The following is a 57,671-nucleotide window of genomic DNA, read 5'->3' as shown; positions in this document are numbered from 1 at the left end:
CCTCGCCGACGAAGAGGGGTGGTCACAGGTGACCAGCGTGCTGACCGGGGTGTCCGACGAGCTCGACCCGCGGCTGCTCGAGCACCGCCGCGAGCTGACCGGGTACTGCTACCGGATGCTCGGGTCGTCGTTCGACGCCGACGACGCGGTGCAGGAGACGCTGGTCCGGGCGTGGAAGAGCCTGGCCGACTTCGAGGGCCGCTCGTCGCTGCGCTCGTGGCTGTACCGGATCGCCACCAACGTCTGCCTCGACCAGCTCTCCGGACGGCAGCGCCGCGCCCTGCCGATGGACCTCTCGGGCTCGTCGTGGTCGCCGGTGGAGGCGTCGCTGGCGGCCAAGCGGCCGGCCGAGGCGTGGGTGGAGCCGGTGCTCGACCGCCAGGTCCTCCCCGAGGACGGCGACCCGGCCGAGCGCGCGGTGGCCCGGGAGTCGGTGCGGCTGGCCTTCGTCGCGGCGCTGCAGCACCTGCCGCCGCGGCAGCGGGCGGTGCTCCTGCTGCGTGACGTGCTGCGGTGGCGGGCCGACGAGGTCGCCGGCCTGCTGGAGACCACCGTCGCGTCGGTCAACAGCGCGCTGCAGCGGGCGCGGGCGACACTGGCGGCGATGGGCGGCACGCCCGAACCCCGTCCGCTGGACGCCGACTCGCGCGAGCTGCTCGCCCGGTACCTCGACGCCTTCGAGCGCTACGACGTCGACGCCTTCGTCGCCCTGCTGCACGAGGACGCCACCCAGCACATGCCGCCGTTCGAGATGTGGCTGGGCGGCGCGGCCGACATCGGCACCTGGATGCTCGGCCCGGGCAGCGCCTGCCGGGGCTCGCGGCTGCTGCAGACCGAGGCCAACGGCTGCCCGGCCTTCGCCCAGTACCGGCTGCGCGGCGACGGCGTGCACGTGCCGTGGGCGCTGCACGTCCTGGAGATCGACGGGGACCGCGTCCGGCACATCACGAGCTTCCTGGACCTCGACACCGGGCTGTTCGTGCGGCTGGGCATGCCCGCCGTCCTCGAGCCCCGGCCGGAGGCCGCCACCTCCTGACGCCGGCCGGCCGGTCCCCACCGGACGGGACCCCCGGCCGGGGACGGAACGCGTCGGTTCGGCGACTGCGCTCAAGTCGTCCGGGCCGCGGACCGAAAGCCCTGCGTGAGTTCGACGTCCGCCGTGCCGGTCACCGCCTCCGTCCCCTCCCGCTGGTGGGCCACCGTGCCGCGCGGGGTGCGGCTCGACGAGCAGACCTTCGGCACCCGGCACCGGGTCATCGCCGCGGTGCTCGCGGTGCACCTCCCCGTGCTGGCGGGCATCGGCCTGGCGCGCGGGGTGTCCGGGTGGCTGCTCTGGGGGCAGCTGGCGGTCATCGTCGTCCTGCTGGTGCTCGGCCGCGCCCTCTCCGCCCAGGTCGCGCGGGCGAGTGCCGTCAGCCTGGGCCTCATGGTGGCCGCCGACGTCCTCCTGCACGTGGGCGGGGGGCTGCAGGACCTGCACATCTGGTTCTACGCGGTCCTCGCGGTCGTGGCGCTCTACCAGATGTGGACGCCGTTCCTGCTGGCCGTCGCCTTCGTCGCCGTCCACCACGCCGCCATGAGCCTGCTCTCGCCCGACTCCGTCTTCTCCGACCACCACGCGCAGCAGAGCCCGGTCCTGTTCGCCCTGCTGCACGCCGTCTTCCTCCTGGCCGAGGCGACGTTCCTGGCCTACGGCTGGAAGTTCACCGAGGTGGCCGACCGCGCCCGGCAGGTGGAGCAGCAGCGTGCCGAGGAGCAGCAGGCCGCGCAGGTGCGGGCCCAGGAGGAGCTCGCCGCCGAGCGGGTCCGGGCCGCGGAGGGGGCCGCCGCCGCGCTCGCCCAGCGGGAGGAACGGACCACGGAGCTCGGGCACCGGCTGAGCGGTCTGGTCGCGGCCGGACAGCGGCTGGACGAGAACGTCGGCGTCGCGTCCGCCGTGATGGCCGGCCTGCGCGCGGCCATCGGCGAGATCGCCTCCGCCGCCAGCCAGGCCACGACCACCGCCAACGAGGCCAGTGCCAGCTCCCGCGACAGCGCGCAGACCGTGGAGCGCCTGGCCGCCACCATGGCCGAGATCGACCAGATCGCCGGCAGCATCTCCACCATCGCCGACCAGACCAACCTGCTCGCGCTCAACGCGACCATCGAGTCGGCCCGCGCCGGCGAGGCGGGCAAGGGGTTCGCCGTGGTCGCCGGGGAGGTCAAGGACCTCGCCTCGGAGACGGCGCGGGCCACCGAGCGGATCCGCCGCGTCGTCGAGGCCGTCCGCGGGGACGTCGTCGCCGCCGGCGCGGCCCTCGGCAGGGTCCAGGAGGTGATGGCGGACGTGGTGGCGGCGCAGACCACCATCGCGACCGCCGTCGAGGAGCAGACCGCCTCCACCGCGCAGGCGCAGGAGGCCATCGTCGGGGCCTCGCGGGAGGCGACGGGCATGGCCAGCGACCTCCAGCGCATCGTCACCGGCATGTGAGCGCGCCGCCAGGCGTCATGTCCTGATACCCCCTGGGGGTACCTTCGCTTCGTCGACGGAGGAGGACGACACGGACACGCAGCACGCGCACGGCGGATCCGTCCCGACCGGGCGGGACCGCGCCGCGCACGACGACGCGGGGCGCACCGCGCCCGACCACGACACGGCCCACGGCCGCGGGCCGGTCAGCTGGGCGATGGCCGTGCAGGCCATGCTGCACTGCCTCACCGGCTGCGCCATCGGTGAGGTCCTCGGGATGGTGATCGGGACGTCGGTGGGCCTGTCCACCGGGGCCACGGTGGCGCTGGCCGTCGCGCTGGCCTCCGTCTTCGGCTACGCGCTGACCATGCGCGGCGTGCTGCGGGCGGACCTGACGTTCCGGCGGGCGCTGCAGGTGGCCCTGGCGGCCGACACCGTCTCGATCACGGTGATGGAGATCGTGGACAACGCCGTCATCGTGTCCGTGCCGGGCGCGATGGAGGCCGGGGTGTCCTCGGCGGTGTTCTGGCTGTCACTGGCCGGCGCGCTCGCCGTGGCCTTCGTGGTCACCCTCCCGATCAACCGCTGGCTGATGGGACGCGGCAAGGGCCACGCGGTCGTGCACGCGTACCACCACTGAGGAGCCGGGCCGGGGAGCGGTGGCTCCCCGGCCCGGTCGGCGACCCCGCTCGAGGGTCCTTCCTCAGTCCTGGACGCGGCGCAGCCAGACCGTCGTGTCCGGCGGCAGGACCCCACCGGGGAGCCGTCCGCTGGCGAGCAGGACCTCGCCGGCCGGCAGGTCGACGTCGGTGTCGGAGAAGTTCGTGACGCTCTCCCACCCGGTCGACCGGCGCAGGTGCAGGACGTGGGTCCGGGCCACCGGCCCGGAGCCGAGCCACTGGAGCGACCCGTCGGCCCGCAGCTCGCGCCGCAGCCGCAGCGCCGTTCGGTACAGCTCCAGCGTCGAGCCCTCGACGCCGTCCTGCGCCTCGGCGGAGTGCTCGCCGAACCACGCTGGCTGCGGCAGCCAGGACCCGGCCTCGCCGAAGCCGAAGGACGACCCCCCACGGGTCCAGGGCAGCGGCACGCGGCAGCCGTCCCGCCCCTTCTGCGCGTGGCCGGTGCGCTCCCAGATCGGGTCCTGCAGCGCCTCGGCCGGCAGGTCGGCGACCTCGGGCAGGCCGAGCTCCTCGCCCTGGTACAGGTAGGCCGAGCCGGGCAGCGCGAGCATGAGCAGCGTCGCCGCCCGGGCGCGGCGCAGGCCGCGCTCGTCGTCCGGCGCCGGGTGCGTGCCGCCGGAGAGCAGCCAGCCGTCGAGGTCGGTGCCGTTCGGCAGCGCGTAGCGCGACCGGTGCCGGACGACGTCGTGGTTGGACAGCACCCACGTCGCCGACGCCCCGGCCGCCGCGGCGGCCGACAGCGCCCCGTCGATCTCCACCCGGAACTGCTCCGCCGACCACGGCGACACGAGGAACTCGAAGTCGAAGGCCTGCCCCAGCTCGTCGGGCCGGGCGTAGAGCACCCGGCGGCTGGTCGTCACCCACGCCTCGGCCACGGCCGACCGCGGCGGGTCGTAGGTGTCGAGCACCTTGCGCCACTCACGGAAGATCTCGTGCACCTCCTCGCGGTCGAACAGCGGGTGGCTGCCGTCCAGGGGCAGCTCGGTCCGCGAGTCGGGGTGGACGCCGCCGTAGTCGCGCAGTGGCTCGCTCAGGTCCTTGGCCAGCGCGTGCGCGACGTCGACCCGGAAGCCGTCGACGCCACGGTCGGACCAGAAGCGCAGCGTCTGGAGGAAGTCCTCCCGCACCTCGCGGTTGTCCCAGTTGAAGTCCGGCTGCTCCCGGGCGAACAGGTGCAGGTACCACTGGCCGTCGGGGACGCGGGTCCAGGCCGGGCCACCGAAGTGCGACATCCAGTCCGACGGCGGCTGGCTGCCGTCGGGACCCCTCCCGTCGCGGAACACGTAGCGGTCGCGGGCGGGGGAGCCGGGCGGTGAGGCCAGGGCCTCGGTGAACCAGGCGTGCCGGTTCGACGAGTGGTTGGGGACGACGTCGACGACGACCTTGATGCCCAGGCCGTGGGCCCGGGCGACCATCTCGTCGAACTGCTCGAGCGTGCCCAGCCGGGGGTCGACGTCGCGGTAGTCGTCGACGTCGTACCCGCCGTCGGCGAGGGCGGAGGGGTAGAAGGGGCTCAGCCAGACGGCGTCCACGCCGAGCTGCTGCAGGTACCGCAACCGCTCCGTCACCCCGCGGAGGTCACCGAGGCCGTCGCCGTCGAGGTCGCGGAAGCTCCGGGGGTAGACCTGGTAGACGACGGCCTGGCGCCACCAGTCGGCGGTCGTCGTGGGGTCGGCGGTGGGTGGGTTCACGGGCACGGGTCTCCTGGGTGAGAGGCACGGGGAGGTGCGGCAGGGCGTACTCACGGGGACGGTGCCTGGCGATGGCACCTGCGGCGACGGGTCTCCGGTCGGCGACGGTGCCGGACCGGGACGGCCTGTGCCCATCGTAGGAGCCCGCCGGGGCGGCACCCGACGGCGGACCGCGGCGCGGGGTCGACGCCCCCGGTGAGCGGGTGGCGCGGTGCGCCGGGTTGGGCCTCGCGCGCCCGCACCTGCGACCATGGCGCTCCTGGGGTGTGGTGGGGCAGCCCTCCGCGTGTCCGGCCGTGTCCGGCCACGTTCGACCGCTGGTCGGGCCGACGGCCGGCACCTTCGAGGGGACGGGCGACGACGATGGCCGGAGCGCGGGTGGTGGACATCCTCGCCACCCTGTCCGCCGCCGGGCCGGCCGCGTCCTGGCCGGACCACCTGGTCGAGGAGTGCCGGCAGGCCACGGGGATGACCGGGGTGGGCCTCGCGGTGGTGAGCGCCGAGGGCGTCAGCGGGGTCGTGGCGGCGACCGGCGGTCCCGCGCAGCGGATGGAGGACCTCCAGTTCACCCTGGGCGAGGGACCCTGCGCGGACGCCTCGACGTCGCGACGGCCGGTCCTGTGCTCCGACCTCGGCGTGGAGGGGGTCGTGCGGTGGCCGGCGTTCGCGTTCGGGGCCGCGCAGGCGGGGATCGTGGCGGCGTTCACCTTCCCGCTCCAGGTCGGTGCCGTCGCGATCGGCGTGCTCGACCTCTACCGCGACCGTCGCGGGCCGCTGTCCGGTGCGCACCTCACGGAGGCCGTCGCCTTCGCCGACGCGGCCGTGGCGGTGCTGCTCCACCTGCAGGAACGCAGGGGGGACGACCCGGTCACCGGTGTCGACGTCGACCCCGGGTGGGCCGACCTCGTCGACCGGCGGGCCGTGGTGCACCAGGCCGCCGGGATGATCTCGGTGCAGCTGGACGTCGGCGTGGTCGAGGCGCTGCTCCGGCTGCGCGCCACGGCCTTCGCCCGCGACCTCCGGATGGCCGACCTCGCCGGCGACGTGGTGGCACGACGCGTGCGCTTCGACGACAGTGAGATCGGGCTCTCGCCGGGCCCGGGGGGACCGGACGTGGACGGCAGTCCAGAGGAGGAGTCGACGTGACGAGCCGGGAGCAAGCGGTTGCGGAGACCTTCGTAGAGCTGGCGGACACGCTGGTCGCCGAGTTCGACCTCGTGGACTTCCTGCACACCCTGATCGAGCGCACGGTCACGCTGCTCGACGGCGACGCCGGGGGCATCATGCTCGCCGACCAGCGGGGCGGCCTCCAGGCGATGGCGGCGACCTCCCACGAGGTGCGGCTGGTCGAGCTCTTCGAGCTGCAGAGCGACGAGGGGCCGTGCCTGGAGGCCTTCCGCACGGGGCAGTCGGTGACCAAGGCCGACCTCGGTGAGATGCGCCGCGACTGGCCGGACTTCACCGCCCGGCTGGAGCAGGCGGGCTTCTCCTCGGCGCAGGCGGTGCCCATGCGGTTGCGCGACGAGGTCATCGGGGCGGTGAACGTGTTCCGCGTGGCGACCGGTGCGCTGAGCGAGGCGGACATGCGACTGGCCCGCGCCCTGGCCGACGTCGCGACCGTCGGCCTCCTCCAGGAGCGGACGATCCGGTCACGGGACCTGCTGGCCGAGCAGCTGCAGGCCGCGCTCAACAGCAGGGTCCTCATCGAGCAGGCCAAGGGCGTGCTGGCCGAGCGCACCGGCATCGAGGTGGGCGAGGCGTTCACCGTGCTGCGCGCGCACGCCCGGCGGACCGGGGTCCCGCTGCACGCGCTCGCCGCGCAGGTCGTCTCCGGCACGCTGTACCTCTAGCGGTCACGGGAGCGCCTCGGGGAGTGGGTGCACCGGGGAGTGGGTGCACCGGGGACGTCGGTGGCCGGCCGCGTGATCCACGCGGCCGGGTTACCGTGGCGGTACTGCCCCGGACCCGGCGGTACACCCGTCCGTCCTCCCGGAGGCGCAGTCCATGGCATCCCCCCAGCTCGACCCGGCGCCCCCTGCCGCCGATCGGCTCGCCGCCCGCCGTCCGCGGACGGCACGGCAGACCAGCACCTACGGCGAGCTGTCCCGCCAGGTCCGGGAGGCGGGACTGCTGCAGCGGCGGCACGCCTGGTACTGGACGCAGATGCTCCTCATGACCGGCGCGTTCGCCGGGGTCTGGGTCACCTTCGCGCTGCTCGGGGACTCCTGGCTCCAGCTCGGGGTCGCCGCCGTCCTGGCCGTCGTGGTCACCCAGTTCGGTTTCCTCGCCCACGACGCGGCGCACCGGCAGGTCTTCGGCTCGGCGCGCTGGAACGACTGGGCGGCGCGGGTGATGGCCGGGGCGTTCGCCGGCCTGAGCGCCGGCTGGTGGTCCCACAAGCACAGCCGGCACCACAGCGCCCCGAACCAGGAGGGGAGGGATCCCGACATCGGGCTCGGTGTCCTCGCCTTCACCCCGGCCGCCGCCGCCCCGCGGACCGGCCTCGCCGCCTGGCTGACCGCCCGTCAGGGCTGGGCCTTCTTCCCGCTGCTCCTCCTGGAGGGCCTCAACCTCCACGTGGCGAGCCTCCAGGTGCTGGTCGGCCGGCGTGACCTCCCGCACCGCCGGGTGGAGCTGGTGCTCGTCGTCGGCCGGCTGGCCGGCTACCTCGCGGCCGTGCTGCTGGTCCTGTCCCCGGGCAAGGCCGCCGCCTTCCTGGCCGTCCAGCTCGGCGTCTTCGGCCTCCTGCTCGGCGGCGCGTTCGCGCCCAACCACAAGGGCATGCCGATCGTGCCGGAGGGCGCCCGCGTGGACTTCCTGCGCCGGCAGGTGCTGATGTCGCGCAACATCGACGGCGGGCCCCTCACCGACGCGGCGATGGGCGGCCTGAACTACCAGATCGAGCACCACCTGTTCCCGAGCATGCCGCGCCCCAACCTGCGGCGGGCCCAGCCGATCGTGCGGGCGTACTGCCGGGCGAACGGCGTGACCTACACCCAGACCAGCCTGGTCGGCTCGTACGGCATCGTCGTCCGGTACCTGAACGCGGTCGGGCTGGGCGCCCGGGACCCGTTCAGCTGTCCCCTGGTGCAGACGCTGCGCAACTGAGCGCGGCGGCGGTCCGGCGCCGACCGTGCACGAGTGCGTCGATCCACCGGAGCGGGCAGCGGACGGACCTGGCGGGGGTCACGGCCGGCTACACGGCGGCGGAACCGCCGGCGACCGCGGCACCGGCGGCCGTGGCCGACTCCTCCTCCACGGTCGTGCGCCAGATCTGGACGAGCGCGACCACCTCCGGCAGCCGGAGGGTGCGCGGATCGTGGTGGACGAGGTGGTCGTGCTGTCGCAACGACCACACGGACGAACGGGGAGTCGCGGTCAGGACGAGCTCGCCGCGCTCGTCGCTGACGCGGAAGTCGCGCCGCCAGGCGCTGCCCTGGACCACCAGGCGACCTCCCCGCTGCAGGTGGACCTCCGCGGAGGTCCTCGCGATGCCCCGCATCCGCACCGTGAGCAGGGGGCTGCCGTCCGGTCCGGTCGCGTCCCACCGCGTGGGCAGCCGCCACCAGCTCGTCCGTGCCGCGCAGAGGGGAGCGCCCCGGGCGTCGGTGACGGTGAACCGGTTGCCGGTCCAGCTGACCGCGATGCGCGCGACGACACCCTTCACGTCGGTCACGTCGTAGGCGCCGTGCCTCCTGCGGCCGGAGAACCGGAGGCCGGCGGACGGCTCAGTCACGGACGAGTCCTCCCGGGGGGTCGGGCAGGTGGCCGGACCGGGCGGAGCCGGCGCGCATGAGGTCCCGCAGCAGGCCGAGGGCGGCCCGGTCGGGGCTGCGGGTGCTGTTGCTCAGCGCGACCACCCCGAGCGCGGCTCCCGGCGCGAAGGCGGTGAACGCGCGGAAGCCCCCGGTGGCGCCGCCGTGGAAGAGCAGTGGGCCGCTCGGACCGGCCCACCGCATCCAGGCGAGGGCCAGGCCGCCGGCCAAGCGGCTGCGGTGCCGCTCGCGCTGGGTCAGTGCGAGCGCCTCGGCGAGTGGCGTGTGGTCCGGACGGAGGTGGGCGCGCAGGTACGCCAGCAGGTCGTCAGCGGTGGAGCGCAGGGCGCCCGCGCCGGCGACCCCGAGGAGGTGCCACGGTTCGATCGGCCGGGTGCGGCGCCCGTGCCCGACGGCGAGGCGCTCCACCTGGCAGGCAGCGGGGACGACCACGGTGTCGCGCAGGCCGAGCGGCTCGCACACCCGTGCCCGCACGAGCGAGGCGTAGTCGGGGTGGCCCAGGCGGTCCGCGAGCGCCTGACCGAGGACCGCCATGGCGAAATTGGAGTACCGGGGGCGCCCCGTACCGGGTGTGCGGCGCAGCCGCGCGCGTCCCAGCGCGTCGTAGAGCCCGGGGACGGTGATGCCGGCGTACGGGTCGTCCTTCGTCAGCAGACCGGACCGCAGGACCGGGACCCACCCCAGCGGGGAGTGCGGCAGACCGGACCGGTGCGTCGCCAGGTCCTCCAGCGTGATGTCCACGCCGTCCCGCGACGGCACCCGCACGCCGGCGGGGACGACGGCCCGCAACGGCGTGTCGAGGCGGACCTCGCCCCGTACGACGGCGTCGGCCAGCAGCAGCGCGGTGAACGTCTTGGTGACCGAGCCGACCTCGAACAGCGTGGTCCCGTCGACGGGCCGGCCGTCCGGACGCCCGGTGGTCCCCCGGCCGGCCACCGTCGTCACGCCGCTGCGAGCGTCGACCACGCCGAGCACGAACCCGACGTGCCGGCGGGCGGCGGAGTCGGCGGCACGGGTCAGGACCTCGGCGACCCTCGTCCCCACGTCACCGCTCCTCGGCGGAGCGCCACCGGTCACCGCGCGCGGTGACGTAGTGCGCGGCGACGTGGCGCCAGGGGACGACGGCGAGGACCACCACGACGAAGAGGCACGAGAACGTCACGTCCCACGTGGCCTGGTCCATCCGGTCGGCGCTCCACAGCGGCAGGGCGACGACGGCCAGCCAGATCAGCTTCCAGGCGACCTCGAACAGCAGCAGGGGCAGCATTCGCAGCGGATGGCGGATCCCGACGAGGGCGAGGATCGACACCGCGGCGAGCATGCAGGTGACGACGCCCTCCATGAGGGGCCACGGCCGACCGTCCTGGACGAAGGCCGGCCACGTGGTGACGGCGAGCCCGACGACGATGAGGAGGTAGCCGGCCCGCAGCGCGTAGAGGCGCGCCAGCGAGACCGGGGCCGCCGCGGCGGTGCCGCGTCGATCGTCTCGTACCGGCACGGTGTCCGTCGGGAGTTCTCGGAGGAGGCTCACGGGGCGAGCCTGCTGCGGGCGCAGGGGTCGGGCATCGGGCTCCGGTCGGCGCACGCTCGACCGAGGTCGGCACCCGGCGCCGACTTTGGTCGGTCGTCCCCACCCGCCGTCCCGCCCTACGCTCCGGCCATGGGCCTCCCGGCCGATCCCGCTCGACTGCCGCGGACGGCGGAGCGCGGGACCGTGCGCGCCGCGCTGCTCGCCGTCGCCGTCGGCGGGGTCTGGCTGGTCCTCGCCCGGGCCCAGTTCGGAACGGCGGGTGCGCTGCTCTGGATCGACGCCGCGCTCGGCGTCACCTCCGTCGGAGCCGTGCCGTTCCGTCGGCGCCGGCCGGTCGCCGTCACCGTCCTGACCGCGACGGCGACGGCGTTCTCGGCCGGCGCGACCGGCGCCTGGGTGGTCAGCCAGGCGTCACTCGCGACCCGCCGGAGGTGGCGGGAGATCCTGCCCACCGCCGCGTACGGCGTCCTGACCGGCCAGCTCTGGTACCTCGCGCAGGCCGAGCGACCACTGGACTGGGCGTTCAACCTCGCCTTCACCGCCCTGCTCACCGGCGTGATCGTCGCCGTGGGCATGTACGTGGGCGCCCGGCGCGAGCTCGTGGCCTCCCTGCGCGAGCGGGCCGAACGCGCAGAGCACGAGCAGGCGCTGCAGGTCGCCACCGCGCAGGCGGCCGAGCGAGCGCGCATCGCCCGCGAGATGCACGACGTCCTCGCCCACCGCATGTCGCTGGTCGCCCTGCACGCCGGCGCGCTCGCCTACCGCACCGACCTCAGCCCCGGCCAGACCCGCGAGACCGCCGGCGTCATCCAGGCCAACTCCCAGCGCGCCCTGACCGACCTCCGGGAGATCCTCGGCCTGCTCCGTGACCCCGAACGCGGCATCGACGCGACCGACCACCGGCCGCAGCCCACACTCCGGGACCTGGACACGCTGCTGGCCGACGAGCGCGCCGCCGGCGCGCACATCACCCTGCACTCCTCCCTCGAGGACCTCGCCGAGCTGCCGGTGTCGACCGGTCGCAGCGCCTACCGGATCCTGCAGGAGGGACTGACGAACGCGCGCAAGCATGCCCCGTACGCCGCGGTCACCGTCGAGCTGACCGGTCGTCCCGGGCTCGGTCTGGACCTCTGCATCCGCAACCCGGCACCCGTCGGTGGCCAGGACGGCACCCGGACTCCCGGCTTCGGCCTCGTCGGCCTGGCCGAGCGGGCCGCCGCCAGCCACGGCCACCTCGAGCACGGCCGCACCCCCGACGGGGAGTTCGTCCTCCGGGCCCGGCTGCCGTGGGACCGATGAGCGCCCTCGCCGTCCGGGTGGTCCTCGTCGACGACGACCCCCTCGTGCGCACCGGGCTCCGGCTCGTGCTCGGCGGTGCACCCCAGGTGGAGATCGTCGGGGAGGCCGGTGACGGCGCCGAGGGGCTCGACGTGGTCGCCCGGACGCGTCCCGACGTCGTCCTGATGGACATCCGGATGCCGCGGATGGACGGGCTCGCCGCCACACAGCAGCTGCTCGCGAGGTCCGATCCCCCCAGGGTCGTCGTCCTCACCACATTCGACGCCGACGAGTACGTCGTCCGGGCCCTCGCGAGCGGCGCGAGCGGGTTCCTCCTCAAGGACACGACCCCCTCGACGATGGTCGAGGCCATCCAGCGGGTCGCCGCGGGCGAGCCGATGCTCTCGCCGAGCGTGACCGCGCAGCTGATCCGCAGGGTCGTCCACGCGTCCCTCCCCGGCGCGGAGGCCGCACGGGCACGCGCCGCGGCGGCTCGCCTGGCGACTCTCAGCGAGCGGGAGCGGGAGGTCGCCGTCGCGGTCGGGCAGGGCAAGTCCAACGCGGAGATCGCCCGCGACCTCTTCATGAGCCTCGCGACGGTCAAGGCCCACGTCTCGCACATCTTCGTCAAGATGGGGGTGTCCAACCGCGTCCAGATCGCGATCTGCGTCCACGAGGCCGGCCTCGCATGACACCGGCGCCGTCGGCGTCCGAGGGAAGCCCGAGCCACGTCGATCCCGAGCCACGCCGATCCCGCGCCGAGCCGAGGTCGACCGGCGGTCGGGACCGCGAGTCGGGCAGGACACGCCGGGGAGACGGTCCCTACCGGGGACTCCGCTGGGACCTGGTGCGACGGGCTGGCAGCATGCCGGGTGTGAGGCACGCCACAGTCACGCTCGCCGTCCTCGGTCTGCTCCTCGCCGGCGCGGGTCCTGCCCAGGCCGCTCCGGCGGACGGCCCGGTGCCTCCCGGGCCCGTGGCGCTGGACGACCCGGAGTTCACCGCCAACGTGATGGCACCGCTGAAGGTGACCGACTGGGCGGCGTTCGAGGCCGACCTCGAGACCGTGGCCGCCTACGGCGTGGACGCCGTCAGCGTCGACGTGTGGTGGGGCGACGTCGAGGGTGCGGCGGACAACCGGTTCGACTGGAGCTACTACGACCGGGTCTTCGACGTGATCACGTCCAAGGGCCTGGACCTCGCGCCGATCCTGTCCTTCCACCAGGCCGGCGGCAACGTCGGTGACGACTACACCAGCCTGCTGCCGCCGTGGCTGTGGTCCAAGTACGCCGGCGTCGAGTACCACGGCATCGAGCTCGGCCCGACGGGGCTGCAGCACCGGAGCGAGCAGGGCAACCACAGCGCCGAGAGCGTGCAGGGCTGGGCCGACCAGGTCGTGATGGACGAGTACCGGGACTTCACCCGGGCGTTCGAGCAGCAGTACGGGGACGTGTACGCCGACGAGGTGGTGGAGGTCAACGTCTCGCTCGGGCCGTCCGGCGAGCTGCGCTACCCGTCCTACAACCAGCACGACGAGGGCACCGGCTACCCGACGCGGGGCGCCCTGCAGTCGTACTCCCCGCTGGCCGTCCGCGACTTCCAGGACGAGGTGCTGCACCGGTACGGCTCCCTGGAGGCGGTCAACCACGCCTGGGGCACCGACCTCGCGTCGGTGCAGGAGATCGGCCCGCCGGAGGACGCCGACGCCTTCTTCGCCGCCCTGGACTACCTGGACACGCAGTACGGCCGCGACTTCGTGGACTGGTACAACGGCTCGCTCGTCGAGCACGGCGAGCGCGTGCTGTGGACGGTCGTCGACGCCCTCGGCGAGGACTTCCCCGAGGCCGACATCGGCTACAAGGTGCCGGGGATCCACTGGTCGATGACCAACCCCGCCCACCCGCGGGCCGCCGAGGTGACCACCGGCCTGATCCAGACCAGCGTCGACCTCGACTCGTGGGCGACCGGGCACGGGTACCAGCGGGTGGTCGAGCTGGCCAACCGGTTCGACGGCGGCCCGCGTGAGGTGGTCATGCACTTCACCGCGCTGGAGATGGACGACCAGGACGTCGCGCCCGCGTACTCGCTGGCCCAGACCCTGGTGCAGTGGATCGGCGACTACGCGTTCCGCGCCGGTGTCGAGCTCAAGGGCGAGAACGCGCTCGCCGGCGGGGTCACGAACGACGAGGGCTGGGACAACATCAACGAGGCCTTCGAGACGTGGGGGTACCTGGGGTTGACCGTGCTCCGGATCGGTGACGTGTCCTCGGGCACCGGGGCGCGCCGGTACGCGGAGTTCATCGCGACGTACAGCCCCGACGTCTGACCGCGCGACGGCGGCAACCCGGCCATGGCGCTGATCGGCGTACCGGCCCGCGCCGCGCCGTGACCGGGACCGCGTGGCGCAGCGGGCGGCCGCGGTGAGCGTCGAGGACAACAAGCGGCTGGTCGCCCGGGCGGTCGCGGAGGTGATCAACGGCGGCGACCTGGACGCGGTCGACGAGCTGTACGCACCGGAGATCGCCGTCTCGGTGCGGGAGTGGGTGACGCCGTTCCGGGCGGCGTTCCCCGACGTGCGGATGGACACCGTCGCCCTGGTCGGCGAGGGCGACACCGTCGTCGGTCAGTTCCGCTGCTCGGGCACCCACACGGGGCCGTGGATGGGCCGCCCGCCCACCGGACGGGCGTTCCGCGACGTGCGCGAGGTGTACTGGTTCACCGTCCGCGGCGGCCGCATCGTCGACTGGTGGGGCTGGAGGACGACGACGACCGACGCCGGCAGCTCGGCCGGGGGCCCGGAGGGTCCTGAGGCCGGGCGGCTACGCCGAGCGGGGGGCGTACATGATCACGGCGACACCGACGAGGCAGATGAGCGCGCCGATCACGTCGTAGCGGTCGGGCCGGAACCCGTCGGCGACCATGCCCCACGCCAGGCTGCCCGCGACGAAGACGCCGCCGTAGGCGGCGAGGATCCGCCCGAAGTCGGCATCCGGCTGCAGCGTGGCGACGAACCCGTACGCGCCGAGCGCGACCACGCCCAGCCCGATCCACAGCCAGCCCCGGTGCTCCCGCACGCCCTGCCACACCAGCCAGGCGCCGCCGATCTCGGCGACCGCGGCCACGGCGAACAGCAGGATGGACCGGGCGACCGTCATGCGAGGCAGCGTGCCAGTGGTCCTTCGAGCGGTCGCGCCCGCCGTGGCGCGCCACACCGGGGCCCACGGGCGCATGGTCCGGGGCGAGCCGACCGTGGACGACCACCGCGCCGGCACCGCCCCGGTGCGGACCGTGTCGTGCGGCGTGCACGAGCCGGTGGGACCGGGTGCCGATCTCGAGGAATCCCCGCGGAGGTCAGGGATCCGGGGTTGCGCCGGAGCGATGAGACCGCGCGGCTCGCGGCGTCCACCCCATGAGCGCCCGGATGAGGGGACACACCGATGTTGACCGACACGAAGGCCTACAGCGGCATCGCCGTCCGCGACCTGGCGGCGGCGCGGGAGTTCTACGGCGAGGTGCTCGGGCTGCGCACGTCCGAGGACCACGGCAACCTCTGGCTGCACCTGGCCGGTGGTCGAGACACCTTCGTCTACGAGCAACCGACCGCCACCCCGGCCAGCTACACCGTCCTGAACTTCGAGGTGGACGACGTCGGAGCCGCGGTCGGCGAGCTGACCGCGCGCGGCGTGCGCTTCCAGCACTACGACGGGATGCCGCAGGACGAGCACGGGGTCATGCGCGGGGAGGGCCCGGACATCGCCTGGTTCACCGACCCCTCGGGCAACGTCCTCTCCGTGATTGCCGCCGACTGAGCCGGTCCGGCACGGCCCGCGACCGGCCGGTCCTCGAGGCTGGAGGCGGGTTCTCCGAGGCATTCGGATCGTCCTTCGTCGACGGTCACGTCTGGCGTGCGTGAAGCCCCTCTTCAGGCACGCCAGTGCAGGTGTCCCTGACGTGAACGCCCTCAACGGGTGCGTCGAAGTCGACGAAGGCCGATACCTCCCGCGCCAGCTCGCGTCGGACGGCCGGAGCCGTCGCTCCCTCCTCGGCCGACACCTCAGCCGTCCCGTTGAGCAGGGCCGCGTCGGTGGTGTCTCGTCCGGTGCAGATGTCCTCGTCCTCGGGGCGAGACCCCTCACGAGCGTCTGGACGGACGCGTTCAACGGTCGAGGTGCGCGAACGCTGGCAGCTGGCTGGGACGTCGGTGATCGACAGCTCGTTCGCCTCGACGCTCACGATGGTCGTCAGCGCACGGGGCAGCCTCCGGTGGCGCAGTCGGCGTCGGTGCCGTCGGCCACCGACTGCACCGTGGCGGCCAGGTAGGCGTCCTCGGTGATCCGCTCGTACGGGGACTGCGGGCGGGTGCCGTCCACCATCAGCGTGGTGCCCTTCAGGTGCGGCAGGTAGGACGCCAGCGTGTCGGCCACCTCGGCCAGGTAGCTCTCGGTGAGCTCCCGCTGAGGGGTGTTGACGGTGAAGCTGACCGCGTTGTCGGCATAGCAGGACTGGTACATCTCCTGGAAGGCGAGCATGTCGGCCAGGGCGATCTCGTCGGCCGACTCCACGATCTCGGCCTCGTACCCCAGGGCGACCACCTCGGTCACCAGCTTCTCCATGGTGGGGAACTCCACCACCATCGTGTCTCCGCTGGCGTCGTACACACAGGTCTCGATGGTGTGGCCCTGTCCGGCGACCTCGACCAGCTTGGCGAACTGGTCGGGGTCGTTGCGGTTGAACCGCACCCGGCGGATGAAGTAGCGGGCGTAGATCGGCTGGATGCCCTCGGTCACCCCGGGCAGCTTGGCGATGGAGCCGGTCGGGGCCACCGTGGTCACCTTCACCGGCTCGGGGATGCCCAACGCGAGGGCGTAGTGGCGCGCCTCGTCGCGCACCACCTCGGCCAGCTCCCGCAGGAACCGCCGGTTGGCCGGGTCTCTGGGCACCGTGGAGTACCTCTGGCCGCGCTTGGCGAAGAAGCTCTGCACGCCCAGGTGGCCGACCCCGATCCGCCGGTTGCGGTCCTGCACCTGCCTCTGCTGGGGGTCGGTGATGTCCCCGAACGTGGCCCGGAGCACGAATCGGGTGACCAGCCGGTGTGCCTCGATCAGCCCGAGGACGTCGGCCCGAGACCGTTCGGCGGTGGGGGCGAAGGCGTCCAGGTTGACGTGCGACAGATTGCACGCCTCCCATGCCTCGAGGCCGATCTCTCCGCACGGATTGGTGGCGATCACCTCGCCGATCTCGCCCGTGTTGGTGTAGCTGCTGTTCCAGAACCCGGGTTCGCCGTTGGTCAGCATCCCCCTCACGACCGCCATGTGCACCGCCCGGGCGTGGGGGTCACCGTCGGCCAGGGCGGCGAGGTAGGCCGTGTCGATCTCCACGGAGATGTTCGTCGTCCAGTGCTCACCGGTGTCGGCCTTGCAGGTGATGAACTCGTGGACGTGCGGGTCGTTCCAGTGGCAGATCGCCATGCGAGCCGAGCGGCGCACGCCTCCTGAGACCACGCACTCATCGATGGCGTGGTCGATCGCCATGGCCTCGATCGGGGTGAGATGGGCGGAGCGACACCGGCGCCACTCGTCGCCGACCACACTCACGATCTCACCCCTGGCTCCGTTCATCACCTCGCCGATGCGGCGCATCGTGCGGGCGAAAGGAGCCGGGCCACTGGCAGTGCCACCCAACGTCGCGAGCCGGGCACCTCTGGCCCGCACCCGCGAGACGTCGTAGACCCGGTCGGCGTCGATGACGGTGTCGTCGGTCATGAAGGTGTCGATCAGGTCGACCACGGCTGCCGCCCAGCCCTCCCGCGAGTCCTCCACCGGAAAGGCGCCGGGCCAGTCGGCGTCGAACCGCTCGGACAGCACCCCGGCCTCGCGCATCTCGGCGTAGTCCGGGTGCGCCGGATCGCAGACGATGTGCACGGTCAGCTCCCGGCGGGGAGCGCCGTAGGACGCCAGGAACCGGGAGGAGTAGTTGGCGCCGACCCCACCACCTTCCAACAGCCGCACGAAGGTGAAGTCGAAGTGGGTCGACAGCTTCGCTCCCCAGCCGGACACGTGGCAGTTGAACAGGAACTGCCGGCCCTCGACACCGCTGGCCCACAGGTGCCGGCCAGCGGGCAGGATCTTGAAGTCCAGCATGAGAGAGGTCAGCCGGGTGTACTCGGCCCAGGCGGCGTCCGGCCACTCGCCGGGGTCGCCGTGGACCAGTGCCAGGTTGCCGGTGGCCACGCGCTGCACGGTCTCGGGCCAGGTCTCGTTACCGCCGTGGGGGTGCTTGCGGGAGTAGGTCCGCTGGTAGACGACCTCACCGGTCGGACCCCAGTTGATGTCACTCACGGGAAGTTGCTCCAAGTAGCACGTTCGTGTCCGTGTGACCGGCATCGAGCCGGCCGGTCAGTCGTGCACGCCCCGGGCGATGCGCTGGTCCACCGTCGGCACCGTCACGAGGTGGTGGGCGGTGATCTCCTCACCGATCCAGCCGCATCCGTGGGCCAGCGACAGGCGGCGCGGCGCTCGAGGTGGCCGCCGTCGTGGGGTGCGGGTCGTCGGGAAGGCCGGCGATGACGCCGGCGGTCAGCGGCTCGTCCGGGCCGGCGGTGAGGACCGTGGCGATCGCGTTGCGCTCGGCGTCGGCCGTCCAGTGGCCGTGGGTGACCGCCACGGCGGCCTGACGGGCAGTGGAGGCGCAGCAGTCGGAGCAGGGGTGGCCGCCAGGTCGCGGCGTCGCCGTCGCCCTCGCGCGCGTCGGGCGGACCGTTGATGGCCGGCCCCGCAGCACGAACAGGGTCCAGCCCTCGCCGACGGACGAGGAGGTGCCCGACGACGTCGATCCCGCGGATGGTCGCGTTGCCGGTCGGCGGGAGGGACGGGTGCACCGGACCTGACGGTCACTGCGGGCCGCACGCGGACCAGGCACCGCGACCGTGGCGCGCGTCGGCACCCAGGACCTGCGCACGATCGGCCCAGCCGTGCCGGTCCAGGGCGACCGGGCGGCGCGCACGACGGGCCTGCGCGGCCACCACCGCGAGGGCGAGGGCGAGTGCCGCGAGCTCCTCCTCGTCCGGATGGCCCCGCAGCACCCGGAAGTCGGGCACCGGCCCCGGCGTCACAGCGGGATGTTCCCGTGCTTGCGTGGCCGACGCTCGGTCCGCTTGCTGCAGAGGAGCTGGAGTCCACGAGCGATCGCCACCCGGGTGTCGGCAGGGTCTATCACGTCGTCGACGAGACCGTGCTCGGCGGCGTACCGCGGGTCCAGGTACTCGTCGCGGTACTCGCTCGCCAGACGAGCCCGCAGGGCAGCGGGGTCCGGGGCGCCGGCGAGGGCCCTGCGGTGCAGCACGTTGACGGCGGCCTCGGGACCCATGACGGCGATCTCGTTCGTCGGCCAGGCGAAGGAGAGGTCCGTGCCGATCGACCGGGAGTCCATGACGATGTAGGCCCCGCCGTAGGCCTTGCGCAGGACCACCTGCACACGCGGCACGGTGGCCTCGCAGTAGGCGTAGAGGAGTTGCGCGCCGTGGCGGATGATCCCGGCCTCCTCCTGGTCCCGCCCGGGGAGGAAGCCGGGCACGTCGACCAGCGTGACCAGCGGGATGCCGAAGGTGTCGCAGAAGCGGACGAACCGGGCAGCCTTCTGGGACGCGTGCCGGTCGAGCACGCCGGCCAGGACGAGGGGCTGGTTGCCGACCACGCCGACGACACGCCCGTCGATCCGCCCGAGGACGCAGACCACGTTGCCCGCCCACTCCCGGTGGAACTCGACGGGCTCCTCGTCGTCGAGCAGTTCGGCGATGACGTCTCGCACGTCGTAGGGGCGGCGCGCGTCGGCGGGCACCAGATCGGCCAGCCGGGGGCGGACGTCGTCGGCCGCACCGCACGGGGGGCCGCTGGGTGCGGGATCGAGGTTGTTGGACGGCAGCAGCGACAGCAGGTGCCGTACCCGGTCCAGGCACTCGCGCTCGTCGTCGACCACGATGGTGGCCACGCCGGAGCGCGGGCCGTGCACGCCGGCACCACCCAGCTCCTCGTGACTGACGCGCTCGCCGGTCACGGTCTGCACGACGTCCGGGCCGGTGAGGTACATCTGGGCGACGTCGCGGACCATGAAGACCACGTCCGCCAGAGCCGGGGAGTAGGCCGCGGCCCCGGCGCACGGACCCAGCACCACGCTGATCTGCGGCACGATCCCGGACGCGGCGACCTGGCGTCGGAAGATCTCGCCGCACCCGTGCAGCGCGAGCACGCCCTCCTGGATCCGCGCCCCGCCGCTGTCGTTGAGCGCGATGACCGGACAGCCGGTCGCCAGGGCGAGGTCCATCACCTTGTGGATCTTGGCCGCGTGGGTCCGGCCGAGCGAGCCACCCATCACCGTGAAGTCCTGGGCGTAGACGAAGACCCGCCGCCCGTCCACGGTGCCCGAACCCGCGACGACCCCGTCGGTGTACGCCCCGGCGCTCCGGGACGTCATCGCGCCGCCGGCCGCGGCACGACGGTGCAGGTCGAGCTCGGTGAAGGAGTCGGGGTCCAGGAGCAGGGCCAGCCGCTCCCGGGCGGTGAGCTTGCCCAGCGACCGCTGGCGCGCCACCGCCTCCGGTCGGCCCTCGACGACGGCGGCGCGCCGGGACTCGTGGTCGGCGCGCAGGGCTGCCATGGAGAGCGGGGGCGGGGGCGGGGGCGTCCGCTGGGGGAACCGGAGGACGTTGTCCTCGCCGGCGTGCTGCTGGCCGCCGGTCCCGGGGTCCTGGTCGACGGCGTCCGCGGGCACTGTCACGCGAGTGCACTCCCGTCTCCGGCGGGCGAGGCCGACCGCCGGGCTCGTTCGAGGTCGCCGCTCACGACGCACCCCTCGCGCGGGTCGTCGGCTGGGTGGCGGGGCCGATGCGGTGGTAGCCGCCGTCGAAGAACGACAGCGCGGCGGAGCTCTGCCCCCGGCTGCAGTCGACCACCCGGCCGAGGAAGACCGAGTGGTCACCGCCCTCGTGCACCTGGTGCAGCCGGCACTCGACCCAGGCCAGTGCACCGGTCAGCAGCGGCGCCCCCGTCCGCTTGCCGATGCGGTGGTCGATGGACGCGAACTGTGCCATCCCGGCAGGGCGGCGCCAGTCCGCGAACCAGCGAGCGGTGTCGGTCTGGTCGGCGCCGAGGATGGAGACACCGAAGGACTGGGCAGCGAGGATGGAGGCGTGCATCCGGGCTGCCCGCGACACGCAGCAGAGCACCATGGGAGGGGTCAGCGACACCGACGTGAACGCGTTGGCCGTCATCCCGTGCGCGCCGTCCCCCCCGGCGGTGAGCACGGTGACGCCGGTGGCGAACTGGGACATGACCGCGCGGAGCTCGTTCTGCTCGTTGACCACCCGCCGCTGCCGGCGGACGACGCTGAGCGGCTTGACCGGGACCTCTCGCCCGGGGGACCTCGTCACGCCGTCACGCCGGCCACGGCGTAGGGGGCCAGGGCTCGGCGCAGGGACTCGGGCACCCGCGCCGGCACGGTCGCGGTGTTCGGCCCGCGCATGCAGGCGATCCGCTGCCGCCCGCGGGCCACGAGGTTCTGCGCGCCGTCGGTCACCTGGACGTAGTCGAAGGTGAACTGCACCTGCGTCTGCGTCAGTTCCTCGAGCCGCATCCGGATCGACAGGTCGTCGAAGGCGGAGATCTCGGAGAAGAACTCGCACTCGACGTTGAGCGTGAACAGCTTCAGGTCCTGCCGCACCTCCTCCAGGACCGCCGGCGCCTTCTCCCGGAGGAACATCTCCCGGCACCGGCCCTGCCACCGCAGGTAGTTGACGTAGTAGACGTTGCCGACGAGGTTCGTCTCCTCGAACCCGACGGTGTGCAGGTACTCGTAGTAGTCGGACACGGGTCAGTCCTCCCTCGTCGCGAGGACGGCGAACACGATCGGATCGGATCGGCCGTCCACCCTGGTCGCCCAGGTGGCGATCTGCGCTCCGCCCGCCGACAGGAGCGCCCAGCCCCCGGGGTGGACGGAGTGCAGCGTCAGCGCCTGGGTCTGGCTGCCGGTCTTGCGGATGCACTCCAGCGCCGACCACACCCGGGTGGCCGCGATCGTGGGGGACTCGTGGACGTCGGACGCCAGCAGGTCCCGCAGGCTCAGCAGGTCCGCGCCGAGCAGGCCGGCCCAGTCCTCCTCGGTGCGCTCGAGAGCCACCTCGGCGTCGCAGGTCAGCCGCCGGTCACCGGTCACCACCAGGGTCAGACCCGCACTGTGCGAGGCCGACACCTCGACGCCGTCCGCCTCGGGCTTGCCGTCGGGCCGGTACCGCAGCCGCACCGGTGCCCCGAGCGCGCGGCCGGCCGCCAGCTGGGTCTGTGCGCGTCGCTGCCCGGTCGTCCGAGCCGGCGAGTCCGCCGGATCCGGTTCCACCACCACAGCGCGCCGACCCCCCAGGACGGTCTCCAGGGTCCGCTCCAGGTGTGGCCCGAGCATCGCCGGCGACCACGACCCGACCGCCCCACGACTGCGGATGGCACGCAGCACGAGGCCGGTCCACCGCTCCACCAGCCGGCCGTCCGGGTCGCGCACGTCGACGTCGTAGGTGTAGCTGTCACCGTCCTGGCTGCGCTCGCGGGCGTCCAGCACGACGTGGGGCAGGTCCGCCGTCGCCCGATCGGCGAGGTGCAGTTCCTCGATCGCCTGGGGCAGCAGCGTCGCGTCGGGCACGCAGCACTGGATCGCGTGCATGACCACGTCCCGGGTGCCCGGGTCGGCCAGCAGTCGCTCCTGGGGCAGGAACGTCGCGAACCAGCTCTCCTGCTCCGTGCAGGCCACCTCGGCGATCGCCCGCCGGGCCGCGGCGTGCTGGTAGGCGAGCAGTCGCTGGAAGCGCTTGCCCTGGAACAGCACGCTCCCGTACAGCTCGGTGACCGGGTCGCACACCACCTTGGGCAGCGAGGACGGAGCACTGCGCAGGTCGGGCAGTGCGGGGCGGGTGAAGCAGAGACGAGCACGGAAGTGGTCGGCGCTGAACCCCGTCTCCTCGCTCCGCAGCACCACGTCGACGGTCTCGGGGTCACGGGCCAGCGCGGCGAGGCGGATCGTCGTCGACGCGCCCGGACGCACCGTGATGGGCCTGAGGAACTCCACCCCCGACAGCACCGGCACGCCGGTGGTCCCGGTGAGCGCGCTGGCCACCTGGGTCATCGCCTCCATGCCGATGACCGCCGGGAACACCAGGTTGCCGTCGAGCTGGTGGTCGCCGAGGTACGGGTCGCTGCCGGCGCTCAGGTCGGCCTCGGTGACCAGCTCGATGCCGGGGTAGTGGACGATCACGCGGTCCACGAAGCGGTGCAGCGGCAGCTCGGTGCGCTCCACCGGCAGGGTCACCATCCCGGCGGTTCGCCCGCACACCACGGCCACCGGGGGTGCCTGCGGGTCGGCGAGCAGGCTCCGCAGGACCGCGATGCCGTCCTCCGTGGGGATGGGCGTGATGCCGTCGCGCTGCAGTGCGCTGACGACGCCGAGCTTCTCGCCCATGCCGGCGCCGGACCACACCGACCACTCGCAGGCCAGCACCTTGGCCTGCGGGTGCTCACGACCGAAGCGCAGGGTGAGCTCGGTCATCCAGTCGTTGGCGGTGGCGTAGTGCGCCTCGCCCCGCAGGCCGGACCGGCCGATGATGCTGCCGAACGTCACGAGCAGCTTGATCCGGTCCTCGTCCACGGCGTCGAGCACGGCCCGGAGGCCGGAGACCTTCGGCGCAGCAGTGGACCGGAAGGACTCCTCGGTGAGGCTGAAGAGGGCGCCGGGCTCGTTGCGCCCCGCACCGTGCAGGACCGCGGTGACCGGACCCAGGGCGGCCTGTGCCCGGGTGACCGCCGCGCGGACCTGCTCGGCCGAGGTGACGTCGGCCTGCTCGTACCGGTAGCGCAGCCCCGCGGCGTCCATCCGGAGGAGGTTCGCCGCCAGCTCGGGGTCGTCGGCGGGTGCGCTGCGCCCCAGCAGCACCAGCTTCGCCCCGCTGTCGGCCGCCACCGCCAAGGCGCTCTCGGCGGTGATGCCCTTGCCGCCACCGGTCACCAACAGGACGTCGTCCGGCCCGAGGGGCAGCGGCGCCGTCGGCGGCATGGCCGTCACGGACCGCAGGGTCGGGACCCAGCGGACACCCGAGGCGTCGTACCGGGCCTCGGCGTAGTCCTGGGTGGCTGCGGTCTCGGCGACCACGCTGGCCACCGCGTCGGCGATCGTGGTCGGATCGGTGCTCAGCACCTGCGGCAGCTCGACGATCGTGGTCCGCGTCGAGGGGTCCTCCAGCCGCAGCGTCCGGGCCAGTCCGGAGGCGCCCAGCCCCTGCTGGACGACCACGAACCGGGTGCCGTTCGGAGCCGCCAGGACGGTGCGACCGGCTTCCAGGAACAACCCGAAGTGGCTCTCGTCGGCATCGGCCGGGAGGCACAGCAGCACCCCGTCGCCGATGCCGGCACCGGCGAGCCCGACCCGCAGCGGCTCCGCCAGCGGGTGACCGTCCGGCGCGAAGACCGACCACTCGGACCGGGTCGCGCCGATGCCGGTGTCGACCACCGGGCGGGCAGCGACGACGTGCTCGACCGCGAAGGGGCGGACCCACGGCGCCACGCCGGGCACCTCCCCGCGGGCCGAGCTGTCCTCCACCCGTTCGGTCTGCGCGAGCTCGTCGATCATCTCGGCGAGCTCGCCCAGGCAGACCGTGGCGAAGTTGGGCATGCCCTCCAGTGCCGGGCGGCCGAGCGCCCGGGTGACCTCGTTGACGATCTGACCGACCGTGATCGAGCTCAGGTGCAGGTCGTCGAGCGGGTGGGTGTCGGCATCGAGTTCCTCGACGGGCAGCTCGACGCGCTCGGCCGCCAGGGCGCGGAGCAGGTCGAGGGTGGAGCTGACGTCGCCGGCACCGACCGCGACGCGGGAGGTCACGGGGTTGCTGACGGTGTGCTGGTCGGTCGCGAGCCCGGCGCCGATGGACGGAGCCGCCTCGCAGGGGCTGGTCAGGAACGACATGTCCGCGTCCAGTGCCAGCGGACGCACCACCCGGCCGGCGAACAGCGTGGCCGTGTCGACGCTCACCCCGGCGACGAAGGCCGCGCCCACCACGCGCATCAGCGGCCCGAGGGAGGAGCTGTCGGTGTCGAGGGCGAGGACCGGGGTGTCCGGGGCGATCTGCGTGGCCAGCCCGGTGAGCACGCGGCCGGGACCGACCTCGATGAGCAGGTCACTGCGCCTGGCCACCTGCTCGGCCGCCTCCCGGAACCGGACCGGCAGGACGATCTGGTCACGCAGCAGCCCGACGAGGTCCTCGGTCGCGTGCAGCACCTCCCCGGTGACCGTGGAGACCACCGGGCGCCGCAGGCGGCTGAAGCCCACCGCGCTGAGCGGCTCGGTCATGGCAGCCGCGGCAGGCTCCAGGGCGGGGGAGTGGAAGGCGTGGGAGACCGGTATCCGGGTGGCGTTGACCCCCCGCGCCCGGGCGCGGGCGCAGGCGCGCTCGATCGCGGCGCTGGAGCCGGACACCACGGTCTGCTGGGGCCCGTTGTACCCGGCGATCACCACGTCCTCGCCGCCCAGCTCCGCGGCGTCGTGGGGACCGACCGCCAGGCCGGCCATCGCGCCGTCGGAGCCGCCGCCGGCGGCCATGACCCTGCCTCGGACCTCGGCCAGGGACACCACCTGGGCCTGGTCCATGGCCCCTCCCCAGTGCAGAGCGGTGAGCTCCCCGAGGCTGTGCCCGGTGGCGACGTCTGCGGTGATCCCGAGGAGGTCGAGCACCCGCAGCCCGGCCACCGAGCCGCTCACGATCCGCGGCTGGGCGACCTCGGTGGCCGTGCTGTCCCCGGCGTCGGTCAGCGCGGCGGTGCGGTGGACCTCCTCGGCGACGGCGAAGCGGCGACGGAGGGCGCTGGCCCCTCCCCGCCCGCTGCCCTGACCGGGGAACAGGAAGCCGATCCGCGGCTGGGCCGCGGTCGTGCCGAGGAAGACCCCGTCGGTGCTGCCGATGTGCGCGGTGGCGTCGGAGTCGAGGAGGCCCAGCAGCCGCCTCAGCCCGCGCTCGGCGTCCTCGGCGGAGCCGGCCACGACCGCTGCGCGGCTGGCGCGCCCCGCGAGCCGGGCGGCGAGGGTGCCCGCCAGGTCGGTCAGTTCGGCCATGGCCAGCGCCGGGACGACCTCGAGCAGCGCCTCCACCTGCGCCCGCAGGCCGTCGCGGTGGTCCGCGTCGAACAGCAGCACCTCGACGTCCTGACGCCCCGACACCGCGGCGACGGTGTGGTCGTCCAGGACGGTCCGCCGGGCGGCCGTGGGCGCGCGCTCCACGGTGACGTGCGAGTTGATCCCGCCGAACCCCATGGCCGACACCCCGGCGCGGATCTCCTGGTCGGCCGGCCAGAGCTCGGCGGTCCGCGGCAGGTACAGCGCGGCGTCGGAGTCGGCGAGCAGCGGGTGCGCGTCGGTGTTCCCGGTGACCGGGGGGATCACCTGGTGGTGCACGGCGAGTGCGGCCTTGATCAGACCGGCCACCCCGGCGGCGGCCTTGGTGTGCCCGAAGTTGCCCTTCACGGTGCCCAGCGCGGCGGGGGCCGCGGTGGGACCGGCGTCGCGGCGCGCGCCGGAGAGGGCCGCGATCTCGGTGGCGTCGCCGAGTGCGGTGCCGGTGCCGTGTCCCTCGAAGTAGGACACCGTGTCCACGCCGTAACCGGCGCGGTGGTACGCGCGCCGGATGGCCAGCCGGTGGCCGTCGGCCTCGGGCCGGGTCATCCCGCCCTTGCCGTCGGACGACACACCCCAGCCGGTGATGGAGGCGTAGATGCGGGCACCGCGCTCGAGGGCGTCCTGCTCCCGCATGAGCACGAGCGCCCCGGCACCCTCGCCGGGCCAGAACCCGTTGGAGTGCTTGTCGTAGACCTTCATCTCCGCGGTCGCCAGGGCGCCGGTCTTGGCGAACCCGATCAGCTCGAACGGGTCGATCGAGAGGTCGACCCCGCCGGCGATGGCGACGTCGAGGTCGCCGTGGGTCAGGGCGTTGGCCGCGGTCGCCACCGAGAGGAGGGAGGACGAGCAGGCCCCGTCGACGGTGTAGCCGCCACCGGCCAGGTCGAAGTAGTTGCAGATCCGGCCCGCGATGGTGTTGGCCAGCCCACCGGCGAGCGTGTCCTCGTCGATGCTCGGGAAGGGGGCCTTGTACTGGTCCTGCAGGGTGTGCAGGAAGCGCCCCACCTGCTCCTCCGACCACCCGTCCGCGGTGAGCGCGGCGGCCACCGTGCGGCGCACGTACGGCCACCGCAGCCGCATGACGTTGGCGCGCGAGAACTCCCCGGTCAGGCTGTTGCCCAGGACCACGCCGGTGGTCTGGCGCGGCAGCCCCTCGCCGTCGGGGAAGCCGGCGTCCGTCAGAGCGCGGGCCGCGACGTCCAGCGCGAGCCAGTGTGTCGTGTCGGTGGACCGGTACGTGCTCCCGGCGATCTTGTAGGCCGGCCGGTCGAAGGAGTAGTCGCGCAGCACCGCCGCGCGGTCGGCGTAGAAACGGTCCGGCACGTCCGGATCGGGCGAGTAGTAGTCGGCGCGGTTCATCCGGACGTCCGGGAGCCGACGGAATGCGCGCCGTCCGGCCAGCACGTTGTCCCAGAACTCGGCGGGACTGCCGGTGTCTGGATACGTCAAGCCGATACCGACGATCGAAATACGCTCAGTGCTCATGCCGTCGTGCTCCAGACGTTGTTCTCGCTACCGATCTGTCGCGGCGGTTCGATGGGGTCAAGCATCCGGTGAGCCCCATCGACGCGTCTTCTCACCGACTGCCACGCCGTCGTGGGTGCACGGTCACGCCGCGACGGCCAGCCGGCGGGGAGCGATCGCCCGTGAGGCCCCGGGGGAGGTGAGCTCCTGCGGGCGGCCGGCGAGGGTGATCGCGATCGGCGGGTCGATCGGCTGCAGGGCGTGGGTGCGGACCCGGACGGGCACCGACTCGTCGCCGGTGATCGTCACCGACTGGCGCAGCGACCCGAAGGACAGGGTCGTGCCGCCGCCCGGGGCCGGGTGCTCGGCCGCGGCCAGGACCAGCCACCGCCCGGGCGGCACGTTCTCCAGGGTCACGGTCGCCGACGGGGTGCGCTGCAGGCCGGTGAAGGAGACCGGGCCGCACTGCGGGATCTTCTCCGCGAAGACGCCCACCAGCAGGTTGCCCGGGGCGAGGTCACCGGGGAGGTCGATCCGGGCGGTGATGGACGCGTGCCCACGCGGCTTGCCGGCACATCCACGGCCGGCCTCGCGCAGGGCCTCGAGGGAGGGCAGCCGCTGGAAGTGCGGGGCGACGGCGACCAGCAGGTCGTTCACCTGCGGCTCGCGGTACTGCGAGGGCGTCATGCCGACCGCACGGGTGAACCGGCTGGTGAAGGTCCCCACGCTGGAGTAGCCGACCGTGCACACGATGTCCGAGACCGTCAGCGAGGACGTCAGCAGGAGCCGCTTGGCCTCGAACATCCGCACGGCGGTGAGGTAGCGGCCGGGCGTGACACCCGTCGCCTTGGCGAAGATGCGGGAGAAGTGGAAGGGACTGACGAACACCTCGGCCGCCAGCTCCGTCAGCGTGATGGGCTCGTAATAGCGCTCGTGCATCGCGGCGATGGCCCGGCGAACGGCCGTGTGCATCGGACGTTCCATCATCCGCGAGTCGATCCTCGTCACGTTCGAGCGGAACGTGACCGGGGCCCCGATGGCGTTCATCTGTTCCTCCGTCCACTGTCACCGGAATGGCCCGGTGCGGTTGTGTGACCTCATCGACCCTGTTGTTCGCCACTCGAGACCAGATTGAGTTCCGCACGAAGCGGGAATGGGTCGAACGTCTCGAGCTGCCGTTTCGGTCACGACTGCTCAGCGGTCCCGGCATCGCGTCGGGTGTCGCCGGACCGTCGTCGGGACCGCTCAGTGGACGGCGAGGCCGTCGACGCGGCGCGGGGCCGCGGGGATGTGGAAGAGGTCGACGAGCAGGTCGAGCTGGGCCCGGTCGCCGACGAGGCGGACCAGGCCACGGTCGAGCGCCTCGTCGGGGCTGAGCTCCTGGGCGAAGAGCGGTCGGAGGGACCCGCGCGCCTCGACGACCAGGGTGGCGTCGGCGTAGCCGCCCTCGGCGACCTTGAGCTCGCCGTCGTCGACCAGGGCGTGCAGCACCATGTCGGGGCCGTACCGGAGTTCCGCGCTCATCCGGACTCCGGCTGCTCGTTCGGGGCGGAACATCGTGTACAGGGAGAGCATCGCGGCGTCCATGGTGAAGACGTCGTCCTCGGCGGCCTCGCCCAGCGACCGGGCGCCCCACAGGCCCAGGTCCAGCAGCACCGACTCCAGCTGCCTGCCGTACTCCGTGAGCTCGTAGACCACCGAGGCGTCCAGTTGCGGGAGGATGCGGCGGCGCACCACGTCGGCCTCCTCCAGCTCGTTGAGGCGGGCCGAGAGGATGCTCGCCGGGATCCGCGGCAGCCCCTTCTGCAGATCGGTGAAGCGCTTGGGGCCGAGGACCAGGTCACGGACGACCAGGAGGCCCCAGCGCTCCCCGACCATCTCCAGGGACCGGGCCAGGCCGCAGTACTGTCCATACCGACGGGACATCTCACATCTCCACTTCCGGGTGTGCGGGCGGGTGTTCGGGTGGATGTGCGGTCGTGCGTGCTCGGCGGAGCGGCCGGCGGCCGCGGCGTCGTGTCGTGGGCGGCCGGATCAGCGGGCGTGCGGCCGGCCCTGGTCGGAGAGCAGTTCGAGGTGCAGGGCGCGGAGCTCGTCGCAGGGCTCCACGCCGAGTTCGCTGATCAGGCGGCTTCGCAGGTCGCGGTAGGTGGCCATCGCGTCCGAGCGCCGTCCACTGCGAGCGAGCACCCGCATCAGCTGGCCGTGCAGGACCTCGTCGAGCCGGTCCACCGCGACCATCGTGCGCAGGTCGCCGATCAGCTCACGGTGGGCGCCCAGTGCCATCTCCGCCTCGATGCGCAGGTGCTGCGCGTGCCGCCGCTGCTCCTCGAGCTCGACGACGAACCGCGAGAGGACCGGTCCACACGGGACGTTGGCCAGCGGCGGCCCGGACCACAGCTCCAGGGCCGCCCGCAACGTGCGGACGGCGTCCGCATGGCGGGCCTCGGACATCTCGGCGGCACCTCGCCGGCAGAGCTGCTGGAAGCTGGTCGCGTCCAGCTGGGCGGGTGAGATGCACAGCAGGTAGCCGGGGTACCTCGTCGCCAGCATGGCCTCGGCGTCCGTGGCCAGCTCGTTCTCCTCGATGCAGCGGCGCACGTTGTACACGTACGTCTGCATCGTGGTCCGCACGCTGCGCGGCGGCCGGTCGCCCCAGAGCTCCTCGACGATCGAGTCGATGTGCACCACGCGGCCGGGACGCAGCAGCAGCATCCCCATCAGCTGGAGGACCTTGGGCGCGGTGGGTGCGTGGTCGACGCCGTCCTTCAGCACTTCCAGCCGGCCGAGCACCGTGAACCTGACGTCCACGCTCGGGTTTGGCGGTGCCGAATCGGTATGAATGCCCAGCATGCGGGAAGCTGAAACAGGCATGTCTGCCTCCGTGAGGTCTGCCGATCCCTGGACGCCGCGGGTGACGAAGCCCGCCGGGTCTGTGCGTCCGATCTCCGGCTGCCGAGATGTTTGCAGATCAGCGGCTCGCGGAGGCAGTGACAGGGGCACCAGTAGCCCGTGACGGAGGCACGGCCGGTCGGGGCGCGGGCATTGATCGACTATGAGAAATTCATGCCCGACTCGTGACGTACGGGTGTGGCGAAGACCACTGGAAAAAAGCACGCTCTCCGTGTTTGAAACCGCCGGCAGTCGCTGCCACACACCCTTGGAGCCGTCATGACCGTCACCCCGATCACCACCGACGACAACTCCCTCCGGGCCCCTGTGGCACCCGCGGAGGTCGAGGCGCCGGTCGTCATCGACCGCTTCGACCAGTGGGCCCACTCCGGGCCGGGAGTCGTCACCTACTGCTACTGCTGGATCGACTCGGTCACCACGGCCGGCTGACTGCCACCACCATGACCACGGGGTTCCCACGCCTGCGCAGGCACCTGGGCACCGGAGTGGCCGGTGACGCCGCGTTCCTCTTCGACGAACGCGGCGTCACCGCGGTGCGCGGCGCGGCGGTGCCTGCACTCGCTCGGCTGCTGGACGGCGCCCGACACGTCGACGCGCTGGTCGGCGCCGGTCCGGTCGGGCCGGACGACCGACGTGTCACGGGCCTGATCGACGGTCTGGTCGAGGCCGGACTGGTCGTCCTGGAGCCCGGGGTGCCGGGCGCACCTGCCGACGACCCGGCGCTCGCCTGGTGGGACGCCTGCGGCATCGACGGAGGTCCCGGCGGAGTGCCCTCCCGGGTCACGCTCACCTCTGTCGGTGACGAACTCGACCCGGCGCCCGTGCGCGCCGCACTCGGGGCGGCGGGCGTCGAGGTCGTCGCCACCGGGAGGGTCGAGCAGGCGGCCGCCGTCGACGTCGACCTCGACGTCGTGCTGTGCACCGACTACCTGGACCCACGGCTGGGCGAGCGCGACGCCGCCCAGCGGGAGTCCCGGCGGCCGTGGTTGCTGGCCCGGGTCGACCGGGTCCAGCTCTGGATCGGGCCGGTCTTCGGTGCGGACCCGGGCGCGGGCTGTTGGCACTGCCTGGCACACCGCCTCTGGTCGCACCGGCGGCCGGAGGCGGTCGCGCAGGCCGTCCTCGGACGACCCGGTCCGGCGCACCGCCCGGCATCCGCCGTCCCGTCCGGCCGCGCGGCCGCTGCGCACCTCATCGCCCTCGAGGTGACCAAGTGGACGGCCGGGTACCGGCACGCGGGTCAACGGAGTGTCTGGGTGCTCGACACGCACACCCTGGTCGGCGAGCACCACGAACTGCGGGCCCGTCCCCAGTGCCCCAGCTGTGGCGACCCCGGGCTCGTCGCGGCGAACACCGCGCGTCCGGTGCGGCTACGGCCGGCGCCCAGGGTGGCCGGCAGTGGCGGAGGGGACCGGACGCTGCACCCGGCCGAGATGCTGGCCCGCCACCGTCACCTCGTCGGCCCGGTGACCGGGCTCGTCAAGCAGGTCACCCCCGACCCTTCCGCCCCTCCGTTCGTGCACGCCTACCGATCCGGGCCCAACCTGTCGCGGCGGGTGTCCGACCTGTCGGCCCTCCGTTCGTGTCTGCGCGCGGAGAACGGTGGGAAGGGGCTCACCGCCGTGGACGCCGAGGTCGGCGCCCTCTGCGAGGCGGCGGAACGTCACTCCGGCACGTTCGAGGGCGACGAGCTGCGCATCCCCGGCAACCTGCGGTCCCTGGGCGAGGCGGCGATCGACCCCCGTGAGTGCCTGCTCGTCGACCCGGTCCAGTACGCGACCAGGCTCGACTGGAACCGGAGGCACTCCGGCTTCAACCACGTCCCTGCGCCTTTCGACCCGGACCGGGTGGTCGACTGGACGCCGCTGTGGTCGCTGACGTCGCAGCGGCAGCGGCTGCTCCCGACCGCGATGCTGTACTTCGGTGCACCGGCCGACGGGTCGCTGTTCGCCGACTCCAACGGCTGCGCAGCCGGCAGCAGCATCGAGGACGCCGTGCTGCAAGGTGCGCTCGAACTGGTCGAACGGGACTCGGTCGCGCTCTGGTGGTACAACCGCACGACCATGCCCGGCGTCGACGTCGCGGCGTTCGGTGACCACCGGCTCGAGGAGATGCGAGGTCACCACGCGAGCATCGGACGCGAGCTGTGGGCACTCGACGTCACCGCCGACCTGGGCGTGCCGACGATGGTCGCGGTGTCGAGGGACACCCGCGGGGCGGAGGAGCGCATCCTGCTCGGGTTCGGTGCCCACCCGGACCCGGTCACCGCGCTGCGCAGGGCCTTCGCCGAGGTCAACCAGATGCTGCCCATGGCGGCCGCGGATCCGGCACGGTCCGGTGACCCCGACTGGGCCTGGTGGGCGCAGCACGCCACGCGGGCCAACCAGCCTCACCTGGGCCCCGACCCCACGGTGGCGCTCCGGAGACCCGCGGACTTCGCCCACGAACCGAGACAGGACGTGCGGGACGAGGTCGAGACGCTCGTCGCGGCTCTGGCGGCCCAGGGGCTGGAGCTGCTCGTGCTCGACCAGACCCGTCCCGACGTGGGGATCCCGGTGGTGCGGGTGGTGGTGCCCGGCCTGAGGTCGTTCTGGGCCCGCTTCGCACCGGGCCGGCTGTTCGACGTGCCGGTGCGCCTGGGACGGCTGGCGCACCCCCGGGCGCTCCGCGACCTCAACCCCGTGCCGTTGTTCACGTGAGGCGGAGGGGAGGTGGACCAGGTGCTCGGTGAGGACCCGGACCCGACGTCGATGACCAGGCGACTGTGGTCGCTGTCCGACGACGCGCTGGTCGAGGCCGACGTCGGCTCGCTCACCGTGGTGTCGCGGTGGGGGGAGCGCACCATCGACGGCGTCGATCCGGCGGGCGTCGAGCTGCTCCGGCGGATGGGCTTCGGTCCGGTCTCGCTGCAGAACTCCCTGCCGTCGCGCGGCGAGCCCGCCGGCCGGCTCCCCGTCGGGGACGAGGCGACGGTCCGGTCCCTGGAGGAGGTGCTGGACCAGCTCCGGGGCGTCGTCGTCCACTCGCTCGCCACGCTGGACGGGCAGGGCCCGCTGCTGTCGGTCGCCCCGGTGGTCCGCGACCCGGAGTTCCGGCCCACGCCGGTCGGCGGCCACCGGACGGTGCGACTGTCGTGCTTCGCGACGATCCGCCCACAGGGTGACCACCTGCTGCTGGAGGTCCCCGGAGCGCCGTACCAGGCGCTGCTCGGACAGCCGGCAGCCGCTGCCGTGGCCACCGCGCTCGCCGCTCCGGCCACGATCGCCGACGTGGTGGACCGGACGGGGGTGCCACCACCGGTCGTGGCCGACGTGCTCTCGTTCCTGGTCGCGGCCGGGGTGCTCCTCCTGGCCGACGAGGACGGTCGCTTCGAGGAGGACCACGACACCGCCCGGCGCGGGTGGGCGCACCACGAGCTGCTGTTCCACGCGCTCAGCCGTAGTCGCCAGGGTGGTCGTCCGCCGGATGCGGTGGTGCGCCTGCAGACCACCGACCCCGCGCCCGTCACACTGCCGAGGCCGGCCGGGCGCCGGTTCGTGCTGCCGCATCCCGACCCGGCGGCGCTGGCGGCGGGTGACCCCACGCTCACCGACCTGCTCGAGTCCGACCACGAGTGCCCGCACGTGTCCGGCGAGAGCTTCACCGCGGGCCAGCTGGGGGAGCTGCTGTTCCGCAGCGCGCGGGTCCGGTCGACGGGGCCGGCCCTGCAGCCGGTGCTGGCCCAGGCCGCCGGCCACGTCACCTCGCAGCGGCCCTACCTGAGCACGGCCTGTCTGTACGAGCTCGAGCTGTACCTCACCGTCGACCGGTGCACGGACCTGCCGCGGGGCTCCTACCACTACGACCCTCTCGAGCACTGCCTCACGCTGGTGGACGAGGACGACGCCCGGACCGACGCGGCCCTCGACGTCGCCCGCGCGGGAGCCGGGGTGTTGTCACGGCCCGCGGCGATGCTCACCATCACCGCGAGGCTCGGACGGCTGTCCGCGGTGCTCGCCGGAGCCGCGTACGCGACGGCGCTCAAACACTGCGGCATGCTGCAGGGCACCCTCTACCAGGCCGCCCGCGCGATGGGGGTGTCCGCCCACCCCATCCCGGCGGAGGCCGGCGCCCTGATCGGTCGGCTGTCCCGTCTCCCGTGGCCGGCGGAGGTCGGGGTGGGGGAGTGCGTCCTCGATCCCCGGGGCCGGCCGGGGTCCCGGGGGCGGTCGTCGTGAGCGGGACCGTGGACGGGCTCGGCTCCATCGGCCTGCACCCCGCGGGGCGCTCCTGCCGGTTAGATGGAGACGTGAGCGTCTCTTTCGTGGAGCCAGTTCGCCGGCTCAGGCCGCAGTGGTCGCTGGACCCGGGGGACGTCCGACTGCCCCCCCGGCGCCGTGCGGCGCTGGTGCTGCTGCTGGTCATCTGCGGGTACGGGGCGCTGGCGATCGTCGGTGTCGCCTTCCAGACGAGGAGCCCCGTCGACGCGTTCGTGAGCGCCGGGATCGTGGTGCTGCTCGTGGCCCTGCAGGTGGGCTACCTGAGCCGTCCGCAACGTCGGCCGCGGCCACCCTGGAGCCTGCTGGCGTTGCTGGCGCAGGCGGCTCTGGTGTTCCTGGGCGTCCTGGCGTTCGGCCCCGTCTGGTACGGCTTCTCCGGGTTCCTGGCGGGGAGCGCCCTGATCGTGCTGCCGAAGGCAGTGGGGATCCCGGTGTTCGCGCTGGTCCTGGCGGCGGTCGTGGCGGTCAGCGTCAGCAGCGCGGCGCTGACCGACGGCGCCGGCTGGCTCGTCTCGGCAACGTACTTCCTCACCTCCAACACCACCAGCGCACTGGCCGTGTTCGGGTTGAGCACCCTGGCGCGGCTGGTCATCGCGGCACACGACGCCCGGGCGGAGCTCAGCCGGGTGGCGGTGGCGCGGGAGCGGCTGCACATCGCCCGCGACCTGCACGACCTCCTCGGTCAGGGACTGTCGGCCATCACGTTGCAGTGCGAGCTGCTCGTCCGCCTGGTGGGCGAGCACCCCGACCGGGCTCCCCGGGTGCTGGCCGACGTGATCGCACGGGCCCGTCGGGCGGCCTCCGACGCACGCACCGTCGTCGGCCTCAGGCACGACCTGGTACCCGGTGACGGCGCGTCGCACCCCGGCGTCCCGGGAGCGGTGGCGGTGACCGTCGACCCGGTCGCCCTGCGGCTGCCCCGCATCCTGCTGACCGTGGTCCTGCTCGGCTTCCCGGTCAGCGCCGCGGTCCTCATCGCGTCGACGCGTCACCTGGGGACGGCGCTGCTCGCCCTGGTCGTCGGCCTCTCGATCGTCGTCCTCGTCGTCCGCTACCTCGCCCGGCCGTCGGCCCTCCACGGCCGGGCGCCGCTCTGGGCGCTGGCGCTCCTGGTCGTCCTCATCTACGCCCCCCTGCCCGTCTTCGGTCTGGGGTGGCACGGCATGCCCGGCATCCTCGGGGGTGCCGTCCTCCTCGTCCTGCCGGGCCTGGCCGGTCTGCTGGGACTGCTGCTGGTCGTGGCCAGCACGCTCGTCGTGGAGTACGTGGACCCGCCGCCCACCGGGTCCACGCCGGAGTCCCTGCTCTACGTGGGCATCGGCGCCGTGGTGGTCAGCCTGATCGTCTACGGACTGGGACGAGTGGGGCACCTCGTCGCGGAGGTGCACGGAGCGCGTGAGGACCTGATGCGGGTGGCGGTGGCGCGGGAGCGGTTGCGCATCGCCCGCGACGTCCACGACCTGCTGGGCCTGAGCCTGTCGACCGTCACGCTCAAGTGCGAACTGGCGAGCCGGTTGCTGGACGTCGACCCCGAGCGGGCCCGCCTCGAGGTCGCCGACGCGCTCGCAGCGGCGCGCCGCGCCCTGTCGGACGTGCGCACCGTCATCGGTGGTGCACAGCGGTTGTCGCTGGAGACGGAGTGTCAGCTGGCGGAGAGCACCCTCACCGCGGCGGACGTGCGAGTGCGCCTGCGCCACAGCGGCGCGATGCCCGACGAGCCGGTGAACAGCGTGCTGGCGACGGTGCTGCGCGAAGGCGTCACCAACGTGCTCAGGCACAGCGAGGCGGAGCGCTGCGAGATCGAGCTGCGGAGCTCCCGCGGTGAGGTCACCCTCGACATCTCGAACGACGGCGTCGTACCCGTGCGGTCCCAGGCCGGTCCCCCGCCCGAGCAGGGCAACGGGCTGCGGAACATGACGCACCGGGTCCAGGCCATCGGCGGCGAGCTGACCGCGGACGTGAACGGACGGTGCTACCGCCTGCGGGCCCGGGTCCCGATCGCCCCCTGAGGACCGCGCCACCCGACAGGTCCTCCCACGGGGATCCCCGTCGCCCGGCCGGCGGGGGGAGCCGGGATCAGAGCCAGTCCGCCTCCCGGGCGATCCGCACGGCGTCCAGCCGGTTGCGGGCGTCGAGCTTCGTGACGGCCGTGGTGAGGTAGTTGCGCACCGTCCCCGGGGACAGGAACAGCTGGGCGGCGATCTGCTCGACCTTGTGACCTTCCGCGACGAGCCGCAGGGTCTGGATCTCGCGTTCCGCGAGGGGACAGTCCGGCGTCTCCCATGCTGCCAGCGCGAGCTCGCTGTCGATCACCCGACGGCCCGCGGCGACCTCGCGGATCGCGGTGACCAGCCGCTCGGTCGGTGCGTCCTTGAGCAGGAAACCGTTGACCTTCTTGTCCAGGGCGCGGCGGACCAGCGCCGGCCGGCCGAGGCTGGTGAGCATCAGGGTGCGGCACTCGGGCATCGTGGCGCGCAGCTCGGTCGCGACGGAGAGACCGTCGAGCCCGGGCAGGTCGATGTCCAGCACCGCGACGTCCGGCTGGTGCGCGCGGGCAGCCGGCAGCACGGCGTCGCCGGAGGACGTCTCGGCCACCACCTCGATGTCGGGCTCCAGGTTGAGCAGGGACACCAACGCACCCCGCAGCATGTGCATGTCCTCCGCGATCAAGACCTTGATCACCCGGGGCCTCCGCTGCATCTGGTTGCGTCGCAGCGGCTCAGGGTCACCGACCGCTGCGAGGCAGATCACGATCAGTGTGTCCTGCTGCACCCGCTGCGACCACTGGAACGCGTCCCGGACCCGCCTCGTGTCGGTTTCGACCGCCCCTCGAGTCCGCCACCGCAGGCTCGCGACAGGCCCCGCGTCCTGAGCGGGCCGTCCCGGACGTCGGACGACTCGGAGGTCGGGCATGTCCCCATCACTCGGCTGGCTGGGGCGGGTGCTCGCGCCGTCACTGGCCGACGTCACCTTCGCCGGACGGGGATTCGGCGTTCCCCCGACCGCGTCGACGCCCGGGCTGGAGGCGATCCCCCAGACCGTGGTGTGCGGGTTCGAGTACGGCATGGCCGTCGACGGGCTCTGGGAGCTGGAACGCCGGTTGTCCCTGGTGCAGCCCGGGTTGCAGGGCTTCGCGTACGAGGGCGCGACCATGGCAGCGGTCATCCGGGACGCCCTGGGGGGCTTCCGGGGCCGGCGCACGCAGGACCTGCTCACCGGACCGGCGCGACCGCACGTCCTCCTGGCCTACATCGGCATCGGGTTCGCGATGGCGCGCCTGCCCCGCCCGCTGTGGCGGAAGGTCCTCCCTGACCTCCCGGGCGTACCGGAGCACCCGACCATGAGCTGGCTCGCGGTCGACGGCTACGCCTTCGACCGGGCGTACTTCGACACGCGACGGTGGGTGCACGAGCAGTACGTCCCCGCGTCCCACCCGTGGCAGGGCCGGCCCGACTACTTCCCCCGGGCGGTCGACCAAGGGGTCGGGCGCGCGCTGTGGTTCGTCAACGGGGGTGACGTGCACCAGGTCGCCCAGGCGGTCCGGCGCTTCGCCGAGCACCGCCGGGCCGACCTCTGGAGCGGCGTGGGTCTCGCGGCTGCCTTCGCCGGGGGTGCCGACGCCGGACGACTGGCGGTGCTCCGCGAGGAAGCCGGGGTGCACTGGCGTCAGCTGGCTCTCGGGGCGGTCTTCGCGTCCACCGCCCGCACGTCCGCGGGCTTCGTGCCGCCCCACACGGCCGTGGCGACCACGGCCTTCGGGAACCTCACCGTCGAGCAGGCCGTGCGGCTCGCCGGGGACACCGCCGTCCACGAGCAGGACGCCGGAGGCGGTCCGGTGCCCGCCTACGAACTGTGGCGCGAGGCCATCCGGCAGGGGCTCGGGGTGCGCCGGCTGCACCGGGCGAGCTGACCCGACCGAGCGGTCCACCAGCGCAACGGGGAAGTGGTCCCGGCTGCCGTTCCCCGCCGACGATGGACGTGAGCGAGAGCCATTCTCCCCGATCGAGAGGAACCTGCATGGGAAAGAGACTGCGGGCGGCACGGCGGTGGTTGCTCACCCCGGACCCCGTGGAGTGTTCGCTGGCCAGGCGGGGTTTCTTCCGCAAGGACGCCGCCGCCCAGGAGGCACTCGAGACGGTCGGCGCCATGTTCCTCCGCGGTTATGCCCATGCCGTCGAGGCGCGCTGTGCGGCCGAGGCGCAGGAATGGCTGGAAGAGGTCCCGGCGCCATTCCGTGGATTCGCCTACGAGGGTGCCGGGATGGGCGCCGCCGTGCTCGACGGACTGCCCATCGGGCACAGCAGGCACGTCACCGACCTCCTCGAGGGCCCCGGCGAACGGCACGTCTACATGGTCTACGTCGGGATCGGCTGGGCCATGGCCCGGCTGCCGCGCTCCCGCTGGCCCGCCCCCGCCGGGCTGGACCCGCTGCTGCGGGGTCTGGTGCTCGACGGCTACGGGTTCCACCAGGCGTACTTCCACACCCGGCGCTACGTGCACGACCAGTACCGCGAGCTGCCCTTCCGGTGGCCCGACGACGCCACCCGGGACCACTCGCACCGTGCGGTCGACCAGGGCATCGGCCGCGCGCTCTGGTTCGTCGGGGGCACCGACGTCGACCGGGTCACCACGCTGATCGACCGGTTCCCGGTCGAGCGACGGGCCGACCTGTACGCCGGTGCCGGGCTCGCGTCCACCTATGCCGGTGGCGTCGACGAGGCGGAGCTGCTCCGGCTGCGCGAGCACGCCGGCCCCTTCACCCCCCAACTGGCCCAGGCGAGTGCGTTCGCCGCCGAGGCCCGGGTGCGGGCCGGGCTGGTCCAGCCGCACACCCACGTCGCGACCCGCGTCCTGTGCGGGACGACGCCCGAGCGCGCCGCGCAGATCACCCAGGACAGCCGGCCGCTCGCTCCCGCGAACGACGGGGTCCCGGCCTACGAGTCCTGGCGCCAGACCATCGCCGACCACTTCAGCACCCTCGGAGGTGTCCGTCCATGACCGCGACAACACGCTGGCCGCGCCGGCAACTGGCCGGGATCGTGGCCGTGCTCCTGATGATCGGCATGTTCGCCGCGAGCCGGCTGCCGGAGTCCTCGGCGAGCGACAGGCGGGCGCTCGCCTCGGCCTTCGCGTTCGTACCGAGGTCGATCGCGCTCCCCGGCGGCCTGCCCCACCAGGACATCCGCGAGGTGAACCAGGACTACACGCACATCGACGCGTGGATCTCCTCGGTGGGCGCGGGGATCGCGATGAACGACCTGGACGGTGACGGCCTGGACAACGACCTGTGCATCGTCGACCCGCGGACCGACACCGTCTCGGTGACCCCCACCCCGGACGCCGGACAGGACCGGTACGCGCCCTTCACCGTGAGCACGGGCACGCTGCCGATGCCGGAGGCGATGGCACCCATGGGGTGTGCTCCCGCCGATCTGGACGAGGACGGCCGGATGGACCTCCTGGTCTACTTCTGGGGCCGCACGCCCGTCGTCCTCCGGGCCGACCCGACGGTCGACGGCCCGCTGAGCGCCGCCTCCTACACGCCCTCCGAGCTGGTCCCCGGCGTGGGTACCGACACCTATGTCGGGCCGCAGTGGAACAGCAACGCGGTGACCATCGCCGACTTCGACGGTGACGGGCACCAGGACGTGTACCTGGGCAACTACTTCCCGGACGGTCCCGTGCTCGACCCGACCGTCAGCGGCGGCGTCGCGATGAACGACTCGCTGTCGAACGCCGCCAACGGCGGGGCGGACCACTTCTTCCGGTTCACCGGTACGTCGGGGGAGGGCACTCCGACGTTCCAGCAGCTCCAGGACGTGCTGCCGGCCGACCTGTCCGCGGGCTGGGTGCTCGGTGCCAGCGCCGTGGACGTCGACGGCGACCAGCTCCCCGAGCTGTACCTGGCGCAGGACCACGGCCGCGACGCCATGCTGCACAACCGCTCCGTGCCCGGCGAGATCCGGCTGGAGCCCGTGCAGGGCACGAGCTCGCCGACCCTGCCGAAGTCCAAGCGCGTCGGCGCCGACTCCTTCAAGGGCATGGCCGTGGACTGGGGTGACCTGGACGGCGACGGGCTCTACGACCTGTTCGTCAGCAACATCACCACCTCCTTCGGCATCGAGGAGAGCAACTTCCAGTTCATGAACACGGCCGGCAGCAGGGCCGAGCTGCGAGCGGACCTGCAGAACGGCGTCGCCCCCTGGACCGACACCAGCTCCACCACGGGGACCGCCTGGAGCGGCTGGGCGTGGGACGTGAAGATGGGCGACTTCGCGAACTCCGGCGAACTGTCGATCGCCCAGGCCAACGGCTTCGTCCGGGGCGAGATCAACCGGTGGCCGCAGCTGCAGGAGCTCGCCACGGCCAACGACCTGGTGGTCGAGGACCCGAGCTGGTGGCCGAACCTGCGGTCCGGGGACGACCTGGCCGGCGACCAGCGGCTGCACTTCTTCGTCGGCACGCCCGACGGCCGGTACGTCGACCTGGCACCGGAGCTGGGCCTCGACGTGCCGGTGCCGACCCGCGGGATCGCCACCGGGGACTCCGACGGGGACGGACGGCTGGACCTGGCCGTGGCCCGGCAGTGGGACCAGCCGGTCTTCTACCAGAACGCCGCACCCGAGCCGGGCGCCTCCCTGGGCCTGACGCTCAGCCACGCCGATGCCCCGGGATCTCCCGTCGTCGGGGCCGAGGTCTCGGCGACGACGGCCGACGGCCGGACCGTGATCGGACGTGTCGACGGAGGCGGTGGCCACTCCGGCAAGCGCAGCCACCAGGTGCACCTGGGCCTCGGGGACGCCACCGGGCCGGTGAGCGTGCACCTCACCTGGCGTGACCGGTCCGGTCAGGTGCACGACGCGGACCTGCAGCTCGACCCCGGGCGGCACTCGCTGCTGCTGGGCACCGACGTGGAAGAAGGGTGAAGGAGATGTCCGACCAGCAGACCAGCGGACCGGTCGCGGTGGTGCCGCCACCGGTCGCCACCTCCACGGGGCGGAGCGGGGGACCGCAGCACGACCCGAAGGTGACGACCGCCCTCCGACGCTTCGCCATCTCCATCTCGGTGTTCAACGCGTTCGGGTACACCGTCCTGGGTTTCGAGCAGCCCTGGCTGTGGCCGTTGCTCGCCCTGGCGACCGCCTACTGCCTGGAGATCGGCCTGGAGACCCTGGGTGCCCGGGTCGAGGGACGGCCGGCGCGCTACCGGGGCAACGGGGTGCGCGGCGTCGTGGAGTTCCTGTTCCCCGCGCACATCACCGCACTCGCCGTCAACATGCTCACCTATCCGAACGACCGGGTGCTGGTGATGTTGTTCGGGGTGGTCGTCGCGGTCGGCACCAAGTGGGTGCTCCGGGCCCCGGTCCGCGGCCGCCTGCGGCACTACATGAACCCGTCCAACTTCGGCATCGCGGTGATCCTCCTGGTGTTCCCCTGGGCCAGCATCGCGCCGCCGTACCACTTCACCGAGAACGTCAGCGGCCCGATCGACTGGCTGATCCCGGCCGTCATCCTGGTCACCGGCACGCTGCTGAACGCCAAGCTGACCGGTCGGATCTGGCTGATCGCCGGCTGGCTGGTCTTCTTCGTGCTGCAGGCGGTGGTGCGGGGGTGGCTGTTCGACACCGCCATCCTCGGGGCGCTCGGCATGATGACCGGGGTCGCGTTCGTGCTCTACACGAACTACATGGTCACCGACCCGGGCACGACGCCGTCCAGGCCGGGATCGCAGTTCGCCTTCGGAGCCGGGGTGGCCGTGACCTACGGGCTCCTCACCGCGGTGCACATCGCGTACGGGCTCTTCTTCGCCACCGCGCTGGTCTGTCTGGTCCGCGGCGGGTTCCTCTGGGCCCTGCACTTCGTGGAGCAGGCGCGGGCACAGCGGGAGGCGCGACCGCGCGAGCACATCGGGGCGGTGGCCCCCGTCGTGGCCCCCGTCGTGGCCGCCGTCCCGTCCGGGCCGGACGTCGACGTCCCGGTCCCGGTGTCGGTCGGCGCCGAGCGGACCGACACCGAGGTGGCGGCGTGACCCAGCTCGCGAGCCGCCCGCGGGCGGCTGCGCCCGCGGGCGGGGCAGGCGCCCTGCGGCCCTCGCCGCCGGGTCCACCGCTCACCGCCGTCCCCCGGCTGCTCCGTGCCCTGATCACCGATCGGCTCGGACTGATGGCCGAGGGCACGCGGTACGGCGACGCGGCGCGACTGCGGATGGGGCCTCGCACGGTCCACCTGTTCAACAGCCCGGAGGCCGCCAAGCACGTGCTGGCCGACAACGCCGACAACTACGTCAAGGGCATCGGCCTGGTCCAGGCCCGGCGGGCCATCGGCGACGGTCTGCTGACCAGTGACGGTGAGCTGTGGAGGACCCAGCGCGCGCTCATCCGGCCGGCGTTCCAGCACAAGCGGATCGTGGCCCGGGCCGACGTCGTCGCCGGCGAGGCGACGGCCCTCGCCGGGCGGCTGGGGGAGCTCGTCGGCCGGGGGCCGGTCGACGTCGGCGAACGGATGACCGAACTGACCCTCGGCGTGCTCGGCCACGCACTGCTCGATGCCGACCTCGCCTCGGCCGCCGGTGGGGGGGTGGCTCGGATCGGACGGGCCTTCGAGGCCGTGCAGGCGCAGGCCATGTTCGAGATGGTCACCCTGTCCGCCGTGCCCACCTGGCTGCCGCTGGCCGGCCAGCTCCGCTTCCGGCGCGCTCGGCGCGACCTGGAGCGGATCGTCGCCCGCCTGGTGCACGAGCGCGGGCGGCGCCCACCGGGGGAGGACGTGCTGTCCCGGCTGGTCGCGTCGGCGGGACGGGAGACCGACCCCGCGGTCGGACGCCGCCGGGTCCGCGACGAGCTGGTCACGCTGCTGCTGGCCGGCCACGAGACCACCGCCAGCACGCTGACCTGGACCCTGCACCTGGTCGACCAGCACCCGGACGTGGCCCGGCGGCTGCACGAGGAAGCGGTGGCGGTGCTCGGTGACCGGCCACCGCGCTACGAGGACCTGCAGGCGCTGACCTACACCGCTCAGGTGGTGCAGGAGGTCATGCGGCTCTACCCCCCGGTGTGGATCCTGCCCCGGCAGGCCGTCGCCGACGACGAGGTCGCCGGCTTTCACGTGCCGGCCGGTGCCGACGTGGTGGTCTGCCCGTACACCATGCACCGCCACCCGGGGCTGTGGGACGACCCGGCACGGTTCGACCCGGAGCGCTTCGCCCCCGACCGGACCGAGGACCGCCCGCGCTACGCCTACATCCCGTTCGGCGGCGGGCCCCGCTACTGCGTCGGCAGCCAGCTCGGGACGATGGAGGCCGTCTTCGTGGTGGCCACCCTCGCCCGTTCCCTGCGGCTGCGTGGCATCCCCGGCCGAGCCGCCGTACCCGAGCCCATGCTCTCGCTGCGTGTCCGCGGCGGGCTGCAGATGACCGTCCACCCCGTCTGACCCCGTTGTCCTCCTGGAGGGGCCCGTGCCCGACACGACACATCTCAGCGGCGACCAGGTCCTCACCCTGGAGGCCTTCGCCGACACCATCCTGCCCGGGGAGAAGCGGACCCCCGACGACATCGCGATCGCCGGCGCCTCGGACGGGCCGGGAGCGGTCGCGGCGGGCGCCCTCGAGCTGCTGTGCACCCCGGCGACCGGGCTGACCGAGTCGCTGCCCCTCCTGGCGGACATGCTCGACCGGCACGCGACCGCGCACGCCGAGGCGCACGAGCTGTCGCGGCCGGAGGTCGTGCCGCCGTTCGTGGCGCTGCCCTTCGACCACCGCACCCGGTTGGTCGCCCAGCTCACCGCGCCCGGCCACCCCGAGAAGGAGGGCTGGGTGGGGCTCGCCCTCTTCTGCAACATGGCCTTCGACAGCGCCGCCCACCTGCACACCGTCGACGCGATCGCCGCCGGGCACCCGGGGCTGGCCGCCATGGGGTTCTACGACCCCGGGGACGACGGTCTGTGGCGGTTCCCCGGCTACTCCTACGGCGGCACCCCGGCCGCCCCGCACCCCTCCACGACGGCCTCCGGGAGCCCGGCATGAGCACGCTCGAGAGCACGGACGTCCTCGTCGTCGGCAGTGGCTTCGGCGGCGCGATCACCGCCTACCACCTCGCCGCCGGTGGCGCCCGGGTCACCGTCCTGGAGCGCGGCCCCTGGCTGCAGACCACCGACTTCGAGCACGACCTCCTGCTCGGCTCCTCCTACACCCGGGTCTTCGACTTCACCGTCGGTGACGGCATGAGCGTGCTCGGGGGCAACTGCGTCGGGGGTGGCAGCGTCGTGTACTTCGCGGCGATGCCCCGCGCCCCGCGGTTCGTCTTCGAACGGCACGGCAGCATCGGGCGCCGCATGTGGCCGGCGGAGATCACCCGGGACAGCCTCGACCCGTGGTACGACCGGGTCGAGGAGGCACTGCCGGTCAGTCAGCAGACCTGGGACGACGTGTCCTACTCCGGAGGGCTGTGGGCGGCGGCCTGCCACCACGCCGGCCGGACGGCGAACCCGACGCCGGTGGCGATCGACACCTCACGGTGCACCAACTGCAACTGGATGATGGCCGGCTGCCGGTTCGACGCCAAGCGCTCGCTCCTGACCAACTACCTGCCCGCGGCGCTGGCCCACGGCGCGCAGATCCGGCCACTGCACGAGGTGCAGCAGATCTCGCGCACCGACGGCGGGTACCGGGTCGACTACCGGATCGTCGACGACGCCGACTACCGGGTGCTGCACGACAGCGGCAGCATCGAGGCGAAGATCGTCGTCCTGGCGGCCGGGGCAGGAGCGACCCCGGTGATCCTGCAGCGCTCCGAGGCCACCCTCGGCGCCATGCCGCACGGCGTGGGCCGGTACTTCTCCGGCAACGGGGAGCGGCTCAACACCGCGGTCGTCAACGAGGACCGGGTCCGTGAGGTCCTCGGCCTCTCCCGGCCCGACGGTGTGCCCTACGAGGCCAACCAGATCGGCAAGGGACCGACGGTCGCCTCCTGGGACCGACTCGACGGTGCCCTGCCGGAGTACGAGCGCTACTCGCTCGAGCAGCTGTACTTCCCTCCGGGCCTGGGCACGATCCTCGCCCAGGTGCCGGGGGCGGACGGCCCCAGCTGGTTCGGCCGGGACAAGAAGGAGCTGCTCGAGCGCTGGCGGTCGTGGCTGACGATCTTCCTGATGACCGAGGACGACAACGAGGGCGTCTTCGGGCCGCCGCCGGCCACCGGGAACGCCGACCGCATCTCCCAGCAGATGCTCGGCCGCGGCCGGCTGTCCTACCACCCCACCGCCAACACCCGGCGTGGCTGGGCCCTGGCCGATGCCGAGGTCAAGGAGATCCTCGAGGCCGACGGCCTGGCCACCGTGGCGCCCTGGACGAACGACGTCGTCGGCGCCTACACGGTGCACCCGCTGGCTTCCTGCCGGCTCGGTGACGACCCGGCCACCTCGGCGCTCCACCCGAACAACGAGCTGCGCGACCACCCCGGCATCTTCATCACCGACGGATCCGCCGTGCCCGGTGCCCTCACCGTCAACCCGGCCATGACGATCGCGGCGCTCGCGGAGCGAGCGGTGCCGGGCATCGTCGCGGCGGCCCGCGCGCGTGGCGTGGAGGTGACCTACGGCGCCCCGGCCCCCGACGGCAGCACCAGCGCCCGACGCGGCACCGCGCACTCCGCACTCCGACTCATCGGGAGCCCCGCATGACCACGACCCGCCCCGCCGCGCAGGCCACCGCCGGTCCCCACGCCCGGTGGACCGGCCCCAGCGGCCGCCTGAACACCACCTGGCACCGTCGTGCGCTGCTCGTGTTCGCCGTCGTGGTCATCGCACACTGGGGCGAGCACCTGGCCCAGGCGGTGCAGATCTACGTCATGGGCTGGCCGGTACCCGAGGCAGGAGGTCTGCTCGGGCTCGCCGTCCCCTGGCTGGTCACCTCGGAGTGGATGCACTACGGCTACGCGCTGGTGATGCTCATCGGGTTGGTGACCCTCCGGCACGGCTTCACCGGTCGCGCCCGCCGCTGGTGGAACGCGTCGATGTGGACCCAGGTGTGGCACCACTTCGAGCACCTGCTGCTCCTGCTGCAGGCCTCGACCGGCGCCTACCTGGCAGGCGCGGTCAAGCCGACGAGCATCGTGCAGCTGCTGGTGCCCCGGGTGGAGCTGCACCTGTTCTACAACACCCTGGTGACGCTGCCGATGGTCGTGGCGATGGTGCTGCACCACCGGCGGACCGCTCGGGACGCGCAGGACGTCACCGTCCCGGCGTGCAGCTGCGGGACGTCGGTGCGTCGGCGCGCCGGCCTGGTCGCGGCCGGCTGACGCAGGTGCACCACCACCACGACACGTCCCTGGGCTGGTCCCTGGGAGCAGGCTGGTTGCACGTGCTGCTGGTCGCCGCGGTGCTCGTCCTCGCGGCCTCGGCCCTGGCACGTCCGTTCCTCGGTTCCCCGGGCCGGCGGTCCCGAGCGGCGCTCACCGTCGTCGCCGCCGGTGCGGTGGTGGCCCTGCTGGTGCTCAGCGACGGGGTCGACGGCCCGCGTCAGCTGGTGGCCCTCGCCGTGCTGGTCGCCGTCCTCCCGGTGCTCGTCGCGGCCCGGCAGGGGACGGCACTCGCGAGAGGCGCCCGTCGGGCCGCGCCCTGGGTGGTGGCGGCGGCCAGCACGGTGACGGTGGTCGAGGTCGCCCGCGCCCGGCTCGGCGCTCCCGGGCCGGTGCTCGAGGCCCGACTCGTGGACAGCGCGCTGCTGGCCGCCGTCGTGGGGCTCTCCTGGCTGTCCCTGTGCAGGGCGCCGTCCTGGCGGGTCGGGCGCAGCCGCGGCGTCCTGGCCTGGGCGCTGGGCTGTGCGGTCCTGATCGGCACGGCCACCGCCACCGTCACCGGGACGGCGATCTGAGGGGGGAGCAGCCGTGACACCCGCACCCATCCGGTGGGCCCTGCGGGAGGGGGTCGCGCGGATCCGTCACGTCGGCGCCGTCCCTCCCCGGTCGGCGACCGGCACCGTCGCCCGCGTCTACGCGGCGGCCGAGCGGGAGTTCGGCCTCCTGCCGCCACCGCTGGCGCTGCACTCGCCGGAACCGGCGCTGCTGGCCGCCAGCTGGCTCCTGCTGAGGGAGACGTTGCTGGTGGAGGGCCGGGTCGACCGGGCCACGAAGGAGGCCGTGGCCGCGGCGGTGTCACTGCGCAACGCGTGCCCGTACTGCGTCGAGGTGCACGGCGCCGTCCTGGGGGGCGTGCACGGGCACGCGGACGCGAGTGCCCTCGCTGCCGACCGGATCGACGACATCGGGGATGGTGCCCTGCGTGCCGCGGCGACATGGGCGCGGACCGGGGGACCGGGCACGCCACCGCCCGTCGCGCCCGAGGATCTCCCCGAACTGCTCGGGGTGTGCCTCACCTTCCACCACCTCAACCGGATGGCGCACGTCTTCCTCGGGCCGTCCCCGCTGCCGCCGGCCGTGCCCAGGGCGGCCCGGAGGACGACCCTCGGGGTGCTCGGCCACGTCCTGCGGCCCGCCGCCCTGCGCGGCGTGCGCCCCGGTCTCCACCTGGACCTGCTGCCGCCCGCCGAACTCCCGGGCGACCTGTCCTGGGCAGCTCCCGACCCGCTCCTGGCGGCAGCGCTCGCGCGGGCGTGCCGCGCTGTCGAGGCAGCCGGCCGACGGGTGCTGCCCGATGCGTGCCGCGCTGCCGTCGCAGCGGCACTCACGGCCCACCCGGAGGGCACGGCGGGCCTGCTCCTCGACGAGGCGGCGATGCTGGACGCGGTGCCCGAGGCGGACCGGCCGATCGCCCGCTTGGCGCTGCTCACCGCGCTCGCTCCCCATCGAGTCGGGGACGCCGTCGTCGAGGCGTTCCGGCGTCGACGGCCCGCCGCCGCGGATCTCGTCGGCGCGGCCACGTGGGCCGCCTTCACGGCCGCCCGGCAGGCCACCGCGGCGTCGGTGCGCACCGCCGTCCAGGAGAAGACCCCGGCCCCTCCGCGAGGGGACCCTTGACGTGCCGGAGCGGATCCCGGACCGGGAGAGACCATCGACACCTCCGACTGGGTGGATCGACTCCTCGGACGGCCCACGATCCGGTGGGTGGCCGCCGAGCGCGCTGCGATGACGCGTGTGCACGGTGTGCCGTCCCGACGTGCCGACGACCGCGGGGACGCCGCACCGTGCGCCTCCCGGACGTCGGCTGCAGCACCCGCGGCCCGGCTCCGCCGGCCGGGGGACCGGTGCCGGCGGTCGCCGGCACTCCGTCGACGGCCGGCCCGGACGCGCGGCATCCGGGCCGGCCACGGGCAGAGCGGCCCGGGCCGCCTCCGTCACCTCGGTCGTGGACCGTGCGGCGCCGGCCTGCCCGGCGGGGTCAGGCGGCCTCCAGCACGGCGTCCTCGGCGCCGAAGGCAGCGGTGATCTCCGTGGCCACCGCGGCCCGGTTGTCCTCGTCGAGCAGGAAGAAGTGACCGCCGCGGAAGGTCCGCAGCCGTACTCCGGCCGGTGCCCGGACCCGCCAGGTGTCGAGCGTGCCGGCGGGCACGATCTCGTCCCGGTCGCCGACCAGCACGGTGAGTGGCACGCCGATCGGCTGCGCCGGGTGGCAGTGGGCGAGCCGGACGCTCAGTGTCAGGTCCGAGCGCAGCCGGTCCAGCACCTGACGCCGCCACGCCGAGTTGCCCAGGACCTCCTCCGGGGTCCCCCCGCCGCACCGGAGGACCGCCACGAGCTCCTCGTCGCTCCACCGACCGGCGCGCTGGGCGGCGGAGCTCCCGGAGGGATGGGCGCTGAGGACGCCGGCGGTGAACAGCTCGGGCGCCCTGACCAGTGCGGCCGAGGCGATGGCGGCGCCCAGGCTGTGCCCGAACAGCACGGTCGGGAGGGTCGGCAGAGCCGCCAGCTCGGCGAGGATCGCGGCGACGACGCCGTCGGGGTCGGACGGCGTCGTGGTGCAGGGCTCGTGGCACCGGCGCTCCCGGCCCGGCAGGGTGACGCCGAGGACCTCGTAGTGGTCGGGGACGTGCCGCAGCAGCGGTGCGAGGACGTGCGGACCCGCCCCCGCGTGGGGGACCACGACCAGCCGTCCCCGCGCCCGCGCCGGGACAGGCCGCAGGGGAGCCGTCCACGAGCCGGTCGCGGATGGTCCCCCGCCCGGCCCGAGGCCGCGTCCTGCCGTCATGCCACGTCCGCCCGGTGGGAGCCCGGGACACGGTCGGGTGGGGCCAGGGCTGGTGCGCCGGTGGCCTCGGTGTGTCCCGCGGTGGGCCCCGTGGTGCGGCACGGCGCCATGGCGACCGTCGACCCGTGGAAGTGCACCAGGGGCACGCGGTCCCCGAACAGATGGTGCCAGCGGCGGGCATCGGCCGCGGTCGGCTCCTCGCCGTCGAGGACGACCTGCCGCAGGGCCGGGAACTCCGGTCGCCCGGCCGCAGGTGCGTCCAGCAGGAGCCGGAGCGTCACCGGGCCGGCGTGCACGACGGTGATCCACTCGTCGTGGATCCAGCGGCGCATGGCGGCGCCGTCCCAGCGCACCGAGGTCGGCGGGACGCAGACCGTGCCCCCGCACGTCAGCGGCACGAAGACGTCCCTGAGCATCGTGTCGGTGGCCAGCGGGCCCAGTTGGCTGACCCGGCAGCCGGTGCCGGCCCGCAGCAGGCCGACCACCCGCCGGATGTCGTGGTCGACGGACCCGAGCGTGCGCACGGCCGTGCGGCGCCCTCGCCCGGTCGGGAACGCGCAGCAGGGGTCGCCGGGGACCGGGCGCCGCACGTACGGGCCACCACGGCCACTCACCCCGGCGGTGCACGGGACGTGGACGGCGACGTCCGGGGCCGGCCCGCTGAGCACCCGCTCGGCCAGCTGCCGCTCGCCGGAGCCGACGACGGCGGCGGTGCGACGCCCCAGCCCGGCGACCACCCGGCGCAGCATCCCGGGGTCGGTGACCGGGTCCAGGGGGATCGCGACGCCGCCGACCCGCAGCACCCCCAGCAGCCCGGCGACGAACTCACGGCGGTCCTCGGCCAGCAGGACGACGGGGGACGCCGGCCGAACGCCCGCGCGCTGCAGGGAGACGGCGACGTCGTCGGCCCTGACGTCCAGTTCCGCGTAGGTCAGCAGACCGTGCGGGCACTCCACGGCGACCCGGTCCGGAACGCGTTCGATCGTCCAGGCGACGAGCGACTGGATCGCTTCGAAGGCCATGCGGGTCCCCCTGACTTCCCGGCCGGTTCGCCTCCGTGGGTGGCGGCGAGGTCTCGGTGGCGCCGTCAGTGGACGGCCAGACCCCGTGGTGCCGCGGGGGCGGCCGGGATGTGGAACAGCTCGGTGAACAGCTCGAGGTCCTCGGCCCGCCCCTCGACCTCCACCGAGCCCGCGGCGATCGCCTCCGCGGCGGAACTGCGGCCGTTGAGCAGGTCGAGCAGACCCGGGCCGTGCGGTGTGATCACCAGGTCGGGTGCGTCGTGCGGGCCGGTGTCGACCTTCAGCGCCCCGTCGTCGACGACTGCGTGCACCACCATGTCCTCGACGTGGTTCAGCTGGTACACGATCTGGACCCCGGCGGCCGCCTCGGGCCGGAAGGTGGTGTACATCGACAGCACCGCGGCGTCCAGGGTGAAGACGTCCCCCGGCCCCGGGTAGTTGAGCGAGCGGGCGCCCCACAGTCCCAGGCTCAGGACGATGTGGTCGAGTTCGTTGCCGTACTCGGTCAGCTCGTACACCACGGCGGCGTCGAGGTCGCCGAGCACCCGCCGGCGGACCACGCCGCTCTGCTCGAGCTCGTTGAGCCGCGCGGCGAGCAGGCTGGCCGGGATCCTGGGCAGGGTGGCCTGCAGTTCCGGGAATCGCTTCGGCCCCAGGATGAGGTCGCGGACCACCAACATCGCCCAGCGTTCGCCGATGATCTCGAGAGCGCGCGCGAGGCCACAGAACTGGCCGTAGCTGCGGGTCACGTGGGTGGGCATGCGTCGATCCTCACTTCTCTCGCCGTCCGGACGGAGGTGTCGAGTGGGTGGGGCGCTCAGGTCCAGCGGACCGGGGTGTCCGGGTGGGCCGGGCGCTGCCGGCCTGGATCGCCGGGGCGCGAGGAACGCGGCGGCGGAGCCGGCGGTGGACGCCGTCCGGGCAGTGGTGGTGTCCATGCCGGTGGTCCTCTCGTCGGGCCACGCAACGGCCTGAGCAGGGCCGGTGCAGCGGTTCTCGACGGTAGGGGGGCGTCCAGGGGCTGACCACTCGTCGATTGCGGCTCCTCACCGAGGGTGCGGTACGGCGGCAGGCCGCCCGCGGAGAGCAGTCCCCTGCGCGCGGGAGCGGACCGCCGGCTCGTCCCGGTGGAGGGGACGCCGCCGAGGACGGGCCGCACCGGCGCCCTCCGGTACGGACGGTGCAGCGGTCACGGACAGCCGCGCAACGGCGGAGAAGGAGCCGGCTGCTCCCGGTGCGACCGTGGGTGACGTCCCAGCGGACCGACGCGGCCATCCCGACACGAGGAGCCGGGGACGAGCGGCGATCGCCCTTCTCCTGAGGAGGATCCATGGACACCACCGCGGCACCGTCTCCGGCGCAGCCGACCGGGTCGGGACGTGGGCCGGCCTCCTCGCCGACGGAGGAGGCCCCCACGGAGGAGGCCCACAGGGGAGCCCGGCAACGCCCCCGGCAGGCACCTCCCGTGGCTGGCTCCGGTCCTGCGGTGACGGAGCCGTTCGGCCCTCACCAGCGCCTCGCCGACGTGCTCAGCACCCTCCATGCCGGTGTCCTGCGCGACGATGACCGGCACGATCGGCTCGGTCAGGACCCCCGGAGGGGTGCTCGTCGACCGCGAGCCCGGCCGGGCGAGCGGCCACCGGACCGGCCGGTGCCGGTGGTGAGCCCGGAGCACCCGTCCGCGACCGACCGGGGTCAGCAGCACGACCGGGTGTGACGGAGTCCGACGCGCACCGCACACCGGCACGGGGTCGTGACCCCGGCACCGACCTCGGACTCCACGGCCGCAGACCCAGGCGAGGAGCCGAGACCCGACCCATGTCCCAGCGGCGGACGTCCCGGCCGCGCCTCGAGCCCATGAGGAGACCACGGTGGGAGACCAGTCGACCCCACGAGGAGGACTGTCCAGCCAGCTGGACCACGCGGAGGAGAGGTACCACCTCGAGGTGCTCTCCGACGCCATCTGGGACCTGGAGGGGCAGTTGGCACAGGTGAAGGCCCAGCGGGCCGAGTTGATGAACAGCCTCCAGGCCGACCGGCGGTCGAGCAGGCGCTGACGAGAGGTGGAGAGATGATCGTCCAGGACGACCTCGTCGGCCAGTTCACCGTCGACTTCGCTCAGGCGTGCGTGGACCTGAGCCGGGCCCGCGGCCGGCAGCAGCAGAAGGACACCCCGGCCCACCGCGCTGCCGTACGAGCCGGCTACGCGAGGATCGACGCGCTGCTCGACTCCTTCCTGCAGGCCAGCCAGGTCCGCCGACGCGGGTGACCCCGAGCGTCGTCGGGGTCCGGACCGGACGCCGGGCCGTACACGGGCCGGCGTCCGGTCCGTCCCCGGTGGACCACTGCGCCCCGTCGGCCCGGCGGGCGCTCCTCCGCTCCCCGCCGGTGCGGGTGGGGAGTCCCGGTGGGTCAGGCGCCGGCGGCGGCCAGGAGAGCAGCGCCGTCGCGCACCTCCACGGGCGGCGCTGCGACGCCGATCCCGGCGATCGCAGCGCAGTGACCCGGCGCCACCACCAGGTCGCGCACCCACATCGGCGACCGGGGCCGGGCGCCACCCCAGCGCACCAGACGCGGCCCCGGCCCCAGCTCGAGATCGGCCATCGGGGTCGCCAGCCCGTCGCCGGTGGCCTTCAGCAGAGCCTCCTTGCGGGTCCACGTGGTGAAGAAGTCGCCGGAGTCGTCCTCGCCGGGCGCGCGGACGTGCCGGGCCAGCTCGTCCAGGCCGTCGATGGCGCGCCGGCGCTCCACGTCGAGGCCCACGAGGTGGTCGGTCGAGACGGCGACACCGACGACGTCCCCGGAGTGCGTCAGCGAGAACCCGGGTAGCCGGTCGCCGACCAGCCGCGGCTTGCCGTGCTGCCCACCGCAGCGACAGGTCCGGTCCACCTGCAGTCCGGCCGGAGCGGCGCCGAGGACAGCGCCGAGCGCGAGCCTCGCGAGCGCGTGCGCGGCGAGGTGTCGGGCTCGGTCGTCGGGGCGGCGCAGCCGCTCCAGCCGGGCTCGCTCGTGGACGTCCAGCAGAGCGACGAGCGCGCCGGCCCGCTCCGGGGGGACCGGTGCGGCCCACCACACGGTGCACGTCGGCGGTCGCCCCTGCGGCGCGTGGCGCCGCCGTCCCGGGAGCGGCCGCGCCGGGTGTCCCCGCTCCCGCGGTCCCGCCGAGGGGAGGCGCGCCGATCCCGGTGACACGGGTCGCCGGCGGGCCTCGGTGGGTGGACCGTCCTGCACGCGGACCTCCATGGTGCACACGCCGTCCCGGACTGCCGACGCCGACGCACGGCGGCGGCAAGTGCCGGAGCGGCGGGCGTCCGGCCCCCGTCCGGGGACCCCGTCGGGGATGGTCGACGGCGGCGGCGGCGACTGTGGCACGGGCCGGGCGGCGGGGACGTCTCCAGACCTGCGCCGGCCCACCGCGCCACCGCTGGGGCCGGCCCCGGCACTGACCTGAGCCGTCCGAGGCGCGGTCGAGCAGTCCTCGAGCCGGGCGCCGTAGCGTCCCCGGCCGGCCCGGCCCCGGGCGACGCCCCACCGTTCCTGCCGGTGCGGCGCGACGGTGTCCTCGCGGCGCCGCCGCCCTCGGGGACGCGCAGCCGGAGCCTGGCTGCCGAGGCTCCTCCCTCTTCGGCGGGCCGCTCATCCACGACAGGAGGACGACGTGACGACCGAGGCCCCCGACTCCGCCACCCGGGCACCGGGACCCCCGACGGGCTCGCCGGCTCGCGTGCTGCTGCCCGACGGGCAGCCCGTGTGGATCGTCCGCCGCGGACCCGACGTCGCGGCACTGCGCCACGACCCCCGGTTGGCCACGGCGCCGCCGGACCAGGGATCCCCGCGCCGCGCGAGCGACCACCTGACCCGGTGGCGGCACGAGGACTGCGCCGACTCCCCCGAGGGCCGGCGGGTCCACCGCCTGCTCGGGACGCTCGACGTCGCGTGCCTGCGCCGCCCGGTGGGTGAGTCCGTGCAGCGGTGCCTGGACGAGGTCGAGACGGCCGGTCCCCCGGCCGACCTCGGCCGGCTCCTGGTCCTGCCGACCACCGCCGACGTGAGCTGTCACCTGCTGGGCGTGCCGCGGGACGACCGTCCCCAGTTCGGGGCATGGCTCCGGGAGTCGTTCGCGACCGCCGGCGGGGGCACGAGGCGTCGGACGTGGAACCGCGAGGAACTGCTCGGCTACCTGTGCGAGCTGGTCGAGACCACGGTGCGGATGCCAGGGGAGGGACTGCTCGGCCGCCTGGTCGAGACGGCCCGTGACGACGGCGAACGACTGTCGGAGCTGGCGTTGGTGCACGCGGCGCAACTGGTGCTCACCGAGGTGTACGAGCGGGTGGCGGGCCTGGTGGTCGCCGCTCTGGTCCCGGTGCTGTCCGACGCGACCCCGTGCGCCGCGACCGACTCCGCGGGGGCGCTGCTCCCTCCTGCGGTCGACGAGGTGCTCGGCCTACACGCGTCCTGGTGCTCCGGGATCACGGTCCGCTACGCGCGGGCGGACATCCCGCTGCAGGGCACGGTGATCCCGCGGGGCGCGCGGGTACTGCTCGACGACCGGGCGGCCGAGGGCGTGGCCGTCCGTGACTGCGCCGGCTCGGCGCTGGCGCGGCTCGTCGTCGTGGTGGCCAGGACGGCACTGCGGGAACGCTTCGCCGTCGCGCGGCTCGTCGGACCGACCCCGCGGCCACCGCGCCACCGCACCGGGGGCGGCGCGGGGTCCGCGGATGTCCTCCTCTCGTGGTGACCTGAGCCCGGCCACCGGGGTCCGACGAGCCCGCCCGGCCGACCCGGCCGGACGCCCGGTGGGGCTGCCCAGCCGGCCCCACGACCTGCCGGCGCGAGGTCCCGGTCGCGGGCTGGACGACGACCGTGGCCGGTGCGGTCGACCGCAGCCCGTTCCGGCCCGGTGCGCAACGACGAGGAGGTGTCGGTCCTGGTGGGGTGCCAGGGTCGTGCGTGGGTCCCTCCGTCGTGCACCGCCGGTGCGCGTCGCCGCGGCTGCGCGGGAACGCCCCGGGGCAGCCGGTGGACACCGGCGCCCGACTCGGCGTGGTCAGGGACCGGGACCAGAGGAGGGGATGGTGGGGATGACGCTGGCGATCACCGACGAGGAGCTCGCCCCGGAGGACCTCGCCGTGGCGCGGTCCGCCGTCCGGCGGGGGCCACGGAGCGGCCCGGCGAGGGGGCCGGCGCCGGGTGCCCGCACCCGTGTTGCCGGCCCGGCGCGCGGCACCAGGAGGCCGGCGTGACCACCGGCGCTGTCGCACCCCCCGCCAGGACCGGTCTCCCGCCGGTGTCCGCTGACCGGACCGGGGGACACCGCTCGGGGAGCCACTCACCGGGCGGTCCGCTGGGCACGCGCCTGGCCGCCACGGCCGCTGCGGCCCCCGACCGGGTCTGCCTCGTCGACGGGGACGTCCGGATCACCTTCGGTGAGCTCGTGAGCCGCGCCGACGGCGCCGCGCTGCGGCTGCGCGCCCTCGGCGTGCGTCCTGGCGACCGGGTCCTGCTCCAGCTCCCCAACTCCTGGGAGTTCGTGGTCACGCTCGTGGCCTGCCTGCGTCTGGGTGCCGTCGCCGTGCTGACGCTGCCGGCCCACCGCAGACAGGAGCTGACGGCGGTGGCGAGGCACTCCGGTGCCGGCGCCCTCGTGGTCCCCGACGTGTGGCGGGGACTCGACCACCAGGCGATGGCGCACCAGGTCGCACAGGACCTGCCCGGCGTGCCCCACGTCCTGGTGGCCGGCTCGCAGATCGGCTCCGGGAGTCTCGACCTGCGGGCCCTGTGCGCGCCCGCGCCCGACCCGGCAACCGCCGCAGGCGAGCTCGACGCCGGCGCTCCGGACGGCGCGGCAGTGGCCCTCCTGCTGCTGTCCGGCGGCACCAGCGGCACCCCGAAGCTCATCCCGCGCACCCATGACGACCTGGCCTGCATGGCGACCCGGTCGGCGACCATCTGCCGGCTGGGTCCCGGGTCCACCTACCTCGCGGCGCTGCCGCTCGGTCACGGCTTCGCCCTGGTGAGCCCCGGCGCGGTCGGCACGCTCCTGGCCGGTGGGGCGGTCGTGCTGTGTCCCTCGCCGGCCCCGGAACAGGCGTTCCCGCTCATCCGGCGGGAACGGGTGACGGTGACCTCCGTGGTGCCGGCCGTGGCCCAGCGCTGGCTGCAACACGCGCTCACGCGCGGCGCGCCGGGGGAGTCCCTGCAGCTCCTGCAGGTCGGGGGTGCCCGGATGCCGGACGACGTGGCCGCGGGCCTGGGGCCCGCGCTCGGTTGCACCGTGCAGCAGGCGTTCGGCATGTCCGAGGGCCTCCTGTGCCTGACCAGGGTCGACGACCCCGTCGACGTCGTGCGCCACACCCAGGGCCGGCCGATCTGCCCCGACGACGAGGTCCTCGTGGTCGACGCGGCCGGGCAGCCGGTGCCGCTGGGCCGACCCGGCCTGCTGCTCACTCGCGGGCCCTGCACCGTCCGCGGCTACCACGAGGCTGCGGAACTCGACCGAGAGGCGTTCACCGAGGACGGCTGGTACCGCACCGGGGACGTCGTCCGGATCCGGCCCGACGGCAACCTCGTCGTCGTGGGCAGGGAGAAGGACGTCGTCAACCGCGGTGGGGAGAAGATCGCCGCCGCCGACGTCGAGGCCAACGCGCTGCGCCTGCCTGGTCTGCAGGCGGTGGCGGCAGTGGCGATGCCCCATCCCGAGCTGGGGGAGGCCATCTGCCTCTACGCGGTCGTGGCGGAGGGCGCCGACGTCACCCTGGCCGACGTCCGGCAGCAGATGGTCCGGGACGGTGTCGCACGCTTCGCCCTGCCCGACCACCTGGAGGTGGTCGACGACCTCCCCCTCACGGCTGTCGGCAAGGTGGACAAGCGGGCCCTGCAGGCCGGCCGCCCTCCGCAGCCCGCCGAGGTCCCAGCGGGGACGTGACGCCGCGCCGCGCGGGCCGACGACGCCCTCCGGTGGCGCTCGCGACCGGGGCCGGCCCCGCGCCCGACCAGGCGCGGGGCCGGCGGCGGCTGCCGCCCGGCGGGCCGGTGCCGTGACGGTGGCCGGCGAGTCCGGGCGACGTCCCTGCGTCCCGCCGACGACCGCCGGATGGGAGAAGACGACGGCGTCCCCGGCCGCGCACGATGGCACTCGCCGGATCGCAGTCCCGACGGGAAGACCGCCGCACACCTCTCGAGAGCGGAGCGGGCCAGTCCCGCCGGACCCCCGATCGGCCGGGTGGGGGGCGCGCGCCGGGGGGGCGGGCGCCCCCCCCCCCCCGCGCCGGCCG

General features: G+C 73.9%; 49 protein-coding genes and 1 pseudogene. 29 read left to right on the top strand and 21 right to left on the bottom strand.

The window, feature by feature from the left end; genetic code table 11:
- The first annotated feature begins 28 nt into the window (after positions 1 to 28).
- The 3 genes from ABQ292_RS03510 to ABQ292_RS03500 all read left to right on the top strand — a co-directional run bounded on the left by ABQ292_RS03510 (position 29) and on the right by ABQ292_RS03500 (position 3,089).
- Positions 29 to 1,036 (top strand): sigma-70 family RNA polymerase sigma factor, encoded by a 1,008-nt coding sequence (locus ABQ292_RS03510; protein ID WP_369203265.1) that lies wholly within the window; start codon positions 29 to 31, stop codon positions 1,034 to 1,036.
- Between the two features lie 105 nt (positions 1,037 to 1,141).
- The gene (locus tag ABQ292_RS03505; RefSeq protein WP_369203264.1) at positions 1,142 to 2,470 is read left to right on the top strand and encodes a methyl-accepting chemotaxis protein; all 1,329 of its coding nucleotides are present in this window, start codon (positions 1,142 to 1,144) and stop codon (positions 2,468 to 2,470) included.
- Between the two features lie 196 nt (positions 2,471 to 2,666).
- The gene (locus ABQ292_RS03500; protein WP_369203262.1) at positions 2,667 to 3,089 is read left to right on the top strand and encodes a DUF4396 domain-containing protein; all 423 of its coding nucleotides are present in this window, start codon (positions 2,667 to 2,669) and stop codon (positions 3,087 to 3,089) included.
- 63 nt (positions 3,090 to 3,152) lie between these two features.
- Here the strand turns inward: ABQ292_RS03500 and ABQ292_RS03495 are convergent, their stop codons facing one another.
- Positions 3,153 to 4,820 (bottom strand): glycoside hydrolase family 13 protein, encoded by a 1,668-nt coding sequence (locus tag ABQ292_RS03495; RefSeq protein ID WP_369203260.1) that lies wholly within the window; start codon positions 4,818 to 4,820, stop codon positions 3,153 to 3,155.
- Positions 4,821 to 5,183: 363 nt separating this feature from the next.
- Between ABQ292_RS03495 and ABQ292_RS03490 the strand changes: the two genes are divergently transcribed.
- The 3 genes from ABQ292_RS03490 to ABQ292_RS03480 all read left to right on the top strand — a co-directional run bounded on the left by ABQ292_RS03490 (position 5,184) and on the right by ABQ292_RS03480 (position 7,928).
- A complete protein-coding gene (locus tag ABQ292_RS03490) occupies positions 5,184 to 5,966 on the top strand; it encodes a GAF and ANTAR domain-containing protein (RefSeq protein ID WP_369203258.1) in 783 nt (260 codons plus the stop codon).
- Positions 5,963 to 6,670 carry a GAF and ANTAR domain-containing protein gene (locus ABQ292_RS03485; RefSeq protein WP_369203256.1) on the top strand — a complete coding sequence of 236 codons (708 nt, stop codon included), beginning with the start codon at positions 5,963 to 5,965 and terminating at the stop codon, positions 6,668 to 6,670. The genes ABQ292_RS03490 and ABQ292_RS03485 overlap by 4 nt, the downstream gene beginning before the upstream one ends.
- 154 nt (positions 6,671 to 6,824) lie before the next feature.
- Complete coding sequence (locus ABQ292_RS03480) at positions 6,825 to 7,928, top strand: fatty acid desaturase family protein (protein WP_369203254.1); 1,104 nt, start codon at positions 6,825 to 6,827, stop codon at positions 7,926 to 7,928.
- Positions 7,929 to 8,016: 88 nt separating this feature from the next.
- Here the strand turns inward: ABQ292_RS03480 and ABQ292_RS03475 are convergent, their stop codons facing one another.
- From ABQ292_RS03475 to ABQ292_RS03465, 3 genes are read right to left on the bottom strand one after another with little or no spacing between them, the layout of a single operon-like run.
- On the bottom strand, positions 8,017 to 8,556 hold the full coding sequence (locus tag ABQ292_RS03475; RefSeq protein ID WP_369203252.1) for an LURP-one-related family protein: 540 nt from the start codon (positions 8,554 to 8,556) through the stop codon (positions 8,017 to 8,019).
- The gene (locus ABQ292_RS03470; protein ID WP_369203250.1) at positions 8,549 to 9,640 is read right to left on the bottom strand and encodes a serine hydrolase domain-containing protein; all 1,092 of its coding nucleotides are present in this window, start codon (positions 9,638 to 9,640) and stop codon (positions 8,549 to 8,551) included. The genes ABQ292_RS03475 and ABQ292_RS03470 overlap by 8 nt, the downstream gene beginning before the upstream one ends.
- 1 nt (position 9,641) lies before the next feature.
- Entirely contained in the window at positions 9,642 to 10,127 is a 486-nt protein-coding gene (locus ABQ292_RS03465) for a hypothetical protein (RefSeq protein ID WP_369203248.1), read from the bottom strand.
- Between the two features lie 129 nt (positions 10,128 to 10,256).
- Between ABQ292_RS03465 and ABQ292_RS03460 the strand changes: the two genes are divergently transcribed.
- The 4 genes and pseudogenes from ABQ292_RS03460 to ABQ292_RS03445 form a co-directional block, all read left to right on the top strand.
- Positions 10,257 to 11,426, top strand: coding sequence for a sensor histidine kinase (locus tag ABQ292_RS03460; RefSeq protein ID WP_369203246.1), 1,170 nt, complete (start codon positions 10,257 to 10,259; stop codon positions 11,424 to 11,426).
- Positions 11,423 to 12,097: a response regulator gene (locus ABQ292_RS03455; protein WP_369203244.1), complete on the top strand. Its 675-nt coding sequence runs from the start codon at positions 11,423 to 11,425 to the stop codon at positions 12,095 to 12,097. Before ABQ292_RS03460 ends, ABQ292_RS03455 begins: the two co-directional genes overlap by 4 nt.
- A 182-nt stretch (positions 12,098 to 12,279) precedes the next feature.
- Positions 12,280 to 13,731: a family 14 glycosylhydrolase gene (locus tag ABQ292_RS03450; RefSeq protein ID WP_369203242.1), complete on the top strand. Its 1,452-nt coding sequence runs from the start codon at positions 12,280 to 12,282 to the stop codon at positions 13,729 to 13,731.
- A gap of 73 nt (positions 13,732 to 13,804) precedes the next feature.
- Positions 13,805 to 14,101: pseudogene (locus ABQ292_RS03445) on the top strand (ester cyclase); the annotation flags it as partial.
- A 123-nt stretch (positions 14,102 to 14,224) separates the two neighbouring features.
- On the opposite strand, the gene ABQ292_RS03440 reads toward ABQ292_RS03445, so the two are convergent.
- Positions 14,225 to 14,560 carry a YnfA family protein gene (locus ABQ292_RS03440; RefSeq protein WP_369203240.1) on the bottom strand — a complete coding sequence of 112 codons (336 nt, stop codon included), beginning with the start codon at positions 14,558 to 14,560 and terminating at the stop codon, positions 14,225 to 14,227.
- A 282-nt stretch (positions 14,561 to 14,842) separates the two neighbouring features.
- Between ABQ292_RS03440 and ABQ292_RS03435 the strand changes: the two genes are divergently transcribed.
- A complete protein-coding gene (locus ABQ292_RS03435) occupies positions 14,843 to 15,214 on the top strand; it encodes a VOC family protein (protein ID WP_369203238.1) in 372 nt (123 codons plus the stop codon).
- A gap of 85 nt (positions 15,215 to 15,299) precedes the next feature.
- On the opposite strand, the gene ABQ292_RS03430 is transcribed toward ABQ292_RS03435, so the two are convergent.
- From ABQ292_RS03430 to ABQ292_RS03380, 11 genes are all read right to left on the bottom strand, one after another.
- A complete protein-coding gene (locus ABQ292_RS03430; RefSeq protein WP_369203236.1) occupies positions 15,300 to 15,638 on the bottom strand; it encodes a hypothetical protein in 339 nt (112 codons plus the stop codon).
- An 8-nt stretch (positions 15,639 to 15,646) separates the two neighbouring features.
- A complete protein-coding gene (gene nrdJ, locus ABQ292_RS03425) occupies positions 15,647 to 17,743 on the bottom strand; it encodes a ribonucleoside-triphosphate reductase, adenosylcobalamin-dependent (protein ID WP_369203234.1) in 2,097 nt (698 codons plus the stop codon).
- Between the two features lie 130 nt (positions 17,744 to 17,873).
- Entirely contained in the window at positions 17,874 to 18,068 is a 195-nt protein-coding gene (locus ABQ292_RS03420) for a hypothetical protein (RefSeq protein WP_369203232.1), read from the bottom strand.
- Positions 18,069 to 18,294: 226 nt separating this feature from the next.
- Positions 18,295 to 18,516: an acyl-CoA carboxylase epsilon subunit gene (locus ABQ292_RS03415; protein ID WP_369203230.1), complete on the bottom strand. Its 222-nt coding sequence runs from the start codon at positions 18,514 to 18,516 to the stop codon at positions 18,295 to 18,297.
- Complete coding sequence (locus tag ABQ292_RS03410; RefSeq protein WP_369203228.1) at positions 18,513 to 20,177, bottom strand: acyl-CoA carboxylase subunit beta; 1,665 nt, start codon at positions 20,175 to 20,177, stop codon at positions 18,513 to 18,515. Before ABQ292_RS03410 ends, ABQ292_RS03415 begins: the two co-directional genes overlap by 4 nt.
- Before the next feature lie 61 nt (positions 20,178 to 20,238).
- Positions 20,239 to 20,829 carry a flavin reductase family protein gene (locus ABQ292_RS03405; RefSeq protein WP_369203226.1) on the bottom strand — a complete coding sequence of 197 codons (591 nt, stop codon included), beginning with the start codon at positions 20,827 to 20,829 and terminating at the stop codon, positions 20,239 to 20,241.
- Positions 20,826 to 21,266 (bottom strand): acyl-CoA thioesterase, encoded by a 441-nt coding sequence (locus ABQ292_RS03400; RefSeq protein ID WP_369203224.1) that lies wholly within the window; start codon positions 21,264 to 21,266, stop codon positions 20,826 to 20,828. The genes ABQ292_RS03405 and ABQ292_RS03400 overlap by 4 nt, the downstream gene beginning before the upstream one ends.
- A 3-nt stretch (positions 21,267 to 21,269) precedes the next feature.
- Positions 21,270 to 27,086, bottom strand: a complete 5,817-nt coding sequence (locus tag ABQ292_RS03395; protein ID WP_369203222.1) for a type I polyketide synthase — start codon at positions 27,084 to 27,086, stop codon at positions 21,270 to 21,272.
- 123 nt (positions 27,087 to 27,209) lie between these two features.
- Complete coding sequence (locus ABQ292_RS03390; protein ID WP_369203220.1) at positions 27,210 to 28,112, bottom strand: helix-turn-helix transcriptional regulator; 903 nt, start codon at positions 28,110 to 28,112, stop codon at positions 27,210 to 27,212.
- A gap of 198 nt (positions 28,113 to 28,310) precedes the next feature.
- Entirely contained in the window at positions 28,311 to 28,991 is a 681-nt protein-coding gene (locus ABQ292_RS03385) for a winged helix-turn-helix transcriptional regulator (RefSeq protein ID WP_369203218.1), read from the bottom strand.
- Positions 28,992 to 29,099: 108 nt separating this feature from the next.
- Positions 29,100 to 29,876 (bottom strand): AfsR/SARP family transcriptional regulator, encoded by a 777-nt coding sequence (locus ABQ292_RS03380; RefSeq protein ID WP_369203216.1) that lies wholly within the window; start codon positions 29,874 to 29,876, stop codon positions 29,100 to 29,102.
- 360 nt (positions 29,877 to 30,236) lie between these two features.
- Between ABQ292_RS03380 and ABQ292_RS03375 the strand changes: the two genes are divergently transcribed.
- From ABQ292_RS03375 to ABQ292_RS03360, 4 genes are all read left to right on the top strand, one after another.
- Positions 30,237 to 30,407: a hypothetical protein gene (locus tag ABQ292_RS03375; RefSeq protein ID WP_369203214.1), complete on the top strand. Its 171-nt coding sequence runs from the start codon at positions 30,237 to 30,239 to the stop codon at positions 30,405 to 30,407.
- 11 nt (positions 30,408 to 30,418) lie between these two features.
- A complete protein-coding gene (locus ABQ292_RS03370; RefSeq protein WP_369203212.1) occupies positions 30,419 to 32,677 on the top strand; it encodes a TOMM precursor leader peptide-binding protein in 2,259 nt (752 codons plus the stop codon).
- 12 nt (positions 32,678 to 32,689) lie between these two features.
- Positions 32,690 to 34,195, top strand: a complete 1,506-nt coding sequence (locus tag ABQ292_RS03365; protein ID WP_369203210.1) for a SagB family peptide dehydrogenase — start codon at positions 32,690 to 32,692, stop codon at positions 34,193 to 34,195.
- Between the two features lie 71 nt (positions 34,196 to 34,266).
- A complete protein-coding gene (locus ABQ292_RS03360) occupies positions 34,267 to 36,246 on the top strand; it encodes a sensor histidine kinase (RefSeq protein ID WP_369203208.1) in 1,980 nt (659 codons plus the stop codon).
- A 67-nt stretch (positions 36,247 to 36,313) separates the two neighbouring features.
- Here the strand turns inward: ABQ292_RS03360 and ABQ292_RS03355 are convergent, their stop codons facing one another.
- Positions 36,314 to 36,919 (bottom strand): response regulator transcription factor, encoded by a 606-nt coding sequence (locus ABQ292_RS03355; protein ID WP_369203206.1) that lies wholly within the window; start codon positions 36,917 to 36,919, stop codon positions 36,314 to 36,316.
- A 229-nt stretch (positions 36,920 to 37,148) separates the two neighbouring features.
- Between ABQ292_RS03355 and ABQ292_RS03350 the strand changes: the two genes are divergently transcribed.
- From ABQ292_RS03350 to ABQ292_RS03305, 10 genes are all read left to right on the top strand, one after another.
- Positions 37,149 to 38,147, top strand: coding sequence for a DUF1702 family protein (locus tag ABQ292_RS03350; RefSeq protein ID WP_369203204.1), 999 nt, complete (start codon positions 37,149 to 37,151; stop codon positions 38,145 to 38,147).
- A gap of 107 nt (positions 38,148 to 38,254) precedes the next feature.
- A complete protein-coding gene (locus tag ABQ292_RS03345; RefSeq protein WP_369203202.1) occupies positions 38,255 to 39,235 on the top strand; it encodes a DUF1702 family protein in 981 nt (326 codons plus the stop codon).
- On the top strand, positions 39,232 to 41,163 hold the full coding sequence (locus ABQ292_RS03340) for a CRTAC1 family protein (RefSeq protein ID WP_369203200.1): 1,932 nt from the start codon (positions 39,232 to 39,234) through the stop codon (positions 41,161 to 41,163). Before ABQ292_RS03345 ends, ABQ292_RS03340 begins: the two co-directional genes overlap by 4 nt.
- A 5-nt stretch (positions 41,164 to 41,168) precedes the next feature.
- A complete protein-coding gene (locus ABQ292_RS03335; RefSeq protein ID WP_369203198.1) occupies positions 41,169 to 42,266 on the top strand; it encodes an enediyne biosynthesis protein UnbU in 1,098 nt (365 codons plus the stop codon).
- Entirely contained in the window at positions 42,263 to 43,666 is a 1,404-nt protein-coding gene (locus ABQ292_RS03330) for a cytochrome P450 (protein ID WP_369203196.1), read from the top strand. Before ABQ292_RS03335 ends, ABQ292_RS03330 begins: the two co-directional genes overlap by 4 nt.
- Before the next feature lie 25 nt (positions 43,667 to 43,691).
- On the top strand, positions 43,692 to 44,258 hold the full coding sequence (locus ABQ292_RS03325; protein WP_369203194.1) for a DUF5987 family protein: 567 nt from the start codon (positions 43,692 to 43,694) through the stop codon (positions 44,256 to 44,258).
- Entirely contained in the window at positions 44,255 to 45,913 is a 1,659-nt protein-coding gene (locus tag ABQ292_RS03320; protein WP_369203192.1) for an FAD-dependent oxidoreductase, read from the top strand. The genes ABQ292_RS03325 and ABQ292_RS03320 overlap by 4 nt, the downstream gene beginning before the upstream one ends.
- Positions 45,910 to 46,530, top strand: a complete 621-nt coding sequence (locus ABQ292_RS03315; protein ID WP_369203190.1) for a hypothetical protein — start codon at positions 45,910 to 45,912, stop codon at positions 46,528 to 46,530. Before ABQ292_RS03320 ends, ABQ292_RS03315 begins: the two co-directional genes overlap by 4 nt.
- Positions 46,476 to 47,105, top strand: a complete 630-nt coding sequence (locus ABQ292_RS03310) for a DUF6239 family natural product biosynthesis protein (protein WP_369203188.1) — start codon at positions 46,476 to 46,478, stop codon at positions 47,103 to 47,105. Before ABQ292_RS03315 ends, ABQ292_RS03310 begins: the two co-directional genes overlap by 55 nt.
- 13 nt (positions 47,106 to 47,118) lie before the next feature.
- A complete protein-coding gene (locus ABQ292_RS03305) occupies positions 47,119 to 48,207 on the top strand; it encodes a carboxymuconolactone decarboxylase family protein (RefSeq protein ID WP_369203186.1) in 1,089 nt (362 codons plus the stop codon).
- Between the two features lie 361 nt (positions 48,208 to 48,568).
- On the opposite strand, the gene ABQ292_RS03300 is transcribed toward ABQ292_RS03305, so the two are convergent.
- The 3 genes from ABQ292_RS03300 to ABQ292_RS03290 form a co-directional block, all read right to left on the bottom strand.
- Positions 48,569 to 49,270 (bottom strand): thioesterase II family protein, encoded by a 702-nt coding sequence (locus ABQ292_RS03300; protein ID WP_369203184.1) that lies wholly within the window; start codon positions 49,268 to 49,270, stop codon positions 48,569 to 48,571.
- Positions 49,271 to 49,371: 101 nt separating this feature from the next.
- Positions 49,372 to 50,397 carry an AMP-binding protein gene (locus ABQ292_RS03295; protein ID WP_369203182.1) on the bottom strand — a complete coding sequence of 342 codons (1,026 nt, stop codon included), beginning with the start codon at positions 50,395 to 50,397 and terminating at the stop codon, positions 49,372 to 49,374.
- Between the two features lie 65 nt (positions 50,398 to 50,462).
- Positions 50,463 to 51,158 (bottom strand): winged helix-turn-helix transcriptional regulator, encoded by a 696-nt coding sequence (locus ABQ292_RS03290; protein WP_369203180.1) that lies wholly within the window; start codon positions 51,156 to 51,158, stop codon positions 50,463 to 50,465.
- A gap of 1,110 nt (positions 51,159 to 52,268) precedes the next feature.
- Between ABQ292_RS03290 and ABQ292_RS03285 the strand changes: the two genes are divergently transcribed.
- Both ABQ292_RS03285 and ABQ292_RS03280 read left to right on the top strand, forming a co-directional pair.
- Positions 52,269 to 52,454 (top strand): hypothetical protein, encoded by a 186-nt coding sequence (locus tag ABQ292_RS03285; RefSeq protein ID WP_369203178.1) that lies wholly within the window; start codon positions 52,269 to 52,271, stop codon positions 52,452 to 52,454.
- A gap of 14 nt (positions 52,455 to 52,468) precedes the next feature.
- Positions 52,469 to 52,666, top strand: a complete 198-nt coding sequence (locus ABQ292_RS03280) for a hypothetical protein (RefSeq protein WP_369203176.1) — start codon at positions 52,469 to 52,471, stop codon at positions 52,664 to 52,666.
- A gap of 143 nt (positions 52,667 to 52,809) precedes the next feature.
- Here the strand turns inward: ABQ292_RS03280 and ABQ292_RS03275 are convergent, their stop codons facing one another.
- On the bottom strand, positions 52,810 to 53,472 hold the full coding sequence (locus ABQ292_RS03275) for a 4'-phosphopantetheinyl transferase family protein (protein ID WP_369203174.1): 663 nt from the start codon (positions 53,470 to 53,472) through the stop codon (positions 52,810 to 52,812).
- Between the two features lie 583 nt (positions 53,473 to 54,055).
- On the opposite strand from ABQ292_RS03275, the gene ABQ292_RS03270 reads away from it, so the two are divergent.
- Both ABQ292_RS03270 and ABQ292_RS03265 read left to right on the top strand, forming a co-directional pair.
- Complete coding sequence (locus tag ABQ292_RS03270) at positions 54,056 to 55,135, top strand: cytochrome P450 family protein (protein ID WP_369203172.1); 1,080 nt, start codon at positions 54,056 to 54,058, stop codon at positions 55,133 to 55,135.
- A gap of 501 nt (positions 55,136 to 55,636) precedes the next feature.
- Positions 55,637 to 57,322 carry a (2,3-dihydroxybenzoyl)adenylate synthase gene (locus ABQ292_RS03265; protein ID WP_369203170.1) on the top strand — a complete coding sequence of 562 codons (1,686 nt, stop codon included), beginning with the start codon at positions 55,637 to 55,639 and terminating at the stop codon, positions 57,320 to 57,322.
- Positions 57,323 to 57,671: the final 349 nt, after the last annotated feature.

Source organism: Geodermatophilus maliterrae, assembly GCF_041018925.1.
GTDB classification, from domain to species: Bacteria; Actinomycetota; Actinomycetes; order Mycobacteriales; family Geodermatophilaceae; genus Geodermatophilus; species Geodermatophilus maliterrae.
The sequence above is the reverse complement of the archived record's forward strand: the minus strand, read 5'-3'. Positions and strand labels throughout refer to the sequence as shown.

Bases quoted from the DNA above. Each gene is read 5' to 3' on its own strand.
- ABQ292_RS03500 (WP_369203262.1), top strand. From the start codon at position 2,667: ATGGCCGTGCAGGCCATGCTGCACTGCCTCACCGGCTGCGCCATCGGT.
- ABQ292_RS03490 (WP_369203258.1), top strand. From the start codon at position 5,184: ATGGCCGGAGCGCGGGTGGTGGACATCCTCGCCACCCTGTCCGCCGCC.
- ABQ292_RS03480 (WP_369203254.1), top strand. From the start codon at position 6,825: ATGGCATCCCCCCAGCTCGACCCGGCGCCCCCTGCCGCCGATCGGCTC.
- ABQ292_RS03460 (WP_369203246.1), top strand. From the start codon at position 10,257: ATGGGCCTCCCGGCCGATCCCGCTCGACTGCCGCGGACGGCGGAGCGC.
- ABQ292_RS03455 (WP_369203244.1), top strand. From the start codon at position 11,423: ATGAGCGCCCTCGCCGTCCGGGTGGTCCTCGTCGACGACGACCCCCTC.
- ABQ292_RS03440 (WP_369203240.1), bottom strand. From the start codon at position 14,560: ATGACGGTCGCCCGGTCCATCCTGCTGTTCGCCGTGGCCGCGGTCGCC.
- ABQ292_RS03435 (WP_369203238.1), top strand. From the start codon at position 14,843: ATGTTGACCGACACGAAGGCCTACAGCGGCATCGCCGTCCGCGACCTG.
- ABQ292_RS03395 (WP_369203222.1), bottom strand. From the start codon at position 27,086: ATGAGCACTGAGCGTATTTCGATCGTCGGTATCGGCTTGACGTATCCA.
- ABQ292_RS03390 (WP_369203220.1), bottom strand. From the start codon at position 28,112: ATGAACGCCATCGGGGCCCCGGTCACGTTCCGCTCGAACGTGACGAGG.
- ABQ292_RS03385 (WP_369203218.1), bottom strand. From the start codon at position 28,991: ATGTCCCGTCGGTATGGACAGTACTGCGGCCTGGCCCGGTCCCTGGAG.
- ABQ292_RS03375 (WP_369203214.1), top strand. From the start codon at position 30,237: ATGACCGTCACCCCGATCACCACCGACGACAACTCCCTCCGGGCCCCT.
- ABQ292_RS03370 (WP_369203212.1), top strand. From the start codon at position 30,419: ATGACCACGGGGTTCCCACGCCTGCGCAGGCACCTGGGCACCGGAGTG.
- ABQ292_RS03350 (WP_369203204.1), top strand. From the start codon at position 37,149: ATGTCCCCATCACTCGGCTGGCTGGGGCGGGTGCTCGCGCCGTCACTG.
- ABQ292_RS03345 (WP_369203202.1), top strand. From the start codon at position 38,255: ATGGGAAAGAGACTGCGGGCGGCACGGCGGTGGTTGCTCACCCCGGAC.
- ABQ292_RS03340 (WP_369203200.1), top strand. From the start codon at position 39,232: ATGACCGCGACAACACGCTGGCCGCGCCGGCAACTGGCCGGGATCGTG.
- ABQ292_RS03335 (WP_369203198.1), top strand. From the start codon at position 41,169: ATGTCCGACCAGCAGACCAGCGGACCGGTCGCGGTGGTGCCGCCACCG.
- ABQ292_RS03320 (WP_369203192.1), top strand. From the start codon at position 44,255: ATGAGCACGCTCGAGAGCACGGACGTCCTCGTCGTCGGCAGTGGCTTC.
- ABQ292_RS03315 (WP_369203190.1), top strand. From the start codon at position 45,910: ATGACCACGACCCGCCCCGCCGCGCAGGCCACCGCCGGTCCCCACGCC.
- ABQ292_RS03295 (WP_369203182.1), bottom strand. From the start codon at position 50,397: ATGGCCTTCGAAGCGATCCAGTCGCTCGTCGCCTGGACGATCGAACGC.
- ABQ292_RS03290 (WP_369203180.1), bottom strand. From the start codon at position 51,158: ATGCCCACCCACGTGACCCGCAGCTACGGCCAGTTCTGTGGCCTCGCG.
- ABQ292_RS03280 (WP_369203176.1), top strand. From the start codon at position 52,469: ATGATCGTCCAGGACGACCTCGTCGGCCAGTTCACCGTCGACTTCGCT.